Here is a 57671-nt window from a genome sequence, read left to right on the forward strand (position 1 = left end):
ATGTTTCGCAGGCCGGACCGCCCGTAAACGCGGTCACGACACTCGCGTCGTTGCCGGGCCCGGGTGATGCTGAACGAGGGGGCCAGAGAACCGTCCAGCGATGCTCCCCCAGGGTTCCCGCCAGGCCACGAGTAGCCGTCAGCACTTCGGAGCCGGACTGCTCAAAACGCTTAAGCAGCGCCTCATCGCGCTGACCACCAGGGGGGCCCGCGAGGACAACCTTGACCCGGCCGAGCACCGCCTCGGCACCGCCCACATGATCGGCATCAAAGTGGGTCAACACGACAAGGTCGATCCGGTCGACGCCAAGCCGATTGAGGCACGCGGAGATCAACTCGGGCTCTTGGCCGGTATCAATGAGCGCGACTTCTCCTGCGCTTCTGATGACCAGTGCATCCCCCTGGCCAACGTCGCACGCCGCGAACTGCCAGTCCTGCGGGGTCGTGGCCGCGCTACGCAGCGCGCTGCCCACAGCTGACCCTGCTGCAACTATCGCAATGCAGGCGAGCGCCATCGCCGCAGACGATCGAACCGCTCTCCGGCGAACGAGAACCGCCATAAGAGCGCACGTGGAGACCGCCGCACAGGCAGCTAGCCCTGCCACGCCCTCCCACCACGGGATCTGCGAGTTCGGCAAACCCGCGAACCACGTCGCCACCGCGGCGATCCAGGCTGCCGGAACCCAGGCGACCAACGCAATGAGCTGCGCGAGAGGGGGCCAAAGCCCCGCCACAATGCAGGCCGCAAGGCCGACGACGGTGGCCACGGGCGCAGCCGGGGCCGCGAGGATGTTCGCCACCACTCCCCAGACGGGGATGCTCGGCGAAAGCAAGATAATGACGGGCTGGCACGCAAGCTGAGCAGCAAGGGGCAGGGCAATCACGGCTGCGATAGGGCGCGGCAAGAACCGCCCAAGAACCTCGGTGAGCGGCGCCGCCAACACGAGCAGCCCCGCTGTCGCGAGAACGGACAGGGTGAACCCCAGGTTCCTGGCGAGCCACGGGTCGATAAGGAGCAACACGAGCACGGCCAGGGCGAGTGCGGGGAGCCCGCCAGCCCCGCGGCCCATAAAGCGCCCGGAGAGCACAGCAAGGGCCATGACCGCGGCGCGCAGCACGCTCGGCTCGGGTGTAACCAGCACGACGAACCCGCAGAGCACCGCGACCGCTGTGACGATTCGCAGCCCTCGAGACCACCGCAGCCTCGCGCCCAGCGCCATGACGAGCGCAACGATGATCGCGCAGTTCGCGCCCGAGACCGCGGTGAGGTGGCTCAGTGCACTGAGCTTCATGGCCTCGTCGAGGTCATCGCTCACGAGCGTGGTATCCCCAATCGCCAATCCCGGCAGCAAGCTGCCGCCATCTCCGGGGAGCGAGCCGACGACATCGAGAAACCTCGCGCGCATGCCCGCCGCGGCAGAGACGATTCCCTCTCCTTGCTCAACAACCTCGGCATCATCCGCGGCGAAGATGCGATACGCGGTGCCATCGCCCGGCTCTCCGGCGATCAGCGACCCTGACACCCGCACCGTGTCTCCCACCGCAGCATTGCCGCCGTGCACTGACCCGAAAATCATCACCGGAACCGAGAAGGTGCGCTCATCGAGGGCCGACGCCGGGGCGTTGTACCCGACAGCAAGTCGCGAGACCGTGGCGCGGAAGGGCCCGGGGGCTGAGCCACGCCAGCTCCCCGCAGTCGGCGTGATGTGGTTCGCAACGTCCCCGTTCTGGTCGGCAGAAGCGGTGTCGGACTCTACGGGACGGTGCACCGTCTGAGTCACGGTGGCCACGACCGTCACCTGCCTCGACTGCGCCGCAGCATGCCGAAACTCGGCGGGGTTTCGCCCCTCGGCCGCGCCGCTCGCGCTGAGGAGAACCCCGCCGATACCCAAAAGGGCGAGCGAAGCGGCGGCCCAGACCGACCGCCGACGGCTGTCGACAAGAGCGACCGCAACGAGAGCAAGCGATACTCCCGTCGTGACCCACGCCGCCAGGGCGGGGAGCGCGTCGATTCCGATCGCGATGGCGGCTGCCGCCCACGCAGCGGCGGCGGGCACAACCAACCTGAGGTCCGTGCCGGGAGGCGCCTCGATCACACTGTCACGAGCGAGCGAAAGCCATCCAGGGTCTTCTCCCCGATGCCCGGCACCGCCAAGAGGTCGTCGACGGTGGCAAATCGACCGTTGGTTTCGCGCCAGTCGATGATGCGCTGGGCTACGGCAGGTCCTATGCGCGGCAGTGTCTCGAGGGCGGCCGAATCAGCGGTGTTCACATTGACGAGGCCAGACCCCCCAGGTGAGCCACCCGCCGCAGATGCGCCCGGGGGCACGGGGGCTTCGCCGACAATCGGAACGTAGATCTGCTCCCCGTCACTCACCGGGCGGGCCAGATTAAGTTGGCCACGGTCGGCGTCGGCGGAGAAACCGCCCGCTGCAGCAACGGCATCGACCCCGCGCGCACCATCGTTCAGACGGTAGAGCCCGGGAGCAGCCACCGCCCCGACGACGTGCACGTAGACGGCAATGACGCGGGGAGTCGAGGATGCCGACGGCGGTTGATCGACGATGGTCTCGGTTTCTCCTGCGGCCCCGAACGCGCTCGCGAGCACCATGGCCGAAACGCCCAGTAAGGCGAGAACGAAAACAACCCCCAGCCGCACCTTCACTCGCGGTGGTGCCGACGTCAAGGCCCCGATGCCGCCGGGCGCTGCCCCGTTCGACACGCGGCTGTGCTGGCCGTCCGCCGCGCGCTCTGGCAATCCCATGGGGCGAACTTAGGAGCGGAGACTCGCTGTGCCAGCAACCTTCCGGTCAAACGGGGAAGGCTCCCCCACCGGATACCGGTGGAGGAGCCTTCGCGCTAGGGTGAGCTACTTCTTGGTCGAGATGCTCACGATCTTCGGAGCACGCACGATCACATTGACGATCTCGCGGTCTCCGACAGCGCGGATAGCACCAGCCGTTGCCAGGGCGAGAGCTTCAAGCTCCGCCGGGTCAATCGTGGGGCTCACCTCAAGCTTGTCGCGCACCTTGCCGTCTACCTGCACGACGGCAGTGACGGACTGCTCCACGAGCAGCACCGGGTCGGCCTTGCGCCAGCCGTACGTGGCCACGGAGGCCTCGTAGCCGAGCTTCTGCCACATGTCCTCAGCGGTGTACGGGGCGAACAGGCTCAGGCCGAGAGCGACCGTCTCCGTAGCCTCGCGCACGGCAGCATCCGCCCCTCCGACACCGCCATCAATCGCCTTGCGGGTGGCGTTGACGAGGTCCATGATGCGCGCAACGACAACGTTGAACTTGAACGCCTCGATGAGCCCCGGCGCGTCGGCCAAGAAGCGGTGGGTAACGCGACGAAGTGCTTCGTTGCCCGTTTTCCACTCGACCTCGGGTGCGCTCGTGACATCGCCAGCCAGGCGCCAGGCGCGAGCCAGGAACTTGGCGGACGAGTGAGGCGAAACATCCGCCCAGTCAATGTCGTCCTCCGGCGGACCAGCAAACGCCATCGTGAGACGAACAGCATCCACACCGTGCTTATCGAGCTGCTCGCTCAGCTGAACGATGTTGCCCTTTGACTTGCTCATTGCCGAGCCATCCATGAGCACCATGCCCTGGTTGAGCAGGGCACTGAACGGCTCCGTGAATGACAGGTACCCGAGGTCGTAGAGAACCTTGGTGATGAAGCGCGCGTAGAGCAGGTGCAGGATGGCGTGCGTCACGCCGCCGACGTACTGATCGACGGGGGCCCACTTCTCGGCCTCCTTGGGGTCGAACGCCTGGGTGTCGTCGTGCGGGTTGAGGAACCGCAAGAAGTACCACGAGCTGTCGACGAACGTATCCATCGTGTCGGGGTCGCGACGGGCGGGAGTGCCATCGATCGGGTTGGGAACGTTGACCCAGTCCTCGGCGGCACCCAGCGGCGACGAGCCCTTCGGCTTGAGGTCGAGGCCCTCCGACGGCGGCAGAACAACGGGAAGCTGATCCTCGGGAACGGGGATCAGCGAACCGTCTTCGCCGTGAATGATGGGGATGGGTGTGCCCCAGTAACGCTGACGGGAGATGAGCCAGTCGCGCAACCGGTAGTTGCGGGCAGAGCGGCCCTTTCCATCAGCCTCAAGCTGCTCGACGATGCGCTTGATCGCATTCGCCTTGCTGAGCCCGTCGAGCGGACCGGAATTGATCATCCGTCCCTCGCCTCCGAGCGCCTCGCCCGTGACGGCGGGGTCGCTCTCGGGGAGATCGGGCAGCACCGGGTCGCCATTCTCGTCGGTCTCGATGACGGGGATCGCCCCGGTGACGGGAGCGTTGGTGTCGACGACCACGCGGATCGGCAATCCGAAGGCACGGGCAAAATCAAGGTCGCGCTGGTCGTGCGCGGGAACGGCCATGATGGCGCCGGTGCCGTAGTCCGACAGCACGTAGTCGGCGGCCCAGATGGGAAGGCGTTCTCCGTTGACGGGGTTGATGGCGTAGCGGTGGAGAAAGACGCCCGTCTTCTCCTTGGTCGCGTCCTGACGGTCGATCTCAGACTTTTTCTGCACCTGCGTGAGGTAGGCGGCGAATTCGGCCTTGACCGCATCCTCAGCTCCGTCGATCAACTCTGCGGCGAGGTCGGAGTCGGGGGCGACGACCATGAAGGTCGCGCCGAACAGGGTGTCGGGCCGGGTGGTGAAGACGGTGACGGGCTCAGTGCGACCCTCGATCTCAAAGTCGACATCGGCACCGATTGAGCGACCGATCCAGTTGCGCTGCATCGCGAGCACCTTGGACGGCCAGCTGCCCTCAAGCTGGTTGAGGTCGTCGAGCAAGCGGTCGGCGTAGTCGGTAATGCGCAGGTACCACTGCGTGAGCTTTTTCTTCTCCGCCGTCGCGCCACAGCGCTCACACGTGCCGTCGACGACCTGCTCGTTGGCGAGAACGGTCTGGTCGTTGGGGCACCAGTTGACCCAGGATGCCTTGCGGTAGGCGAGGCCCTTCTCGTACATCTTGAGGAACAGCCACTGGTTCCATTTGTAGTACTCGGGGTCGCTTGTGTGGATCGTGCGGTCCCAGTCGAACGACGCCGCGTACAGCTTCATGCTGCGCTTCTGCTGGTCGATATTGGCGTAGGTCCACTCGCGCGGGTCGATGCCACGGACGATTGCGGCGTTCTCTGCCGGCAGACCGAACGAGTCCCAGCCGATCGGGTGAAGCACGTTGAAGCCCTGCTGGCGCCAGTAGCGGGCGATGACATCTCCCAGCGCATACGCCTCGGCGTGACCCATGTGCAGGTCGCCCGACGGGTAGGGGAACATATCGAGCACATACTTGCGCGGGCGCGTATCGCTGGCGTTTTCTGTGCTGAACGGCTTCAGCTCATCCCACACGGCCTGCCACTTCTGCTGCATCTGCGAGAAGTCGTAGTCGTTGGAGTCTTCGTGCTGCTGGGCCACAGGTCATCTCAATTCGTTGCGGGAGTCGGTGCCGGCGCCGCGACGATCATGGTCGTCGCCCTCAATTCAGCCAGGGGGAAGGCCGAACGGGGCTCGTGGGCGTTGGCCGCGAAGCCAGCGCGCACGGCGCGTCTTCCAGACTATCGAACCAACGGGCTGCATGCGCTCCTCGGCGCCGGCTCCAGCGCTACTGCCCAGGTGAATCCACGTGCCGCAGGTGGGGCCAACGCGGGCTAAGCCCGTCCCCTGACGAGGTGCCTGTGACTCTCCGCTTGACCCACGGTCCAAGGTAGTTCCAGGCCCACGCAGCGTCGTCGCGGAGCGCGTCGATCCTCCGCCGGGTCGGCAGCGGGTCGAACTCCGATGCTTCGACCACATGGTCAGCTCGAAGCTGCGCCATGACACGGTTCGCCATCGTCGCATGCCCAATGCTCGACATATGGAGTCGATCGATGTCCCACATTCGCGGATCGTTGTATTCATCGAAGCGCCAGTAGTCCACGATGAGCGCTCCGCGAACGTCGGCAATCTCGCGAAGAAGCTCGTTGTAGATTGCCGTCCGCCCGCGGGTGCGTCGAAAGATGGGCGATTGTGCGGTGTCGAAGCCCGTAAAGAGCACGACCGTGGCCCCGGATGAGGTCAGCCGCTCGACTGCGGCATCGTATTCGGCCATGAGGTCGTCGATGTCGATAGACGGGCGCAGGATGTCGTTGCCTCCCGCGTACATCGTCACGAGGGTGGGGTCGAGATCGATCGCAGGTTGCACCTGCTCGTCGATCACCTGTCGCAGCTTGCGCCCTCTGATGGCGAGGTTCGCATACTGCGTGTCTGGGTCAGTAGCAGCCAAAAACTCGGCCACCCTGTCTGCCCAGCCCCTGAGGCCATGGGGCAACCCGGGGTCGGGGTCACCGACGCCTTCTGTGAACGAATCGCCCAGGGCGACGTATCTGATGGTCACCCCGCCACACTACTTTCCTCCGCCTGGGACGTCGTCTCCCGGCTCGACGTGACGGCGCGGAGCAGAGCACGCGCCTTGAGCTTCACTTCTGCGAGCTCCTCGTGTGGATCCGATAGTGCGGTGATGCCTCCGCCCGCTCCGATGGTGGCGCCATTGGCATCAATCACAATGCTTCGGATGACCATGGCCAGATCGAGCGAACCGTCGAGGCAGAGCAGGCCAAAGACCCCGGAGTAAATGCCCCGCGGTCGCGCTTCGAGTGAGTCGAGAATGAGCGTCGCCTCGCGCTTGGGCGCGCCCGTCATCGAACCAGCAGGAAAACACGCACGCACCGCTTCGATCGAATCGAGCCCTCGGCATAACCTGCCCTCAATCGTGCTCACGAGCTGATGCACGTGCGGGTAACTCTCCACCGCGAGAAGCGACGTGACTCTCACCGTGGCGGGATCGCATACGCGCGCGAGGTCGTTGCGCATCAGGTCCACGCTCATCAGGTTCTCGGCGCGTTCCTTCTCGCTCGCGAGCAGCTCTGCGGCGAGCGCCGAATCCTCTTCGTGGCCGGATGCGCGCGGCCGGGTTCCCTTGATGGGTCGGGTAGTGACCTCGCCGTCGGCGCTCACGGCGAGAAACTGCTCGGGGGACGCGCTCAGCAGCGCGACGCCGTCGACTCGCAGATACCCGCCGTGGTGAGCCGGGCTGGTTTCTCTGAGGGTGAGGTAACTGGCGAGGGGGTCGTATTCGCCGGGTACCCATGCTTCGTTGGTGAGACACAGCTGGTAGGCGTTGCCCGCGGCAATGTGCGCCTGGCACTGCCCGATCAGGTCGAGATAGCGGGCATCGTCGCTGTGCCAGCGCGCGAGTTCCTCCCCCGGTTGCAGAGCTGGATCGGCGGGTATGACAACCCGGCCACGCTCGACACCGGCGAGCGCCTCACAGACCTCATCACGCCATCCGGCAAGTTCACCCCACCAGTCCCCATCGGAGTTCGCTTCGACAAGGGCTACGAGCGCTACCGTGCGGGCGGCGTGGTCGAATACGACGGCGCGGTCCACGAACATCCAGGCGGCATCCGGATGCTCGGATCGGTGGGGCGCCTCTACCCCCAGGGTCTGGCCGCGCAGTTCATAGCCGAGCCAGCCGACCCAGCCGAGGCCGAAGCCGTCCGCTCCCGGCTCGGTTGCTGCGCGCGTTTCGTGGAGCTCCTCGCTCAGGGCTTCGAGGATGGGGCGATCCTGACAATCAGAGATAACGCGTGACGAGGCTCCCATGGCGCTGCGACCGCTCGATGCGTCGATTCCGCTATCGAGCCAGAACGCGCAGTGGGCATCGGCAAACAAAGCGAGAAACACCTGGGAAGGGTCGATCCACTCCCCTAACGGATGTTTCATAACTCTGCGACGCATACGCTAACCCTATGAGTGCGCAACCGAGTCTGCTGTGGTCGGGAGATCGTCTCGTAGCGGAGGATCACCCTGGCGAGCTGGCTCCCCTCGTCGTTGCCGACTCATGGCTCGTGGTGGACGGCCGCGCTCGAGCCCTCTCCCTTCACCGGGAGCGCTTTGTGTCGTCGGTGAGCACTGTCGCAGGCAATGGTGCTGCGGATGCCGCCGCGGCGGTGTGGGAATCAACGCTCGCCGAGTTGCCACGCCGTGGTGCCTGGTTCCCCCGCGTTGAACTCAGGGGCACCGGCGCCGATAGGACTTTTCGGGTTCTCGTGCGGCCGGCTCCCGCACTCACCCGCAGCGTGACACTGACAACGTTCGAGGGCGACGACCCGCGAACCACTCCGTCAATCAAGGGTGCCTCCCTGGAGACGCTCGAGACCCTGCGGGCGCAGGCTCGCGCCGACAGCGGAGCGGACGACCTTGTGCTGCTCTCTCCCCTTGGGCACATCGCGGAGGGTGCCGCCACCGCACTGATGTGGTGGCGGGGGGACATCCTGTGCCTACCAGCAGAAGAAATCGAACGTGTTGACAGCGTGACCGCGAGATCGATAACCGCCCTTGCCACGGCGCTGGGCGTTTCCCTCTCGTGGGAGACGACAACTCCGGACGAACTCGACGGTTTAGAAGTGTGGGCGGTCAACGCTCTCCATGGGCCGAGGATCGTGAAACGATGGGTAGACGGGCCTCCGCTCGCGGAATTGCCCGGCAGGCTTGCGCTCTGGAGCAAACGACTCGACACCCTTCGCGCACCACTCGCGCCTGCACCAGAGCTAACCACTCCGTGATCGGCCGAAAGACACCGCTATGAACGAAATACTCGACTGGATTCTCGAAGTGGTTCAGTCGGTCGACCCTGTGCTTCGCACGATCATTGCCGGCATCGCGATCCTGCTCGAAACCTCCGTGCTCGTAGGCCTGGTAGTTCCGGGCGACACTGTGGTGATCGTTTCGGCAACGGCGGTGAGCAGCGTCGCTGAGTATGTGTGGTTGCTCGTCGCCGTCGTGGTCGGAGCCCTTATCGGTGAGTCGATCGGGTTCGCCCTCGGCCGCTTCTTTGGCCCCAGCATCCGAACGAGCAGAGTGGGCCGGTGGATCGGCGAGAAACACTGGGTCTCTGCGCAGAACTACACGGACCGACGCGCTGGTATTGCCGTCTTCGTCTCGCGCTTTCTGCCCGTTCTTCACTCGCTTGTTCCCCTAACCGTGGGGATGAGCACCATGCGGTATCGCACCTTCATCGCCTGGACCGCTCCCGCGTGTGTGCTCTGGGCGACGGGTTACATCACGGTGGGCTGGCTCGCGGCTGGCTCCTACCGCGAACTCTCCGAGCAACTGCACACCGCCGGCTACATCTTCGTGGGCATCATCGCCGCGTTTCTCCTGCTGGTGGTGGTCGGCAAGCGGCTGCTACACCGGCTCGAGCGGCGCTACATGCAGCATCCGGGAGACGGCGACGCGACGACGGTCGACGAAGACCCAGCAGACGCCGATGATGCAGCCGCTGACGATGCAGATGCTAACGATTCGGCGCGCTAGCGGGGCGGATGCAGGCGGTCACGGTCTTTGCGGGGCAGCTGGTCAACGGCCAGGTAGTACGAATCTCGCACCGCGGTTTGGATGAGTTCACGGGATATTCCGACACCGGGTCCGAGTGACACCCAGTTGTCCTTGTCGAGGTACCGCCCTGGAGTGGCAGTCGGATGCTCGCGCACCAGAGCGTCCACCTGCGGTGGTTCGGCCTTGACGGTGATGATCTGCTCGTCAGGGTCCTCTGTGACGATGAGAAAAACGCGGCCGGCGACCTTGAAAACTAGCAGGTGCGGCGTGAATGGATATCCCTCGGTCACGTCGGCCATCGACTGCGCCGTCTCCCGCGCCGTCTGCTGAAGCTCGCTGCCGCTCGGGTTCGTGCGCTGAGTGGTGTTCACTGCGGATGAACCTCCCATCGGCTCGATTCTCCTACCGTACGCGGGGCGAATGCCGCCAGCCGCCAGCCGATAATCCTCTCGCGTTAACGACTGAACGCCGCCCATCCTCTCGGATGCGACGGCGTTCAGGGATCGCGTAGCTTATGCGGCGAACTGGGGGGCCAGGTAGCCGTGAACCGCGGTGCGAATTTCGTCGATCACTGCCTGGTCTCCGTTGGCATCGAATGCAAATGCCCTCGCGAGGAGTGCATCGATGATCTGGAGGGCAACCTCGATACGAAGCTGGAGCTCCGACTCGGGGGAATCGACCTGCTCGGCGATCGCTGAGACGATGACGGCGGCAACGACAGCGCCGTTGGTACGGTCGCCCTCGCGGGGGCGGACGTCGATGACGTCACCGAAGCGAAGCGAACGGAAGCCCGGCTTCGTGGCGAACGACTTGACGGCGGTCTCGATGACCGCGTCCATTGCTTCGCTCCAGCCGGTGACGGTGTCGGCGCGAAGAGCGTCGCCGACCTCCTGCACGAAGTCGGTCAGAAAGCGAACGCTGAGGCTCTGGAGAACCGCAATGCGGTCGGGAAAGTAACGGTAGACGGTGCCGATTGAGGCTCCGGCGCGCTCGGCAACCATGGCGGTTGTAAGGCGCTCGTAACCGATTTCATCGATTACTTCTGCGGCCGAGTCGAGCAGACGGGTGAGGCGGGCGGCGCTTCGCGCCTGGACCGGTTCGTTGCGCAGAGATGCGGTCGCATTCTGCAGGGTCGAGTCCAGATCGGGGTGGGGCAAGGTGGGGGCTCCTCTAAAGATTGTTCAGCTTCAGATTCTATCGCGCCCCCGAGGTGGGGGCGTGCGGGAGCCAACTTCCAGCGAATGTCTGGGCAAATTATCAGGGTGCCAACGACCCGAGCACCATGCCCCCAGCATCCCTCGCGCCTGGGCGTGACAGACTGGGGTTATGCCACGGCTCCACACAGCGACACCGAGCGCACTAGGGACCGGCACAGTTCCGCACCTCGCCTCTCGCATCGAAGACACCATTCATGAGTTTCGCGAGCGCAGCGCCCGTCGCAGAGGACACACCCCCACGGTGATTCCGTACTCCGGGTACGGCGCTCCCGGCTGGGTTCGCGTGCTGGGCAGGGTCCTGCTCTCCAAGCCGGGCTCCGCGTCTCGGTATCGCAAGATCAGGGGATGGCGGAGCTTCACGAGCGTGCCTCTCAATGACGTCGAGGTTACGGTCACGATCGGCGGCGTTAGCCACACGGTCACCGCAGACCGCGGCGGAGTCATCGATTCGGTGGTCGAGGCAGATCTCGCACCGGGCTGGCAGACGATAACCATCGGCATCGACGGTGGCGAACCATCGGAGGCCCCGGTCTTCATCGTGGACCCGGATGTTCGATTCGGCCTTGTCTCAGACGTGGACGACACTGTCATGGTCACCGCATTGCCTCGCCCCTTCCTCGCGGCGTGGAACACCTTCGTGCTCGACGAGCATGCGCGCCGCCCCGTGCCAGGCATGGCCGTTCTCTATGAACGAGTGCTGCACGACCATCCCGGCGCCCCCTGCTTCTACCTCTCCACGGGCGCGTGGAACGTGGCCCCCACTCTCACGAGGTTCCTGGCCCGGCACCTGTACCCGAGCGGTCCCCTGCTTCTCACCGACTGGGGTCCGACCCACGATCGTTGGTTCAGAAGCGGCCGAGACCACAAGGTGCACAATCTCGAACGCTTGGCCTCTGAATTCCCTCAGATCCGTTGGCTCCTCGTGGGCGACGACGGCCAGCACGACGAAGAAATCTATTCGGAGTTCGCGGCAGCGCACGCGGGGCAGGTTCAGACCATTGCCATTCGTCAACTCTCTACGGGTGAGGCGGTGCTCGCGGGTGGACGAAAGAGCGACGATGACGCGAGAAGCCCCGCCGAAACGCGGCGCATTTATGCGCCAGACGGTGCGGGCCTCGCCGAGCAGCTTTTGGGGCCAGACCCGCGCTGACAAGACGGGTCACGGCGGGTGCGCCGGCTAAACCGCTGAGTGAGACTCATGGGCTAGCGTGGATAGTTGCGATCCCGTCGCAGATGTGAACGAAAGAGGCACCGATGATCGAGCACGGCCCCGTTGAACGAAACGAATTTGCCATCCGCACCCTTGCGGTTTCGCGGGTTACCCGCATCGGGGCATCGTTTGTTCGCATCACCCTCACCGGCGACTCGCTGGCCACTTTCTCGAGCACAGGCCCTGCGGATCACGTCAAGGTCTTCTTCGCCGACCCCGCCACCGGCGTGTTGAGCGTCCCCGTAATGACCCCGGAGGGCCCCCGTCGCCCCGAGGGCGGCGTCGTGGTCAGCCGCGATTACACCCCGCGCGCGTTCCGGCCCGCGACGGAGGATTCCCCAGCGGAACTCGATCTCGACTTTGTTGTGCACGGCAGCGATGCCCCCGCGAGTTCATGGGCCGAGTCAGCAGCCCCCGGCGACAGCCTCACCATCGCAGGCCCCCGCGGCTCACGCCCCGCTCCCACTGGCATGAAGCGCGTCGTGCTCGGGGCAGACGAGACCGCGCTCCCCGCGGTCGCCCGCTGGATTTCACACTTGCCCGAGTCCGTCGAGATCTTTGCGTTCGTCGAGCTCTCTCACGACTCCGATGCCGTCTACCTCTCCCCTGCAGATGTCAATCGCGCCCACGTGATCTGGCTACCCAAGGGCGAATCTGCCCTGGAGCGGGCCATCCGCAACCTTGGCCCGATCGAGGATGACACCTACGTTTGGGTCGCGGGCGAGGCGGGGGCGCTCGTGCCCATCCGCCGCTACCTGCGCCGAGAGCTTGCTCTGCCCGCAAGCCAGGTCAAGGTCGACGGATACTGGAAGAGCGGCGAAGCCGGGCGTGATCACCACGCCCCCATCGACGAGAGCGATCCCGAAGACTAAGGTCAAGCCATGCCGATGAGGATCGAAGATTACGCCCTCATCGGAGACCGCCACACGGCGGCCCTCATCGGGCGCGACGGCAGCATCGACTGGCTGTGCTTTCCTCGCCTCGACTCGCCGTCAATGTTCGGAGCGCTTCTCGGGTCTGAACAGCACGGCCGATGGCTCCTTGCTCCAGCGGACCCTGTGCTCGAAACGCACCGTCGATACGACGGCGAGACGTTTATTCTCGTGACCCGCTGGGTGACTTCGACCGGCGAGGTCGAGACGACCGAGTTCATGGCGTCGGGCGATCGACGTGCCGACATCATTCGACGCGTGCGAGGCATTCGCGGCACGGTGCGGATGCAGCACGAGCTGCGAGTGCGCTTCGGCTACGCAAGCGCGATGCCGTGGATGCGCCAACAACCCGAAAAACGCAATCACGCGCTCGTCGCCGTGGCCGGCCCCGACGCCGTGGTGGTGCGCGGCCCCAAACTTACCGCTGTCGATCACGCGCACGCCGGTGAATTCGCGGTAGCCGAGGGCGAGACCGTTGACCTGAGCCTGATCTGGTACCCCTCACACCGGCCTGTCCCTGGCCCGGTTGACGTGGACGGCTCGCTGCGCGAGACGCGAGAATCATGGACCTCGTGGGCTGGGTCGACCGAGGTCCCTGGCAGCTATTCCGCCGCAGTGCGGCGTTCGCTTCTGGTGCTGCGGGCGCTGACCCACGAGGACACGGGCGGAATCGCCGCGGCAGCGACCACGAGCCTGCCGGAAACCTGGGGAGGCGTTCGCAACTGGGACTACCGCTTCGTCTGGCTGAGGGATGCCTCCCAGACAGTGGAGGTGCTGCTCAGTCGCGGGTTCAGCACCGAGGTCGAACCGTGGCGCGGGTGGTTGCTGAGGGCAATCGCTGGGGCCCCCTCAGACGTCCAGATCATGTATGGCCTTGGGGGCGAACGTGAGCTCGTTGAGTCTGAAGTTCACACCCTGCCCGGCTACCGCGGCGCGGCGCCCGTGCGCCGCGGCAACGACGCTCACACACAGTTTCAGGGTGACGTCTTTGGCGAGGTGATGCTCGCACTGCACAGGGCCCGAGACAAGGGCATCACCGAGGGGCGTTTCTCCTGGCCCCTGCAACGCTCCCTCATGGCCTTCGTCGAGGAGGTATGCCACCGCCCTGACAGCGGAATCTGGGAAATCAGGGGCCCAAGCCGCCACTTCACTCACTCCCGAGTCATGATGTGGGTGGCGTTCGACTGCGCTATTCGCGGGGTGCGGGAGCACGGCCTCGACGGGCCCGTCGATCGCTGGGAGATCGCGCGCCGCGACCTCGCCGACGAGATCGAGACGCAAGGATTCAACACGGAACTCGGCAGCTACGTGCAGTTCTACGGCAGCACCGAAGTGGATTCCTCGCTGCTGCAGCTCGCCCAGGTGGGCTACCTCGCCCACGATGACCCCCGGATGCTCGGCACGGTCGCAGCAATCGAACGCACCCTCATGAGAGACGGGTTGCTGCTGAGGTACCGCACGGAAGCCGGCATCGACGGGCTTCCACCGGGCGAGCATCCCTTTCTCGCCTGCTCGTTCTGGCTGGTCGAGCACTACGCGCTCAGCGGTCGACTCGACGAGGCAATCGTCCTGATGGATCGCCTGGTCGGGTTCAGCAACGACGTGGGGCTGCTGTCGGAGGAATACGACGTTGAACATCGCTGTCAGGTCGGCAATACCCCGCAGGCGCTCTCGCATCTCGCCCTCGTGCGTGCTGCCGGGGCCATTGACACCGCAACCGCGATGACCAGCGCCTGATGTCCACGACAACGACACTGTCCCGCCGGGACGCCATGCGCCTCTCCCGGCTACGCCTAACCGCGCAGAAGGTCGCCCCTGCGGCCGGCCCGGCTCTCACTCCCTCCGCTCTCGTCCGCCATCTGTTCGCGCTCCAGGCTCAAGATCTTGCTGCCTCCACATGGGCGGTGGCGCTGCGCAGCCCCGGCACCACCGAAACTGACGTCGCTGAGGCCCTTCGCGAGGGCAGCATCGTGCGGTCGTGGCCCATGCGCGGCACGCTCCATCTGGTCGCCCCGGAGGACCTCGATTGGATGCTCCGACTGACCGCGCCACGAACAATCGCCTCGGCGGCGCCCCGGTTTGCCGAGACGGGGCTGACCGCCAGGATGCTCGATCTGGCGGCGCACGTGGCCCACGACCGGCTGGCAGGCGGGCGCGCTCTGACCCGGGCAGCGCTTGTCGCTGCCCTCGCGGAGGCAGGGGTGCCCACGGCTGGCCAGGGCGGCTATCACTGTCTCTGGTTTCTCGCCCACAGCCGCGTCATCTGCGCCGGACCCCCGAGCGGGAAGCAGCAGACGTTCGTTCTGCTCGACGAATGGGCACAGAACCCTCGGCGGATCGAGGGCGACGAAGCCCTCGGCGAGATGGCCTCCCGGTACTTCGTAGGGCACGGCCCTGCTACCGTGCGAGATTTCGCCTGGTGGGCTTCTCTCACTCTCGCTCAAGCTCGCCGGGGTCTCGCGGTCGCCGAGGCAGGACTGGCCTCCATCGCGGTGGGCGATACCGTCTACTATCTCTCCCCCGAACTGTTGGATTCGGGGCCGGCGCCGTCGGCATCCGGGGTCTTTCTCTTGCCCAGCTTCGACGAAATGTTGCTCGGCTACCAGGACCGCAGCGCGACTGTGCCGCCAGAGCACCTCACCTCCGTCGTACCGGGCAAGAACGGCCTTTTCCTGCCCGTCATCGTGGCAGGGGGCACCACGGTCGCCACGTGGCGGCGCACCATCGCGCGATCTCACGTCGATATCACCGCGACACCGTTCACGACCATGTCGGCGACGGTGAAACGAGGCTACGAGCGGGGCGCCCGCGCGTATGCGCGATACCTGGGCGCCTCCCTTATGCCCTCGGCCGACTACGGTGTCGCCACGCCGTAGCGACCCGGGTGCTTGACCCTGTGTTGGGCGGCTGATAACTTGCGAGCTGTCGGAATGTCGGGGCCACCCACCCCGCCGACACGACGGATGTTTGCTCCACCCTGAGCCGCATCCCGTCGCCGACTCCCTACCCGAGTTTGTTACCCGAGAGCGTTACCCGAAATGTCTCTTCCGCACGCAGAGTTCGCTGCTGCCTACTCCGCGGCGCCCGTCAGCACCATCGCGACGGTCATCGTCGCTGGTGTCGTCCTGCTCGCGGGAATCGGCATGTACCTCCGTCACATCCACACATCTGCCGGACTCTCGAGAACTCACACGATCGGCGCGATCGTCAGCGCGTGCGCCGTCACGGTCGCAACCCTCACCCTCACGGTGTCCCTCGCCACGGTGCCACCGGCATCTGCCGAACCGCCGACGCTCACAACAGACGACACCGAGGCCGTGCAGCCCAGTGACGCGCCAGGGCTCCAGCTGCCCACACTGTCGGTCGAATAGCGCCCCACCGCCGCCAAACAAAGCGGCTACGGTGAATACATGAGACCGTTCGCCACTGTGAGGGCCACGGCTCGAGCCCCCGTAATCCAGGTCGTCAAGACCTCGGTCGCCATCATCGTTTCGTGGTTGATCTGCGCCCCGCTTCTCGGCCAGCCCCTGCCCGTTTTCGCCGCGATTGCGGCACTGCTGGTGATGCAGCCGAGCGTCACCCAGTCGCTCTCCAAGGGCATTGAGCGCAGCCTTGGAGTTGTCCTCGGGGTCGTGCTCGCCTATGGCGCTGGTCTCCTCTTTGGGCACTCAAGCGTCGTCGTGCTCATCCTCATCGTCGTGGCACTCGTGCTCTCGTGGGCCCTGCGGCTCTCGCCGGGGTCGGCCAATCAAATCCCCATCAGCGCGATGATCGTCCTCGCCGTGGGCGGAGGCGATAACCCTGCCTACGCTGCCGAGCGCATCATCGAGACCATCATCGGCGCTGTCGTGGCCCTCGTCGTGAATATGGCCATCGTGCCTCCCGTGCAGGTCGCGCCCGCCGTCACGAGCGTTAAGCGCCTTGCAGCACAGGTTGCCGAATCACTCGATGCGCTGGCAGACGCGCTCATGACGGTGACTCCCCGGGACCAGCTCTCGGCGATGCTGACCCACGCGAGATCCCTGCGCCCACTTCAAAAGAGCGCGGCAGAAGCCATCAGCAACGCCGAGGAGAGTCTTCTGCTTAACCCCCGGAGCGCGAAGCATCGCGCCCAACTGGCGCGTCTGCGTGATCTGCTAGCGCGACTCGACGTGCTTGTGACGCGGGCCATCGGCATGACGAGAGCGGTGCACGATCACTACGACGCTGGTCTGCCCCAGGAACCCATCGCAGCATCCATCGCCCGTGAACTCACCAGGGCTGCCCATGATCTGAGGCTGCTCGCAGAGATCGCCACGGCTTCGGAGAAAGCGTCAAGCGCCACGATGGCCGAGCCCCCGGCGCTCACCTCGCCGCTCTCGGTCGCGGCCCCGCATCCTGAGCACTGGATCTTGATCGGTTCTCTGCTTGAGGACCTGCGCAGGGTTCGCGAGGCGATCATCGACGAGGCCGACTCGTAGCGCCTACAGGTTCCAGTTGAGGGTTGCGAACTCCTCGAGAGAAATGCCCAGCTGACTCGCATGGTGGGCGACAGCGGACCGAGCCTCAAGGGTCTCCACATCGTCCCGGACCAGCACGTTGAGGCCCGCCGCCATCACGACGGTCTTGGCAAATCGAACCACCAGCAACCCGCGCTCCGGGCTCGTGCCTGCGACGCTCCAGCGCGTGGCGACCGGTTTGCGAAGGCCCTCTCCGCGCCAGACGAACTCTCCGCGCACGAAGCGTGACTTGCCCTTGATCACTCGGTGCCGTCCGTCCGCAGCGTCGAACTCGATCGTCTCGCTGATGACGAGGGGGTTGGCCGACGCGATGCCGTAGTGATAGCGGGGCCCAGTGGCCCGCCCGCGCGTCCAAAACGGCACATTGCTCGCCTCAAGCCGCCACGAACCGGGTAGCGACTCGGCTAGTTGGTGAACTGACGGATTGGTTGGCATGGCAACACCCTAGCGATGCTGGATGGATGCCGCATGCCCTGGCCAAGGTCAGCTCACAACCGCGAGACCTCGGTGATGCGAACGACCGCCACGCCCTGCTCGTCGCTCTCGGCGAGGTCGACCGTCGCGCTGATTCCCCAGTCGTGATCGCCGTCCGGGTCGTCGAAGATCTGGCGCAGACGCCACATTCCGGGCTCCTTCTCCACGATGAGCAGGGCGGAACCGCGGGCATCCGCACCCGTCAGCAGGTCGTCGTGGTCGGCCCAGTAGCCGTCCATGGCCTCGCGCCACGCATCGCTCGTGAACCCACTTGCCGCATCCAGCTCGCCGAGCTGCTCGTAATCCTCGCGCTCGGCCAGAAGCACACGGCGGAACATCTCGTTGCGCACCAAGACCATAAAGGCTCGCTCGTTCGAGGTGACGCCCCTCGGGGTCGGGGGCAACGCCGGCGCGGAACTGTGATGCTCGGGGTCGGGGTGGGTCATCTCCTCCCATTCATCCAGCAGGCTCGAATCGACCTGCCGCACCATCTCGCCCAGCCACTCGATAATGTCGCGAAGCTCGTCGTTCTTGAGCTCATCCGGGATCGTCTGCCGCGCGGCCTTATAGGCGTCGGACAGGTAGCGCAGCACAAGCCCCTCGCTGCGAGCGAGCTTGTAATAGCCGATGTAGTCGTTGAACGTCATGGCTCTCTCGTAGAGATCCCGCACGACCGACTTTGGCTTGAGTTCGAAGTCGCCAACCCACGGCTGCGACGCACGATAGGTGGCGAATGCAGCCTCGAGCAGCTCCTCAAGGGGCTTCGGATACGTCACCGATTCCAGCAGCTCCATGCGCTGGTCATACTCGATTCCTTCGGCCTTCATCGCAGCCACCGCTTCGCCGCGTGCCATCGACTGCTGGGCGGACAGCACCGGCCGCGGGTCTTCGAGAGTGGACTCCAAAATCGAGATGATGTCGAGCGCAAAACCTGGCGGGAACTCCCCCACTGAGCCGTCGGCGTTCTCAGCCGGGCTGATGAGGTCAAACACGGCAAGCGCAAACGGCGATAGCGGCTGGTTCAGCGCGAAGTTGGGCTGCAGGTCGACCGTGAGCCGGATGCTTCCCCCGCCGTCTTCGACCACCCCGGCGGTGCGCAGGGTGCGATAGATGGCGAGAGCCTGGCGCAGCAACGCCAGCTGCTTGAGCCGAGGCTCGTGGTTGTCTTCGAGCAGCGCGCGCGTCTCGGCGAACGCATCTCCGCCCCTCGCAATCACGTTGAGAAGCATCGAGTGGCTCACATTCATCGTTGACGTGAGCTTCTCGGGCTCGGCACCAATGAGCCGTTCGAAGCTCGGCTGCCCCCATGAGACAAACCCCTCCGGCGCCTTCTTGCGCACGAGCTTCTTCAGCTTCTTGGGGTCATCCCCTGCCTTGGCCACGGCCTTCGCATTCTCTGACTCGTGCTCGGGCGCCTGAACGACGACCGTGCCGGCCGTGTCGAACCCCGCACGCCCCGCTCGCCCCGCGATCTGATGGAACTCCCGCGCAGTGAGCTGGCGCATCCGCGTTCCATCGAACTTGGTAAGACCCGTCAGCAGCACGGTGCGGATGGGCACATTGATGCCGACACCGAGAGTGTCGGTGCCGCAGATCACACGAAGGAGGCCTCGCTGGGCAAGCTGCTCAACGAGCCGCCGATACTTGGGGAGCATGCCGGCGTGATGCACACCAATGCCCGATCTCACGAGGCGAGAGAGCGTGCGGCCAAAGTTGGTGGTGAACCGAAAATCGCCGATCGCCTCGGCGATCTCGTCGCGTTGCTCCCTGCTGGCAACCTTGATGCTCGTGAGCGCTTGAGCACGCTCGAGGGCCGCTAGTTGCGAAAAGTGGACGATGTAGACGGGTGCCTGGTGGGTCTGCAGAAGCTCCTCGACCGTCTCATGCACCGGTGTCGTCACATATTCGAAGTGGAGAGGAACCGGGCGATCGACCCCTGTGACGGTTGCGGTCGGTCGGCCCGTTCTCCGGCTCAGGTCGAGAGCGAGCCAATCCACATCACCGAGGGTCGCCGACATGAGGATGAACTGCGCGCGGGGCAGTGTGAGCAGAGGCACCTGCCAAGCCCACCCACGCTCGGGCTCTGCATAGAAATGAAACTCGTCCATCACGACCTGGCCCACCTGGGCATCCGCACCCTCGCGGAGGGCGAGATTTGCAAGGATCTCGGCCGTACAGCAAATGATGGGGGCGTCGGCGTTCACGCTCGAATCGCCCGTGACCATGCCCACGTTCGCTGCGCCGAAGATCTCGACGAGGGAGAAGAACTTCTCTGACACGAGCGCCTTGATGGGTGCCGTGTAATAGCTGCGTTGCCCCTGCGCCATCGCCGCAAAGTGCGCTCCGATTGCCACGAGCGACTTGCCAGACCCCGTCGGTGTGCTCAGGATGAGGTTCGACCCGGAGACGATCTCGATGATCGATTCCTCCTGCGCGGGATAGAGCGAAAGCCCTCTCCCCTCTGCCCACTCAGAAAACGCATCGAATGCGGCGTCAGGGTCCCAGGGGCTAGGGGCGAGCTCCGGCAACAGGCGGGTGGTGGGAGTGCTCGCATCGGAATTCATCGTGGTTCGATCCTGCCCTACTCGGCAGGGAGTTTCTCGCGTCCCGCGGCGACACCCCGCGGCTTTATCCGGGCTAACGCGGGCTATGACACATAGGGCGGGCGAGCGGGGGCAACGCGGGGGATGCGGCCAAGCCACGGTGCAAAAAACAAGATTGCGGCCGCGACGCCGCACACGATGAGCCAGCCCGGCTGCAGCCCCGCGGCCGTCAGCGCGGAGATGGCGCTCCCGAGAAAGACTCCCCTCAGCACGGTTCCCGCCCACCACACCGACTCCGCCTTGAGCGGAGGCTCGCCGTCGTTTCGCTCGGCGGCGAGCGCCGACGATCTGCGCCAGGCCACCATTGCGCCGTATCGCCGCCATAGCAATTCGTTGAGCCACAGCCCGATCGCGGCGAAGGCCACCGCAACCACATATTTGTTCACCCCGTCGGCACCGAGAAGCCAGCCAAGCCAGCCTGCCTCGCCCACCTGCCCCATAAGGCCCCTCAACGAATCCAGAACCGACTGCGCGAAACCGGCCGTGATGCCCGGGCCCAACGCAACCAGGGCTGCGCTGAACAGCACGAGCACACGATTGAGCCCGAGGGCGCGCACACCCTCGACATGAAGCTGCGTGCGCAGAAGCTCACCCGTAGCCTTCGCCGCATCGCGCGTTATCGCGCCCGTCTGCGCTGGCGATGGTGGCCCCGTCACGGTGGACGAGTCGAGCACGAGGCGCGCCAACGGGTCGATCACCTGCACGATGTTCTGGGCGTAGCTCTGGTGGTCGGTAAGAGGGAGCGCGGTGTTGTGTAGCGGGTGCTCCTCCGGCCCCCTCGCGGTGGGGGTGCCCCGCGGTTCCAGCCCAAAGCTCTCGTACCAGCGCTCCCGCCGAGCCGCCGCATCCGTGGAGATCGGCCCCGCCGCGAACGGGTCCCAGATGCCCCAAAAGTTGAGCCATCGAATCTGCTGAGCGGCAAGCGACCATCCCCGCACAGGATTAATGAGCACGGGTGTCTTGCCGATTCCGGCCGCCGCCACCGCGCCAGGGCGAGTAGCGCCCTTCACCCACTGGGCCTCGCCGAGCAGGGTGATCGCCGCACCCACCGTGAGGAGAGCATCGACGCGGGGCGGTTGGATGCCGTCGGGTTGGTTAAAGAGCAGATCGGCCGTGATTGCCGCCCCCTCCGAGTGAGCCACCACAATGAGCCGCGTCTCAGCAGTTGCCGGGTCTGGGAGACCCTCTCGTGCAGCCGTGAGCGAGTCTTCCACCGCCTGCCGCATTGCCGCAGCCCTCACGGGTCTGCGAGTCCACACCGCGACGTCACCGACAAAGTCGACGACGGCATCCACCATCCCCTGCAGAAGTCGCCCCAGCCCCGGCAAAAACAGCAGCGGGCCGATCACGAGCAAAGCCACGCTCAGCACGAGAGACGCGACGAACAAAAACCACCAGAGCGCGGCCACAAGAACCGCGACGAGCGCCCCCACAATGAGCGTCCAGATCCACCGCACTAACCAGAGGATGCGCCACCCCACTCCGACGACGCGACCGCGCGGCCTGGCCTCGCTGACGAGCAAGCCCATGTTGCGCGTAAAGTGCCCGCCGAGACGACCAACGGTCCGCCAGAGAAACCCGAGGCCCCAGCTAAAAATCTCACCGCGCTTCATCGCGAGAAAAGAATCAGACCAGCGCGCCTCCGTGACCGTGAGATCGAGGATTCTGCTTCGGCCGCTTTCGTCGAGATATTGGGCGGAAATGCTCACGCGTCCTGGCTGATCGTCACCGAGCACAACATCCGAGAACCGCACACCCTGGCCGACACCCAGCCTCCATTCGATGCGGCGCACAAGCGGCTCCGCCCATTCCAGGAGCGTCTCCGACGACTTCTGATGGCCCATGCCGTGAACGACGACGAGCGCGACGCTGTTGACCGCGTGATCATCGCTCGTCATTGCGTTCCTCCGCACCGTCATCGGGGGTGAACAAAGCTGGCCTGGCGTTTTCACCCTACGCCCGTCGTGAGCATTCCACAGCCCGCGCGGCCCCGCCCTCGCGGGCCCTGCTCCGCAGCGGAATTGCAGCCGTAGCCAGGTAGAATCAGCCCAATGACTGCAGCACCCGAATCGTCGACCGACCTGCCCGAGGTCGCTATCGATCCCGACGACCTCGCCACAACACTTCGCGTTCTCGCCTCGATGGATGACATCGACGAGGAGCACCCCGACTTCATCACCGTGCGCCAGGCGACCGCACGCATGTTCAAGGCCGTCAAGCGCAACCGACGGCTTGAAAAGCGCGCCGTCATCGCGGAATCCGATCGCGCGGTTGTCGCGGCCACCGCGACGGGCGCTCCTGACCGCATCGACGATGAAACGCGAGGTGTTCCCCTCGAATCCGGCACCGAAGCTCCCGTCGCCGGGCATCTCATCAAGTCCCGGGCGTGCTACATCTGCAAGCAGCACTACACGCAGGTCGACGCGTTCTACCACCAGCTCTGCCCCGAGTGCGCAGCGTTTAGCCACTCCAAGCGCAACGCTCATGCCGATCTCACCGGCAAACGGGCGCTCCTCACGGGCGGGCGGGCCAAGATCGGCATGCACATCGCCCTTCGCCTGCTGCGCGACGGCGCCCACACCACCATTACGACCCGATTCCCTCGTGATGCCGTCCGCCGGTTCTCTTCACTTGAGGATTCCGGCGACTGGCTTCACCGCCTGCGAATCGTCGGAATCGACCTGCGCGACCCCGCCCAGGTCATCGGCCTCGCTGACTCGGTTGCGGCGCAGGGCCCGCTGGACATCCTCATCAATAACGCGGCCCAGACCGTGCGTCGCTCGCCCGGTGCCTACAGCGCCCTCGTCGACGCGGAGCTTGCCCCGCTGCCCGACGGCCCGCTGCCCGAGCTCGTGACCTTTGGGCACACCAATGACGCGCATCCGCTCTCGATCGCTGCGTCGGTGAGTGCGCATCCGCTGCTCGCCCGCACTGCCGTGGACGCCGATAAGAAGACTTCGGCCGAACACCTGGCAGCAGAGGCCATGATGGCGGGTTCGTCGTCCCTCGAGCGGCTGGCCGCTGGCACGGCAATCGATGCGGGAGGCCTCATCCCCGACGAGGATCACATCAACAGCTGGACCCAGCATGTTCAGCAGGTGGAGCCGCTCGAAATGCTTGAGGTGCAGCTCGCCAATGCGACGGCACCGTTCTTGCTGATCAGCCGCTTGCGCGCCGCTATGGCCGCATCGCCTTCCCGGCGCAAGTACGTGGTCAATGTCTCTGCCATGGAGGGCCAGTTCGCTCGCCGCTACAAGGGGCCGGGGCATCCGCACACCAACATGGCGAAGGCCGCTCTCAACATGCTCACCCGCACGAGCGCGGGAGAAATGCTCGAGACCGACGGCATCCTGATGACCGCCGTCGACACAGGGTGGATCACCGACGAGCGCCCCCACCACACCAAGATCCGCCTCGCCGAGGAGGGTTTTCATGCCCCCCTCGACCTCGTGGACGGAGCCGCCCGCGTCTATGACCCGATCGTGATGGGCGAGGCGGGCACCGATCTTTTCGGCGTTTTTCTCAAGGACTACAAGCCAGCAGCGTGGTGACCGACCTTTCCAGCCTTGCGCTCGGCACGCGTGTGGTCGTTCGCTCGCGTATCGATGGCGGGTTCACCGACGCTGTCGGCTTTCTTCGGCAAACGGATGCAACGCACTGCGTTATCGAGACCAAACGCGGGCTCGTTTCTATTGCGTTAGACGACATAGTCGCCGCCAAAACGGTTCCGCCTGCCCCGCAGCCACGGTCGCCTCGGCGCTGAGGAATAACGCCGGAGCACGGCAGTGCCTTATCGTCCGTGCTGGTAACCGTGCTTCCCAATGAGGGGAACGAATACCACCCCGAGAAGGCTCTCCTCAGCAAAGTCGTCGCCGCTTCTCGTTGCCCGCATGAGTTGTTGGTGCCCGCGGCGGCGCTCCACGGGCATGACGATACGACCACCATCCGCAAGCTGCTCAAGGAGCGGCGATGGTATCTCCGGGCCGGTTGCCGTGACCACGATCGCATCGAACGGTGCAGCATCGGCGAGGCCCACCGTTCCATCTCCCACATGGACCTGCACCGTGTCGAATCCGACACGCTTCAGGGTTTCGGCCGCCCGCGCCGCCAGGGTTGCATGCCTTTCTATCGTGTGGACCTCGGCCGCGAGGCTCGCAAGCACCGCCGCGCCGTAGCCAGATCCGGTGCCGATCTCGAGCACCGTGTCGCCAGGGGCGATGCGCGCCGCCTCCGCCATGAACGCCACGATGTAGGGCTGGGAGATGGTCTGGCCATCTCCGATCGGAAGGGGGTTATCGTCATAGGCCGAGGCGCGCGAATACTGCGGCACAAACTCCTCGCGTGGCACCCGCGCCATCGCAGCGAGCACCCTCTCGTCTCGGATGCCCCTGTCTCGCAGGTCGTGGTCGACCATGCGCACTCGTCTGCTTTCGGTCGTCATTGTCGTGCTCCCGTTGCTCTAGCGCCCTCCCAGTTTCTGCGCACCCTCTGAAAGACCGCAGGGAACTCCAGAGCGTGAGTTGCCCAGCGAGTGGGCGCGCGAAGGGGACGACCAGTGCACCGTTCGTTCACACGACGTAGCCCATTTCCCAATTGTCGGCTCGCCTCAAGGGGTCGATTAGGTCCGTTTTGAGTGCAAGTACAGCAGCTACAGCAATAATTGATAGACACAATGATTACCGAGAGCTACTGTTTGTGAACAGTAGTAAGAGGCCCCTGCGCACAGCGCCCGGCCATGGCACCGCGAATCGATGGAGATCCTCATGCCCAGCACACTGACGCGCAGCAACACGCCAGCGCCCTCCCCCTCGGCGGAGACACCGCCAGCCGTGCGAGTCGACAAGCTGCGCAAGCGCTTCCGCCGAGAAGACGGAACAGAAGTGTTGGCCATCAACGATGTGTCGTTCGACGTGGACCCTGGCGAGTTCATTGTGCTTCTCGGGCCGAGCGGATGCGGCAAAACCACGCTGCTGCGCACAATCGCCGGTCTAGAGACCCCCGACGACGGCACGATCGACATCGGGGGACGCACCCAGTTCTCATCGGAACTCGGCATTTCGGCACCGCCGGAGCGTCGCGGCATCAGCATGATTTTTCAGTCCTATGCACTGTGGCCGCACATGACCGTATTCAAGAACGTCGCCTACCCGCTCACCAGTCGAAAAGGTGTCAGGCTCACCAAGGCAGAGGTTGCCGCGCGCGTTCGGGAGGCGCTCACCCAGGTGGGCATCCCCGAGCTCGAGGAACAGTATCCGAGCCAAATGAGCGGCGGGCAGCAGCAGCGCGTCGCGCTCGCTCGTGCCCTCGTCTCCAACGATGAGCTCATTCTGTTTGACGAGCCACTCTCGAACGTCGACGCCAAGGTGCGAGAGCAACTGCGACTCGAACTGGTGTCGATGCAGAAACGACTCGGCTTTTCGGCTCTCTTCGTGACCCACGACCAAACGGAGGCCATGGAGCTCGCCACGCGCATCGCTGTGGTTGATGCCGGTCGCATCGCACAGTTCGCGACCCCTCGAGAGATCTACTCGGCACCGGCCACCCGCTATGTCGCCCGCTTCATCGGCGCCATCAACGAGAGCGAGGGCCGTGTAATCGAGGTCACCGCGGCGCACATCGTGCTCGACACTGAGCACGGGCGCATCGTCTCGACCGACACCTCCGCACGCCTTGACGTTGGCGATTCCGCTGTTGCACTGTGGCGCCCGGAGCGGGGAATGCTCGGAGCCGAGGAACCCAGTGTGGCGAACCGTTGGCTGGTCTCCGTCGACGCGTCCATGTTTGTCGGCTCGCACACCGAATATCTCGTGAGGAGCAACGCGATGACCGCTCGGGTGTGGAGCCCACGCTCAGAAGAGTTTGACCCGCACGCCGCCACCTGGCTCGGCGTGGCTGCCACCGACGTTCGCGTGTTGCCGATCACCGACGGCGGAGAAGCCGTAACCGCCTCGATCACGACGGGATATTAGGCATGTCGCGCACGAGAAGACTGCGCAAAGTCGGGGCATTCGACGCCATAACCGTCGCCATCGCCCTGGCGCTCATCGCCATCGTGGTTGTGCCCCTCACGCGAGTGCTGATCGGCATGTTCTGGGTCGACGGGCACTTCACGCTTGGGCCGATCGCTCGCACTCTGGCCGTGCCCGACCTCGGCGCCCTCATCCTCAACACGGTTATAGTCGTCGGCGGCAGCACGATTGTCGCCGTCATCATCGGTGTCGCACTCGCCTGGCTCAACGAGCGAACCACGGCGAGGATGGGCATCGTCGGTGATGCGCTCCCTCTCCTGCCATTCCTGCTGCCCCCCGTCGCCGGTGCCGTCGGCTGGACCATGCTGCTCTCGCCTCGTGCCGGTCTGCTCAACGCGTGGTTCCGCGACTTCATGGCCATGTTCGGCATCCAGATCGAAACCGGTCCGTTCGACATCAACAGCTGGTACGGACTCATCATGGTGTTCGCCTTCTACGCGGTCCCCTTCGTCTATATGAATGTCTCTGCGAGCCTTCGCACCTTCGACAGCAGCCTCGAAGAGGCATCCAGGCTGAGTGGCGCACGCCCGTTTCGCACCCTCACGCGGGTGACCCTGCCGGCGATTGCCCCCGGCATCGGTGCAGGCATGCTCCTCTGCGTATGGTTCGGCTTCGGCATGTTCTCGATTCCCTCGATCATCGGCACTCCAGCGGGAATCGACGTGCTTTCGGTTCGCATCGTCAAGCTCCTCACCTTTACGTACCCGCCAGAGACGGATGTCGCGGTCGGGCTGAGCGCCTTCGTCGTCATCTTCGTCGGCTTGGCTTATGCGCTTCAGGTTCGAATCCTGCGCAAGGGGCGCTACGCCACCATGAACGGCAAAGGCGCGAGGTCGAACGTTACGCAGCTCGGCGCGTGGAAGTGGCCGCTGCGCACACTCATGCTCATCTACATGTTCGGGTCGACCATCCTGCCGATGGCAGCCCTCGTAATCGTGTCACTCAACGGCTACTGGACCCCCAAGATCGGGTGGGACAGCCTCAGCCTCGACGCCCTCCGCATCGCGGTAATCGACGACTACCTCACACGGCAAGCGCTTCTCAACAGCCTCGGGCTAGGCATCATAGGCGGGCTCATCGGAATCGTCGCCGCTGCGCTCGTCTCGCTCTATGTTGCTCGCAACCGCACACCATTCGCCCGGGGACTCGACCTCGGCATCAAGATGCCGGCGGCCGTCTCGAACATGGTTATCGCGGTCGGAATTCTGCTGTTACTTGCCTCCCCGCCGTTCTCCCTCTCGGGCACCCTCATCATTCTGCTCATTGGATACCTCGCGCTGTACTTGCCGCAGGCCTCTATCGCTGCGGATGCTGCGGTCAGCGGCGTAGGCAGGGAGCTGCCAGAAGCATCTGCCATCTCGGGCGCTTCACCCTTCCGCACCTTCGTGCGCATTTATTTGCCGCTCATGGTTCCCGGCCTTATCGCCGGGTGGGCGCTCTTGTTCATCCGCATGGTCGGCGATCTCACGGCGTCGGCGATCCTCGCCGGCACGGGCAACCCCGTTGTGGGCTTTCGCATCCTCGAGGTTTTTAACGGCGGCTCGTATGCCTTGCTCGCCTCGCTCTCGACCGTGCTCGTGGTGATCACGGCAACTGTGCTCGCCATCGTCATGGCCTATGCCCGCCGTAAATCGCGGTTTGGCATCACCACGAAGGTCGGCTGAGAACCCTCCGCTTCCATCGTCAGCACCATCAACCCGCACCACTCACTCAACCCATAAGGAGGCAATCAATGAAGATTCGCACAGCGGCCATTGCCGCAGGAATCGCAGCATCATTGCTGCTCGCAGGATGCAGCACGGCCGGAGATACGGAGACTCCCAGCGACGATGTTGCTGTCTCAGACCCGGCCCTACAGGAACTCATCGACGCGGCTAAAGACGAGGGCAGCCTCACGCTCTACGGCATCATCGACGAGGCAGCACTCCGCGCGGTTGGTGCGGCCTTCACTGAAAAATATGGCATCCAGGTGAACACCCTCCGGCTAGTTTCCGCCGATCTCTCACAGAAGTACTCCACCGAGGCCGAGGCCGGAGCAACCGTGGCGGACGCCATCATGCTCACGCACTCGCCCTTCTTCGCCGACGCCCTCGACAAGGGGTGGCTTGCCTCTCTCGCCGACTCAGAAATCCCCGGGTTCGAGGACTACCCAGCGGACTATGTGCGCAACGATGGTGGGGCCGCCATCGTGAGCCTCGTTCCAACCCAGCTCGTCTACAACACCGACAATGTCGCAAAGGCGCCAACAAGCTGGGAGGAATACGCCAAACCCGAATACAAGGGCAAGCTACTCTTCGCCGAGCCCTCATCGTCACCAGCCAATCTCACCTTCTGGTCACTCATGATCGAGGAGTTCGGCGAGGACTTCCTTGCCAAGGTTGGCGCGAATGAGCCGACCTGGATGAACAGCGCTGTCAACACCACTCAGGGGGTAGCGGCCGGCGAGGGCGACCTCGCTCACCCTGGCGTGCTTGCCATTGTCAACACGCTCAAGGCCTCGGGAGCGCCCGTCGAGGCTGCGCTTCTCGGCCCGACCACTGGCCCGGAGATCGCCGTCGGAATCTCGGCGAAGAGCCCGAGCCCTAACGCCGCCCGCCTGTTTGCTCACTTCTTGCTCACAGAAGAAGGCAGCAACGTGGTCGCGGAGGAGTCGGGGGCTGGTTCGCCATTCGGCCTCAACATGGTCGATGGCTGGGTGAGCCCTGGCCCCGTCGACGATGCGACCGTAGCCAAGATCAACTCGCTGCTCGGCGTCGGATAGCCAGCAACAAGGGTCGTGCGGTGCGCTGTCCGCAGGGCACCGCACGACCCTTGATCGGCCGACACCACCACCCGCACTGCCCCCACCAGCAAGGAGCTCCCATGATCGACACCGCACTCTCCGGCTCGCGCCGCGACGACCACGACTTTGACCCCGTTCGACCGGGCGAAACCTTTACGAGCGCCCACGAAGAGTTTCGCGAGCTGCGGTCGCGCTGCCCCGTCATGCGCAGCCAGGAGTACGACGGGTTCTGGGCTGCGATCGGATACGACGCCGTCGTTGATGTGATCACCGACATCGAGCGCTTCACAACCTCGAAGCAGAATGCGATTCCTAAGTTCGCCTTCACTGGGGTCAGGCCTCCGCTCCACCTCGACCCGCCAGAGCACACGGAGTACCGCCGGGTGATCAACAAGGCGTTCACCCCGCCCCGCATGCGGGCACTTGAGCCGCGTGTGCGCGAATCGGCGGCATCCCTGCTCGACCCCTTGATCGACGCAGGCTGGGCCGACGTGTGCTCGCAGTACGCTCACCGGTTTCCCGCCTATGTCTTTGCCGATTTCTTTAACCTCGATGTTGAAACATCCGAGCTCATCAAATCGGTTACGGGCACCTATGTCGACGCCATCCAGGTGCTCAATCACGACGTGGTCAAAGGGCTCAGCGCCAAGCTCTATGAGATTGCCCAGACGATCATCGACGACCGCATCGCCGGCGACTACGACCCCGACATCGATCTAACAGCGGCCCTGCTTGCCGCCCGCCCCGACGGCGAGCCGCTGCCCCCTGCCATGATTCTCGGATGCGTGCGACAGCTCATAGTCACCGGCATGGTGGCTCCCAGTGTGTTCATCGGCAACATGTTTGTGCACCTGAGCCGCGACCCAGAGCTTCAGGACCGGTTAAGAGCAGACCCCTCGCTTATCCCCGCCGCAGTCGAGGAGTTTCTGAGGTTGTATTCTCCCTACCGCGGGATGGCCAGAACGGCACGTGAAGACGTCGTGCTGCAGGGGCAGCTCATCCGAAAGGACGACCCGATCGCGCTCGTCTATACCTCGGCAAACCGCGACGAAACGGTTTTCCCCGATGGGGAGAGCTTCGTGCTCAACCGACCCAACATCTCCAAACACATCTCATTCGGCCGAGGCACGCACAGTTGCCCCGGTGCGCCCCTCGCCCGCATGATGATGGTCGTCACGCTCGAGGAAGCCCTCAAACGGAGCGCCAGCTTTACCTCCGCGGGCGAACCAGAAATGGCGATCTGGGCCGAGTGGGGCACCCGATCGGTTCCTTTGGACTTCGTTCGCGCCTAACGCGCCACAATGACGTCGTTGCCCTCGACCTCGAAAACGGTCACCAGACCCGCGTCAGCAGTGATGCGCTGCACGTAGTCGACAACCTCGGCAAATCTCGGATCGTCTGAATCCACCATCTCGGGCACGGCCATTCTGTCGATGATGACCGGCCGAAATCGGACGCGGGAGACCCCGGCACGATCGATGTCACAGCTCACGATCATCGATTTGCGGGAGTCCGGCGGAAAGTTAAACATGCCACCGATGTCGGGCTCCCACCCCGGGTGCAGGCTGAGCAGGTGGCGGAATGACGGCCGGTTTGCGTGTTCCTCGTCCATGGGGAGCTCGATAGCAAAATTGCCCAGGCTATGAAAAATGGCGCGGCCTTTGTACACCTCGACGCCCTTGAGGATGTGGGCGTGGTGACCAATGACCAGGTCTGCCCCAGCGTCTATTGCGGCGTGCCCCAGGGCGCGCTGATAATCCGCGAGCTCGGCGTGGGTGAAGTGGATGCCCCAGTGCGCAGAGACTATTACGGCATCGGCGATTTCTCTGGCGCGTGCGATGTCCTCGACCAGGCCGCGCTGATCATCCGGATGCGCAAAGGTAAACATTCGCTGCGGTGTGCCCGGCTGGTCTGGCTCAGCAGGCTCATGCACAGTAAAAGCCCGAAGCGGGGCCACCCCTGGCCTGTTGTGTGTCGCCCAATAGTCCGCAGGCAGGATGCTGCAGTATGCGAGAACGGCAACCCGCACGCCGTCTACCTCTGCGACGCGGATTCTTCGAGCCTGGGCGAGGGTACGACCCACCCCAAGGGGCACGATATCGGCCGCTTCCAGCGCATCTATCGTGTCGAGAAAACCCTCCGTACCCCAGTCGAGCGCGTGGTTGCTCGCCCACGACGCCATCGTGAAGCCAGCCCGCCGAAAGGCTTTGGCTGCATCAGGATGCGTGCGAGACGTGTGCTTGGTCTGCGGCACCCGCTGCCCGCGCTCGGTGAGGGTCATCTCAAGCTGCATGAATGCGATGTCGGCCTCTCGGATGTGATCGGCCACCTTCTCGAATAGCGTGTCGACATTGGGGCGTTCGGGGCCAATATCCCCGACTGCGGTGAAGCGGATCATGGTGCTGATGATGCCTTTCGGATGGGATCAAGAATGGCGGCGGCACGGCCACCATTGGGGAGATCGTCGACGGCCGCAACGACACGGCGCGCTGCTACCTCGCCGATGATGGGCTCGCAGAGCGTTTGAAACTTAGAGACGGTGGCTGCGTGGTCCAAGGGCCGCGCTGGGCTCCCGGGCGCCTCCGCGCGGGCAACGAAGCGATCGTCCCTCGTTGTGACCGCAACCTCAGCGATGAGTCGGGCAGGAAACTCTCGATCTGACTCACCATCGACAACGAGCCGAACCCGCTCTGCGATTGCTCTCACGTCGAGTCCGTTCTGGAACCTCAGGTAGTGCTCGGGGTCGTTGCCCCCGGCGACCACACGCAGAGCGACCGCATGGTGCACGCTCATCTGCGCTTCGGTCATGTCTCGGGGTGCACCGCCGATGTGCCCGACGTGAGCGAGCGTCGCGCGATCGAACCCCACTGTGATGTCCACGATGTCTGATGCTGCGATGGCGTGCTCGGTGAGCACTTGGTCGAGCGCGTCGAGCGGCGCCTGGAGCCCCGCGCACACACACCAGCGTTTAAGCGCGAGCCCTCCGAGCGCCCACCGTTCGCCGAGCAGGTCCGTGAGAGCATCCGCGCGCGGTGAAGCGACAAACGCCCTAAGAAAACCGCGCTCCCCCTCTATTGCCGCGGTCGGGCCGGTGAGCCCTGCAGCTGCGAGAGAGGCCGAGCGGATGCCCGCGGCCGCGGCCATTCCCGCATGGACGCGTTTGATGTCGCCACCCGTCCTGGTGAACTCGGTTGTGCCGCTCGCATGGGAGGCGGCGATGCCGAAAGCGGCAAGTGCCTGCTCGCTGTCGAGCCCGACGAGCCTCGCTGCGACGGCGACCGAGCCGAACACCCCCAGCGCGCTGGTCACATGGAATCCCCTGTCGCTCGTGAGAGAGGGAGTGCAGGCCTCCCCAAACCGCACGGTGGTCTCGAACCCTGCTGCGAGGCCGGCGATGACATCGGCGCCGTCGCGGCCGTAGTGTTCCGCCAGCGCAAGTGCCGTTGGCACGACCACGCTTCCGGGGTGCGATAGGCCGGGCAGCGCGTAATCATCAATTTCGAACCCGTGCGCGGCGGTCGCCCCGGCAAGGGCCGCCCATTCCGGCCTGATCTTTCTCGTCAAAAACGGCACCGTGCAGAGGCCGTCTGGCGATTCCGCATCGACATATGCCCGCATCCGCTGCGTCCACGGCTGCGTTCCGCCGACGATCATCGACCCGACCGCGTCGAGGGTGTGTCGCACAACGGTGTCGACCACGTCGTCACCGAGATCGTTAAAGGTGAGGGTCGATGCCCAGTCCGCTAAACGAACAGTCTCGCGGGTCATGCTGCGTCGGTGAGCGCGAAATGGCATGCCGAGAGATGGCCATTAGCTGCCGCAACGAGCGGGGGAACCGTTGTGGCACACACCTCCTGAGCCAGCGGACACCTCGTGCGGAAGCGACATCCGCTCGGCGGATTCATGGGTGAGGGCAGGTCGCCGACAAGAGCCTGGCCCCGCGAGGGATTGTGAGGGTCCGCCACGGGAACGGAGTCGAGAAGCGCACGGGTATAGGGGTGCCTAGGCCGGGAATACACCTCGTCGACCGTGCCCATCTCGACTATTCGGCCGAGGTACATCACCGCGACCCTGTCGCTGATGTTGCGCACGACAGAAAGGTCGTGCGAAATGAACAACATCGAGAGGCCGTGCTGCTCTTTCATTTCTTGCAGCAAATTGATTACCTGCGCCTGCACGGAGACATCAAGAGAGGCCACCGGCTCGTCGCACACGAGAATCTCGGGTCGGAGCACCATCGCTCGGGCAATCGCGATGCGCTGGCACTGACCGCCAGAGAACTCCGAGGCCCTCCGATCGCCGACGCGGTCGGGATCGAGGCCAACACTGCGGAGCATCTCATCAACCCGTATGGCAGCGTCATGCCTGTTTACTCCCGCGATGAGCAAGCCCTCGGCTACTAGATCGCGAACTCGGCGTCGAGGATTCAGCGACGACCTCGCATCCTGAAAGATCATCTGCATAGCGCGCCGCTGCTGCCGAGTCTCGCGCGGCGCTCGTCCGACCAGCTCCTCTCCCCGCAGGCGAATTGAGCCGGAGTCGGGGCCGGGTACCTGGAGAATTGCGCGGCCGGTTGTGGACTTGCCGCACCCAGACTCGCCAACGAGCGCCAGCGTCTCCCCACGTTCCAGCGTGAAGCTCACGCCCGATGAGGCTTCGATCGTGCCTCCGGCAACTTTGAATCGCTTGACCAGATCGGTCACTTCAAGCAGAGCCATCTCAGCCCGCCTTTCGCACTGGGTTGTAGCAACGGAGGGTGCGCGCCGCTGCGTCGTGCGCAACCGGCGGAGCAGAGGTGGCGCACGCGCTTACCGCGTTGGCGCAGCGAGGCGCGAATGGGCACCCTGCGCCCAGGCGCGAGAGGTCGGGCGGGTTGCCAGCGATCGCTATGAGCCTGCTGTGGGGTGGAGCGTCGATGCGTGGAATCGCATCGAGCAGAGCTGCCGTGTACGGGTGTTGCGGGTCTTCAAAAACCTGCACGGTCGGGCCGGACTCCACGATCAGGCCGCCATACATGACCGCCGTCGTGTGGGTGCGACCGGCGATCACGGAGAGGTCGTGACTCACCATGATCATGGCGAGCGACCGGTCGCGCGCAAGCGTGCTGAGAAGATCGAGAATCTGCCGTTGCACTGTGACGTCGAGCGCCGTGGTCGCCTCGTCTGCGATGAGGATGTCGGGGTCGCAGGCGAGCGCCATCGCGATCGTGATGCGCTGCCGTAGCCCACCAGAGAACTGATGGGGATACTGCCGCAGCCGCTGCGCGGCATCCGAAATGCCCACCTGCCCGAGTAGCTCGATGGCCTCGGCAACCGCCTGTTGGCGGCTGATACCGCGATTGTAAATCGCAGCTTCCGTAATCTGGCGCCCGATCGGCACCACGGGGTTGAGAGCCATCATGGGGTCTTGAAAAACGATGCCGATGCGGCGACCCCGCACTCGTCTGGCTTCCTCCGCGCGAAGCGCTTCTAGATCGACACCATCGAGCACGACGCTGCCCGATGTTCTGGCCCCGGGCGCCTTTGCACCGATGATCAACTTGGCCAGGGTCGACTTTCCCGAGCCGGACTCGCCGACAAGGCCGAGGATCTCACCGGCTCTAAGGGTGAGATCCACCCCACCCAGTGCGACGACATCGCCGCGTGGTGTGGGGATCTCGCACCGTGCCTGGGTTACCTGAAGGAGTGGCACGCTCATGAATCGCCTCCCGCCGACATCCGGCGACGTAGGTGATCGCCGACAGAGTTGAATGCAAAAACGGTGAAGAAGATCATGAGCGAGGGCGCTACCACCAAGTGCGGAGCTCGACTGAGGTTGTCCTTGCCCGAGGCGATCATTGATCCCCAGCTCGGTGCCGGCGCTGGCACGCCAACCCCCAAGAAGCTCAGGGAGCCTTCGATCACAATGATGATCGCGACGACAACGACCGAGTACGAGATGATCGGCTGAATGCTGTTCGGCAACAGCTCCCGAAAGACGATTCGCAGGTGCCCTGCGCCCAGCGAACGAGAGGCCGTGATGTAGTCCTTGCCGAGTTGGGTCAGCGCTGCGGCTCTGGTCAACCGCACAAACGGCGGAACGAAGAGCAGTCCGAGGGCAATGACGAGGGTTGTCACCCCGGGGGTTACGACGGTCGCCAGCGCGAGCAGCAAAAGCAGCGGGGGGAATGCGAGCACCGTGTCGGTGACCACATTGATCGTCGATTCGATCACGCCACGCGAGTACGCAGCCACGAGCCCGAGAAGGACTCCGACCACGATCGCGATAGCGGTCGCACCAACGCCGACTGCGATGGAGATTCGGATGCCGTGAATGAGCCGAGCGGCCATATCCCGCCCGATGGCATCGGTGCCGAGCAGCGGGCCATCGCCCGAGAAAGGCGGAATGCTGGGACCTCCGACGGGCTCGTCAATCGCTGGCATCGGTAGCATGTCGGCGACCACAGCGAGCACTCCGAGAAGAGAGATCCACCCGATAGCTAGGCCAAGCCCGATGCGACGTCCGAGTGAACCTCCGCGCCACCGAGAGGCCAGACGGGCTGCTGGGGTGCGTGCCGATACCGGCCGCTGTGAGGGTGGCCCACTGGTCGCGTGGCCCGTTATGGTCTCGGTCGTCATCGTCGCATCCTGGGGTCGAGAAGGGCATAGGTGGCATCGACTGCCGCGTTGATCAGCACGTAGGTGACAGCGACGAGCACAACGATTCCCTGGATCATCGGGATGTCCTTTGCGGGGATCGACTGCAGAGCGAGACTGCCCAGGCCGGGCAGAGCAAACATGCTTTCGACCACAACAGATCCGGCGAGCAGGCGCCCAAAGGCGACGGCGGCGACGGTGATGAGTGAGAAGGACGAGGGTCGCAGCACGTGTCGCCGCAGAATGTAGCTTCGCGGAAGACCGCGTACGGTAGCCGTCTGAACAAAGTCTTCGCGAAGGGTAGAGATCACGTCGCTTCGAAGCAAACGATAGAAGGCGGGGAACTCCCCCAGCGCTAACGCGAGAACGGGCACAAAGGCGTAGTGGAGATTGGCGCTGAGTCCGGCAGATAGTGGAGCCCAGCCCGCGACGGGAAACCAACCCGTCGCCACAGCGAGAACATAAACCAGCATCACGCCGACCACGAATACCGGCACCGACATGAACCCCGATGCGATCCCCGACATGACGCGATCGAACGCAGCGTTCTCTCGCGACGCGGCATACGCTGCCGCGGGAATCGCGATGGCCAGCGAAAGAAGCAGGGCCAAAATCGTGAGCTCGAGGGTTACCGGCAACCGCTGCAGCAGGACTTCGCTGACGGGTTGGTTGGACTGGATCGAAACGCCGAGGTCACCCGTTATGGCGTTACCCAGCCACTGCAGATATCGCACCATCAGCGGCTGATCGAATCCATACTGCGCGTTGAGTAGCGCGATGGCCTCGTCGGTGGCCGTAGGTCCGAGGATGATCGAGGCGGGGCTTCCCGGCATCAGATCCGACAGCGCTGTGCCAGCGAGAGTCACCAGCAGCAGCACCGCTATGAGGTGCGCCGAGCGAGCGAGGAACGAACGGGAGCGGATGCGAAGGCGCTGCATCCGCTCCCCCTGAAGAGCTGTCACGCTAGTTGGCCGCCAACCACAGTCGGTCGAACAGGAGCGAGCCGTCGCCGTGGAGGGTCAGGCCCTTTAGCGCCTTGGTGTGCACCGTGTATGCCTCCTGGTTGCGAACGATGAGCACAGGCACCTCCTCCGTGATGATCTTCTCGACCTGGGCATAGGCGCTCTTGCGATCAGACTCGTCAGTCGAGTCGCGCCCGGCATCGAGTGCCGCATCGACCTTCGAGTTCGAATACCCCATGTAATTGGTCTGCCCGTCCGTCTTGAGCAGCTTGGCGAGGTTCGGCTCGGGGTCGGTTACCGGCACGATCTGTGCCGAGAGCTGAAAGTCACGGTTTCGAAAGACGCGCTCGTCAATCGTGGCGTTGTCGAGCGTTTCGATTGTGACGCTCACATTGTCAAACTGCGCGAGTCGGCTCTGCAGGTATTCGGCCGTCCTGGTGAAGAACCCGCTGCCCGGCATCGTGATCGCGAACGATACGGCCTTGCCTTCGTCGGCGAGTTCATCGAAGAGCTTCTGCGCGGATTGTGCATCCTGTGTCTCAAAGATGCTTGAGCCGGGGTGGAACGGTGAGTCCGGCCCATAAAAGCTGTCGGGCGCTGTGGAGCCGGGGTCTACGACCGCGGTGAGGTCGGTGATGTCGAGGGCACGCTGTACTGCCTGGCGAGCCCGGATGTCATCGAACGGTGCGCGCTGGACGTTGAAGATGAGCATGGGGCCACCGCCGGTGGGAGCCGACGATGCCTCAAGGCCAGTGTCGATCGCCGACTGCTTGAACGAGAGCTCAGAGCCCGGGATGGCGGCGTGAGCTTGACCGGTCGAGACCGAATTGATGCGCTGGGTCGGGTCTTTGATCGGCTTGAACGTGATCGAGTCGAGGTATGGCTCACCCTCTTTGAAATAGTCGTCGTTGCGCACGAGCGTCATGTGGTCGTCGCGCACCCATTCTTCAAGAATGAAGGGGCCGGCTCCGACGGGGTTGTTAGCAAAGTCGGCGTCGGTCGAGATCGACTGAGGCGACGCTATGTGAGTCAGGCTCGTGGCGAGCACCTTGTCGAACTGAAGGTTAGATTCAGCGAGCGAAATCGTCAGCGTCGTTTCGTCGACCGCCTTAAAGCTGGCCCCGTCGATTAGGCCAGCCAACGGCGAAGCCGTGGCCGGGTCCTGGATGCGCTCGTAATTGAAGATCACGGCCTCCGAGTCGAGGGGCGTTCCATCGGTGAAGGTCACACCCTCCGTGAGCTTCAGGGTCCATTCGCTGCCGTCGTCGTTCGGGGTGAGTGACTCTCCAATTTGCGGATGCACTTCTCCCGTTTTCGCGTCTGACCAAAACAGCACGTCGAAGATGGCCGACATCCGGTTTGCGTCACCCGACGGGGTGAGGTTGAAGAGAAAAGCGGGATCAAGGCCCCTGACGGCTTCAACGCCGAGGATGATCGTGGCGTCTCCGCCCGCCACGGCGTCGCTCGAAGCGTTCGTATCTGACTGCGGTGTCGCTGGGGCACAGGCGCTGAGCCCTGCGACCATGGCGGCCGCAATGGCCGCGGCGGCGAACTTGTTCCTGGGGTGCACAGGTCGTCCAATCTCCATTGATGGGCTGCCTCACCGAGCTGCGCGAGCGAGGCAGGCTATTCGCAACAGTATCCATGCAGCGTTACCGCACGTCAATAGAAATGTCGCGCATTAATACCGCCAGCCTGCGCGGAATGAGAGATTCCGGGGCCGTCACTCCCCCAGTACACTCGTAAATCATTGATCTAGCCGTGCAGCCACGTAAAACACATGACAATAAGGTGACCGTTAGGGACCGGTATGGGTATGGTGATAGAGACCGCAATGACGTAGGCAAAAGAGGCGCGCATTCATGAACACCACTCCAGACTCAGCCGTGACAGAGATTCCCGATGACTTCGATGCGCGGGCGCCAGAGACGTTCGATAGCCCTCACGAGGTGTATCGCGATCTGAGGGCACAATGCCCGGTTGCGCACTCCAACGAATACGGCGGGTTTTGGGCACTTACCCGGTTTGCCGACGTCGAAGCGGCGGCCAAGAACTCCGATCTGTTCATCTCTTCGGTCAGAGCGGTGGTGCCCAGCGACCCGAGGGGCATCAGGCGCCCTCCTCTCAACCTTGACGCACCTGCCCATTCCCCCTTTCGACGCGCACTCGATCGCACGCTGCACCATTCACGCCTCGTCCGCATCGAACCTCAACTTCGCGCGCATGCTGCCCGCGAGATCACACCGTTCATCGAGGCGGGAACCAGCGACATCTGCAAGACATTTGGCACGATTTACCCTGCGTTCACTGCCGCGGAGTGGTTGAACCTCGACCACGACGACGTCTATCGACTGGCCGACACCGCCAGCGAATGGGTGGACGCATGGCGTCGCCAGGATGCCGAAGAGGTGACGGCCAGGAGCAACGAGATGTACGACATGGCTCGCGCCCTCGTCGCCGACCGAAAGCAGAACCCTCGGCCGGTAGAGCTCGACCCCGCCAGTTCACTTCTCGCTGAAGAGTTCGAGGGAGAACCCCTCAGCGAGGAGCTGGTCGTCGGCGCGCTCAGGCAGTCGCTCGTTGTGGGGATGGTTGCCCCTCCCATCCTTTTGGGAGGCATCTGCATTCACCTGGCGCGGGACCCCGAGCTTCAGCAACAACTCCGGGAGAACCCCGACCTCATCCCCGCAGCGATCGAGGAGTTTGTGCGCCTCTACACGCCGTATCGAGGGTTTGCCCGCACGGTCTCTGAACCGGTCACCTTGCACGGGCGCACAATCGAGCCCGGCGAACCTGTCACGCTCGTCTATGCCTCCGCGAATCGCGACGAGACGGTCTTCCCCGACCCTGACCAGTTCATTCTGGACAGATCCAACATCATGCAGCACCTCGGATTCGGGCGGGGACGCCACCGCTGCGTCGGGATGGCGCTAGCCCGGCTAAGCCTGCGGATCGCTCTTGAAGAGTTGCTCTCTCGCACGTCGTCGATCGAACTTGCCGGCGAAATCGAGACCACGCGCATGCCAGAGGTCGGGGCGCAGTCCGTGCCCCTGCGAGTGACCGCCGCCTAGCGGTCTGGGCGTCTAGCGGTCTGGGCGTCTGGGCGCTTAGGCGTCTCGCGACGTGTGGTGCGAAGCGAGGGCTGCGAGGTCACGGTCAACGGCGGCGATGATCTGCCGGAAGCGACCTTCTGCCGTCGTGCCGAGCTCATCGTAAATCCGGTAGGCAACCTCACGTGCGCGCGTGCGCGGCCAGTCAGCTGGCAGCAGTGGTGCCGGAAGGCTTGGGTCAACCTGGCGAAACTGCAGCCATTCGCTCATGACTTCTGTGCGAAGAACTAGGGCATCGCTCGGCGCGATCTGGCCGGCCGCAACCTTATCAATCATGGGCTCATAGCGATCGATGAAGGCGTGGTAGTCCAGTTCGAGCTGCCGCAGGTCAAAAACGTCGACGTACGACTGCTCGCGCCCGGGCCGATCAAGAATCTTCGCCCGCATCACGCTCGCGTCGGCAACGTTGAGCTGATCGAGCAGCGCCGTCGCCTGCTCTGACCGATGATGAGGAGAGACCCAGATGGCGTCATTGAGAAGCCCGAACTTGAGGTCGCGCAGGCCGTTTCGCAGCAGACGGCGCACGTCTCGATCCTTTTCCGGGATAGAGAACGAGACCACCGTCCAGTAGCCGTCCCAGTCGGTGAACTCTGTGCCAAAGCGCAGCACCCTGCGCCTCCGCGCGACAGTCGACTCCGACATCCGCTCCGGGATTCCGTAGTAGGTGGTGCGCCCCACTTTGTCTTGGACGAGAAACCCGCGGTTGGTGAGACGCCGCATGGCCTGGCGGGCGCTGCTTTCCGTCACATCGAACTCGGCGAGCAGGCTCACCAGGGCAGAGGACGGGATTTTCTCCTGGCGGCCAAACCAGTAGTCGCCGAGCAGCGTGACGATCAGGTATTGAGGCTCTCGACCGGTGGTAGACCTCGGCAGGCGTGGCCCCGGTGGCAGGAACTCCATGTCCACTGCTCCCCCCGGTCTGTTGTTCATAGCGCCTCTACGTTAGCGGAGCTCAGCACACTTTCCGAGAGCCACGTCGCAACGCGTCCGCGGAATTCGTCAACGTCGTAGGCGCTGTCGTCGGCGTTATCTGCGTGGACTTCGATCACGGGGATTCCCGCAGCCTCGAGCGCTCTGGTTGTGGCCCAATTGCCCCGAGGGTCCTGCGAGACCAGGTGAACCACGCCATCAACCCTGTGCTGCTTCGCCTGGTCCACGTACCACTCCGCCGACATGGGCGCCACATAGAGGTGCTCGTGAAAGCCCACAAATCGAGCGGCGAGGGCGCGCAATGGGTCATCACCGTACCGGGCATACCCGTCGGCCGCGATAGCAAGATACATAGACCACACGAACACAGCTCCATACTCGTGCTCGAAGTGCCGGTAGAAACCGAGATCGAACCAAAGCCCCCGCCCCACCCACATCAGGCGTGCACGCTCGGGATTCGCGAGCGCATCACCCGCTGCGATCCGCGCCTCCACCTCGTGATAAAGCGCCTTGGCGGCATCACGGCCCCATTCGGTGCCTCGGTGCCACTGCGGCACCATCACGGCGGAGATGCTGTCGTTCACGCTGACAGGGCACGGCGTCGCGTCGGCCAGCAGATCCCGCGTGCGGCGGTTCCACTCGGCCTGCTCATTGCCAATCTCCATGATCGCCGCAAGCTTTGCCGGATCGAAGGTGGTGCCCGTCTCTCGCTCCAAGAAGTCGATCAGTTCGCGCAGCTCATCCACCAGCAGATCAATGCGAGCCTCGCCCGTTAGCCGCTCCCAGTCGTGCGGCAAAGTTGTCCACCACTCGGGCTCCGCGGTGGCCTCTGCTGCGTTCTCAAAGGGAAAGAACGTGACCCCATCCTGCTCACCCCACATGTCGAAAACCTTGCGGGTCACATCCCCCGTGATGTCGCCGAGCACGAGGAATGGCCGGGGCAGGCCGCCCCACGGCGCCGTTGAGGGGTCTGGATCGAACACCGAACCCAGCCCGATCGCGTTGTACTGATCGGAATCGCGCGGAAGCCCTCGCTCCGCCAAGAAATCGAGATAGCGCTGGGCGCCCGAGCGAGAGGACGCTATCGAAGACCACCACTGATTCACCACATAAGGAATGTCGAACGCCCTGAGGATCTCATGCGGGGTATCCGCGTTGACCAGGGCAAATTTTCCTCCCGCAGCGACATGTTCGTGTAGCCCCGCGAACCATTCTTTCTGATGCGCGAGGGCGGCTCCCGCAGCGGCGAGACGGTCTTTTCTTCGCGGGTTCATACATTCACTCCGGTGTCGTGAGGCGCCCGAAGCGCCCGGTCGAGGTCGACGGGGTTAATCCGCCCATACTGTTGCCGGGCTACGACACTGGCAGCGACGGGTGATGCTTGTCGCTGAGCAGCAAAGTCCCACAACGGGGATTCGTCCATGACGCGAATGTACGAGAGCAAGAGTTCCGCCTTCGTGCGTCTGATTCCGTCTGCTGTGCGCTCCGCCCGTTCCGAGATCGATGTTCTCTGCGAGGTGGGAACGCCCAGTTGATACCGACGGGCGAGAGCATCAAGGAGACCGACTGCAGCAGGAGGCGCAGGGAACACATCGAGCTGTGCCACAAGTTCGCCGCCCGCGTGATCTTCACCCACGATGACAGCGCCGGCACTTTCTATTACTCGATAAACGATGTCTCTGTCGTGGGCACTCCCCGAAAGAAACACTCGCGTGCCCGAAAGCTGCGGCAGGGAATCACCATCGGCGCAGATCGCAGACAAGCATTCCTCATACCGCGGAGCGGGCATCCGGTCGGCTGCGGCAAAAACGGCCACAGCATCGACTCCACTGAGCCGTGGAGGGTCCGTCGCTCGCAGGGCCATCACGGTCCGCTGCAGAGAGCGCCTGTGATCATGACCCTCAATAGCCTGCCGAATGTCAGAGTCGCTCAACGCCGAGCCTGTCCAAGTGCGCAATAGCTCTGCAAACTCCGTGATGCGCACCAGGTTGTAGCGGGCGGTCGACTCCCGAGGCAGATGCAGGATGTCCACCAGATGAACAGGAGGCAGGCCGGTTTGCCCGTCGACACGGTGGATCTCCCTGAGCACGTAGAACAGGCGTTGTGAGGCATCGGAATCGCTCGATACGACAATTGCGTTCAGCGCCCCGAATGCCCCGGCCAGAATGCCCGCCATGATCGAGCGGGTCGCGGGGTCGAGCCCTGTGCCGAGATAGTAGTCCGCGTCGGTTGTGTCCCACTCCGGGTTGCCCCTCAGCCGGAGCGGAACGGCCCCGGCAGCCTCGATGAGCTCGACGGGAACATCGTGACCAACGACACCGATAACGAAGGGTGCGCTATGGCCCGGCGCTATTGAATCGCGTGCGGCAGCGGCTCGGATCTCGGCGAGAGCAGCCTGTGCGCTGAGGTGAGGTGACATGGTGGCTTTCTGATGGGTCGATGGCGGCCTTGGCGGTGGCGTTTTATTCAACGGCGAGTTGCCCCTGCCTACGCGGTCCCCGTACAAGAGCGAGATAGACGGCGATGGCACACGCCGCCGCTACAGCAGCTCCCACGGCGAGCGCCGTCTGGCCCGTGGTGAGGTCGACAAGGAAGCCAATGATGATGGCGCCGAGGGGAGCCATCCCCTGCTGGCCGAGGGTGACGAGAGACATTGTGCGACCGATGGCGTGAGGTTCAGACGCTTCCTGGGCGGCGCTGTTGATGACCCCCTGGTAGATGCCAATTCCGATTCCGAGAATCGGCGCGGCAACGAGAAACAGCAGGAGGCTCGGCACTGCGGCGTTGATCGCCAGCGTCACAGCGAAAAGCAGGCATGCGGGGATGAGTGTCGTCGGCCCAAGCCGCGCATACTGCGTGAGCAAAAGCCCGCCGATCACCGCCCCCACCGCATTGAGGGCGTGCGCCGCCCCCAGCGCCGCTGCATCACCGCCGAAGGTGAGGGAGACGACCGACGTGAGAATCACGTTCATGTTCATCGCGGCCACGGCAATCGCCATATTCACGCAGAGGATGACCACGAGGGTTCGATTGCTCCGTACTGCCCTCAGGTTCTCGGTGATTGTCGCTCGCGGTCCGTCGGCGCGGATGCGGGCATGCAGCTTGCCCCGCCGAATCATGAGCACGGCGATGAGTACCGCCACGTAGCTTGCTGCATTGATCGCGAGGCATGCGCTTGGTCCCACTGCGATGAACGCAAAGCCCGCGAGCCCTGGGCCGATTGAGCGCGCCGCCGAAATATAGACCGTGCTGAGCACGACGGCGTTCTTGAGTAGCCCTGGCCCTACCAGCTCATAGATAAAAGCCTGTGCCGCAACCCGCTCGAAGGCCGCGAAACTGCCCGAGACAGCAATGAGGATATAGAGCAGTGGCAGCGAGGGATTCTCGCCGCCTACGGCAAACGCGAGACCACCGGTCGTGAGAATCGATGCTGCGGATGTCACTACCAGAATCGTGCGCGGTGAGACACTGTCGGCCAGCCTGCCCGCGATGCCCGCGAATAACAGGATGGGCCCGAACTGCGCCACCGTTACGAGAGCTAGGGCGCTCGCGCTCCCCGTTATCTGAACGACTATGAGCGAGATCGACAGGTTCTGAAACCAGGTACCGGTGTTCGACACGAGCTGACCCACAAAATAGCGCGCGAAATTGGGCACGCGAAGCGCCGCGAGCGCTGGGTTTGCGCCCCGGTCACGGCCGCTCTCGCTGCTGCCAGACCCCAAGGGGGCTCGTGTCGTCATCACAATGCGACCTACAAGGCTCCTGAGCTGCGCAACGTAGCGATGCGGTCGTCGCTGTAGCCCAGAAGCTCGCCGAGAACGCTTTCGGTGTGTTGCCCGAGCGTCGGCGCTGGCACGGTCAGAGAAGTCTCGCTGGCCGATAGCCGGATGGGCATGCCCGTTCCATAGAGAGGCTCCTCGGTGGCGAACAGCGGGTGGTGCAGCTCGACCACCTCGCCGCGGGCCTGCACAAGCGGATCCCGCACGGCATCAGCGGTGCTTCTCACCGGCGCCACCGGCACACCGCACGCTTCGAGTGTGCTCGTGGCATCGGAGGTAGTTCGGTGCTGTGCCCACTGGGCGATCATGGCGTGGAGGGCATCTGCATTGGCGACGCGCCCGTCCCTCTGGGCGAATCGCGCGTCGTCGACAAGCTCCGGGGTGCCCAGCGCCATCATCACGCCGCGGGCAAATTCGTCGGTCGGCGCGCATATCGCGAACCATCCGTCGCTCGTGGCGAACGTGCCGAACGGCGCAAGTCGGGGAACATAGTCTCCCGTGCGCATGGGAAGGCCGATCTTTTCGAATGCGTCAAACGGTTCGCACGCGACGAGAGAGGTCAGAGCACCGAGCATCGACACGTCGACGTGTTGGCCTTCGCCGGTGTCGTTGGCCTGAACGACGGCGGCAAGTGTGCCGATGACGGCAAAGAGCGGAGCCACGAGGTCCCCCACCGGCAGACCGAACCGCACTGGGCCGTCACCCGGCTTTCCCGCCGTCATCATCACACCGCTGAGCGCTTGAATGATCGTGTCCATTGCCTTGCCAGAACCGCCCTGCGCGCCAAATCCGCTGATCGAGGTGTAAACCAGCCCAGGGTTCAGATGGCGAACACTCTCGTAATCGATTCCCAGTCGCTTCGTAACGCCAGCGCTGTAGTTCTCCACGACGATGTCGGCGTTGCGCACCAGATCAAAGAAGACGTCGCGGCTCTCCGCATGCTTCATGTTGAGCGTGATGCTCTCTTTGTTTCTCCCGCGCAGCATCATCGATACCGACATGTCATCTGGGCCTTTTCGGGTCACGCTCAGACCCTCGGCAGTTACATAGGGAGAGTTGTTGCGTGAGCTGTCTCCCCCGCGGCTCGGGTTCTCCACCTTGATCACTCTCGCTCCGAGACCGGCAAGCATGAGGGTTGCGTAGGGGCCGGATAGTGCCGTCGTGAGATCGATTACGGTCTTGCCCTCGAGGGGGCGATGGGTGGTCATCTGGATGGTTCCTTTCGGTCAGACCGCCGGTGCGCTCACACGCACCCGACCGTCGTCCCACGTGAATACGGTGTCGAGCTCTGCCTCGCGGGTGATGTCTTCGATATAGGCGGCAACGCGGCGCCCTGTCTCGTCATCACCGTGCGGGATCGGGCGAGCATCATCATCGATCCAGCACGGGATGAGGGAGCCACTGACGGTTCCGTCTGGCTCGACGCTGATCACGCCGATCGCGGTGTTACGGCTTTCGGGATGAAACGCATAGGTCGGCATGGCCGGATCCGGTGAGAATCCGAAGAGCTTCTTGCGCCGCTTCGCCCAGGCTTGACGCTCGGGTGAGTTGTCGTCTCCCGTCGACAGCGCCGACGTCACCGTGACAAAGTTGCCGAGCCCATGAAAGATGGGGGCCCCCCGATAGATTTCGATCCCTCGCATGATGTGGGCGTGGTGGGCAATCACGGCGTGCGCTCCCGCGTCGACTGCGGCACGGGCGATTTCGAACTCGTATGCCGCAATATCTGCCGGCATGTGTCCAATGCCCTTGTGCAGGGCCACGATCACAACATCAACTTCTGAAGCCAGCTGCGTTACCGCGGCCACGAAGGTTCGCAGAGACGCCGGGTCGCAAAAGCTGTAGATGGAGGGTGGGCCACCCGGGTTGGCGCTGTCGAGCTCATAGTGGGTGATCACCTTGACGTAGGCCGCACCGGGCTTTTTGGACGTCGCCCATGATTCGCGAGGCCCGACGCAGTTCACGTTGAGCACGCCGATCCGGCGTCCGCCTCGCTCTACGATCGCGGGCAGCCAGGCTTCTCCAAGCGTCATTCCCGCCCCCGTTGGCACCATGCCAGCCTCCCGGCAGAGCCGGACGGTGTCGGAGATCCCCTGCGGTCCGCAATCGTAGATGTGGTTGCCCGCGAGGGTTGCAATGGCGAAGCCCGCCCGGCCTGCGGCGGCGAGGTTAGCCGGGTCAGCGGGAGGAGCAGGCACGTCGACGCTGGCGCACTCCGTCGATGTAGTGTGAGGCACCTCGATTTGCCCTATCGCGAGGTCTGCCCCCCTCAACACGTGCGTGCTCGGAGCGAAAAAGAAATCAGGGTTCGGCTCGTCGAGAACGAGGTCGCCGACCGCCATGATCGTGAGCGTCTGATTCATACGGAAACCCCTCTCTCTGCGGCGTCAGCTTCGACCGCACGGCGCCCCTGCTCCGAATAGCGAGAGAGAAAGCTCTGCAACCGCGGCGTCGTGGGTGAGGTGAAAAAGTCGTTCGACGCGCCCTCCTCGATTACCCGTCCGTCGGCCATGAACACGCAGCGGTCTGCGACATCCCGGGCGAACGACATTTCGTGGGTCACGACGACCATCGTGATGCCGGTCTGGGCGAGCGTCTTCATAACAGCAAGCACCTCGTCGACCAGCTCAGGATCGAGCGCGCTTGTCGGCTCATCGAAGAGGATCACCCGGGGGTTAGGCGCAACCGCACGGGCGATCGCGACTCGCTGCTGCTGGCCGCCAGAAAGCTGGCGCGGATGCGCATCCGCCTTGTCAGAAAGGCCAACCCGCTCGAGCAGCTCAAGCGCCCTGGCTCTCGCCGCCGCAGGCTTAACCCCGTGCACCCTGATCGGCGCTTCCATGATGTTGCGGAGAACCGTCCAGTGGGGGAACAGATTGAACTGCTGAAACACCATGCCGATCTGTTGACGCTGCTGCTGCACCTGCCGGTCGCTGCGAGGTCTGACGCCTCCACGGTGCTCCTCGAACCCCAGAAGCTCGCCGTCAAGGTACATCGCCCCACCGTCGATCGTCTCCAGCTGGTGAAGACAGCGCACGAGCGTGGATTTGCCCGAGCCGGATGGCCCAAGAATGGCGACGACGTCGCCCTCCTGCACCGACAGGTCGACGTCGTCGAGGGCCGTTGTCGTGCCGAAGCGCTTGGTGAGACCCGTGGCCTCGAGCACGGTTGTGCGTTCGGTCATGGCATTCATCGTCTGGCCTCCTTTGAGCCGGAGCGCCGACTGCTGGCCGGAGCCGGCAGCGCGATCGCCCCTGTGAGCATCGTGCGAACCGCGCCCGTTCGGGGCTCGACCGCTCGGTCATAGCCGCGCCCGAAGTAGCGCTCAATTCGGCGCTGCCCGAGCGTAAGAATCGTGACGACCACGAGGTACCAGATCACGGCGACGAGGAGCAACGGCACGATCTGATAGGTGCGGTTGTAAATGGTCTGCACCGAGTGCAGCAGGTCACCCATCGCAATGACGGACACGAGGGAGGTCCCCTTGAGAAGCCCGATGAACTGGCTCCCCGTCGGCGGGATGATCACTCGCATCGACTGCGGCAAGACCACCGTCAAGAACGTGTGCATCCGGCTGAATCCCATGGCCTTCGCCGCATCGCGCTGGCCAGGATCCACCGCAAGAATGCCGGAGCGCACGATCTCTGACATGTAGGCGGCCTCGTGCAAGCTGAGCCCGATTATGGCTGCCGTCATAGGGGTGATGAGGTCGTTTGCCGACCACGAGACGAGCTCGGGTCCGAAAGGCACGCCGATCGAAATACGGGGAATGAGGTATGCGAGGTTGAACCAAAAGATCAACTGAACGAGAGGAGGGATGCCCCTAAAGATTCCTACGTAGGCCTGGCACACCCAGCGAACGGGCCAAAAGTCGCTCAGCTGTCCTGCGGCAATCAGTGTGCCCAGAATGGAGCCGATCACCATTCCGATCACGGTCAGCAGGAGAGTCATACCGAGCCCCGTGAGCACACTGGGGGCGAACAGGTACTGCGCTACGACATTCCACTCGAGACGCGGGTTAGTGACGAGGAACACCGCGATTTGAGCGACGGCGATAGCGATGATGATGGCGCCGACGAGCCGCCATGGTTTGAATCGTCGGTGTGCGGTCGCTACGTCGACGCGCGGCGCTGCTGGCGTTGTCATGCGGTGCTCCTGGCTCGTGGTTGGTGCGGTGGTGCTGCTGAGCGTCGCTTATGAGGCGGGCGCGCGACCGAAGGGCCTGCGCCCGCCTCGTCTGCGTTATTTGCCGCTCGTAATGGGGTTGAACATCGGCTTCTCGACCGCAACGTTCGAGAGACCCCACTTCTTCATGAATGTCTCGTACTCGCCGTTCTCAAAGATGTTCTCTACGGCCTTGTTGAGCACCTCGCCGAGCCCCGTTGTCTTGGGAGCAAACATGGCGAGGAGGTCGACTCCGGCACCCTGCTCATCCGTCTGGGTGTGGTACCCGAAGGTGTCGGGAGTCTTATCGAGGATGTCGATCGCTGCGGTCTCAGTGACGGCCAGAGCATCCGCTCGCTCGGACTTCACGGCGAGAATCGTTGAGTTGGTGTCGGCCAGACCCACGAACTCGGCCGGGGTCTCCCCCTCCGCTGCACACCACGCATTGAGTCGCTCAATCTGAGACTCGGTCACCGATCCGGCGACTCCGGCGATCTTCAACCCGCAGAGATCGTCGGACGAGCTGATGTCTTTCTCGCGTGTCTCCAGAAAGACATACGAGGTGCGGGTGGTGAGCCACACGACGGCGTCAAACTCCGCTTCACGCTCCTCGGTCGTGCGCACAGGACCGTTGAAGGCGTCGTAGCGCCCCGAGAGCATTCCCGAGAGAATTGCGGGGAGCCCCGACGCGATCTCGATTTCGATATCCACCCCGAGTTGCGCTTCGAGAAGTTCCTGGAACTCCGGGTCAATGCCCGTCACCGTTCCATCGGCCTCGACGGTGCGATAGGGCGGATGAGTGTCTCCTGCAAATACGAGCTTGCCCTTGTCTTTCACGGATTGAGGGAGCTGGTCGTAGAGAGGGGCGGCACTCGGCTCAGGCGCAGCACTGTCGCTTTCAGTCGGAGTCGTGCTGCCTGTCGAGCAGCCGACGAGAAGTAGGCCAGCTAGGCCCAAGGCGGCAAGGCCGCCGGTTCGGATCGCGCGCATGTGAACACTCCATTGGATTCGATTGGCATAGGCCAGAGCACTGCGGCCGACACCGGTGGCGGTAGATGATTGCGAGCCAATGCTAGTCACCAAATGAGCCGACCGTCAATACTAATGAGTTGCATCTTGCGGCTAACAAATGTGCGAGCATCCGTCGCCTACACTGGCCACGATGCCTACATTCCTTCGCCCGGCCTGGTTCTCGCCGGCTGCCTATGACTCCGCAACCACGCACGAGCTTATGAGTTCTGGTGCGCGCATCAGCTATCGCACTGGCGGCAGCGGGCCCGGGCCCCGATTCCTGTTCGTCCACGGCGGGCGAGCGCACTCAACCTGGTGGGCCGCAGAGCTCGCTCTGTTTGGTGTCGCAACACCCAAGTGGGCCGCTATGGACCTGTCTGGGCACGGTGACAGCGAGTGGCGCGACGACTATCCCTCCAGCGTCTGGCTCGGCGAGCTTGAGGCAGTGGCCTCCGACCTCGCCCGTGACGACGGTCTCATTCTCGTGGGCCACTCTCTCGGCGGCATGCTGTCGCTTCTCCTCGGCGCTCGCGGCACGGTTCCGCGCATCGAGCACATCGTCTCCGTCGACGCCGTGCCGCTTGACCCCGCCTACGCGAGTGCTCAGGCCGAACCCTCGACCAGCAAGCCGTTTTACCCCACCATTGCCGAAGGAGCCGAGGCGTTCAGTTCGCGTACAGCACGGGCAGGTTGGCCATCATGGCTCGCCGAATTCGTGGGCGAGCGCAGCCTCAGGCCACAGGATGGCGGCTGGGTGTGGAGGCACGACAATTCGTCCCGTACCATCGAGAGGCCCGTCCTCACCGAGCTCGGGGCGCTCGATCTCTCTCGCGTCACCCTTATTTCTGGCTCTCGCTCGCCCTACGCCGCGTCGCTCAATGCCTCCGGTTTCGTGCAGATGGCGGGCAGTGCGCTCACCCATGTCCGTCTCGAAACAGGGCACGACGTCATGATGGAGAAGCCAGTTGAGTTCCATCGCACCCTTATGGATGCCGTCGGCCGATAGATCGGGACGGGACGGGTGTCCAGGGCGCGGCACCGAACCTATCCTTTTGCCGAACGCCACACGGCGGCCGCCGCGGCCATCCTCGTGACAGCGGCTCAAGGGAAGGAATCGAAGCATGGCTAACGAAGATTCGATCCAAGCGGCACCACACACCACGGCAAAACTCGCTGCAGAGTTTTTCGGCACATTTCTCCTCGTCCTCGGCGGCGTCGGAACCGCCGTATTCTCGGCGAGTTTCCCCGACTCAGCCAATCCGCTCGGCGTCGGCTTTCTCGGCGTCGCGATAGCGTTCGGGCTCACGGTGCTCGTTGGCGTGTATGCGGTCGGCCACATCTCCGGTGGGCATTTCAATCCGGCCGTCACATTGGGCGTTGTGCTCGCTGGCCGAATGCCCTGGAAGGACGTGCCGGGCTACTGGATATCCCAGCTCGTGGGCGGAGCGCTCGCCTCGACCGTCATATATGCGATCGCTGCTGGCGGCGCCGACGGCTTTCTCGATAAAGCCGTCGAAAGCGGCTTCGCCTCCAACGGCTACGACGAGCTCTCCCCCGGAGGCTTCAACCTGATTTCGGTCATCGTCGCGGAGGTCGTACTCACTGCGGTATTCCTCTATGTGATCCTCGGAGCAACATCGGGGCGCGGGCCAGAAGGTTTCGCGGGAATCGCGATCGGCTTGACGCTCACGCTCATTCACCTCATCTCGATCCCGATCAGCAACACGTCCGTCAACCCCGCCCGGTCACTGGCCGCGGCCATCTATGGCGGCCCGGAGGCGCTGGGGCAAGTGTGGGTGTTCTTCGTCGCACCGCTTCTCGGGGCGCTCATCGCGGGTCTCACCTACAAGGTGTTCTTCGAGAAGGTCATTCAAGAGAACCGCTAGGTTCTGGCTGCGGCCGGATGCTCCGGCACCAGCCGCAGCCGGAACAGCCGAACCTCACGCCCCGACTCGCGCTCATATGCCCGGTATCCCGGCCACTGAGCTTCGATCAGCTGCCAACCTAATTCCCGATCTGGGCCCAGAAGGCGCTCCGCTCTCACCGGCATTCGCCTGCCCCGCACCGTGATCTCCGCATCAGGATGCGCCAGAAGGTTATAGGTCCATGCCGGGTGCTTGTCTCGGGCGAAACTCGTGCCCGCAATGATCGCGTTTCCCCGCCCGTCGGGCGTGTACATGAGCTCCGTGTCTCGGGGCAGCCCAGATTTCGCGCCCACCGTGTGCAGAACAAGCGAGGGCACAAGCAAGCCGCTCAGTTGCGCCCGGCCGCCAGAAATCATGCGCACAACGCGCTCCGCTGGCGGCATGACTCTGGGCGCAAGGCTGCGAAAGACCCGGGTTCTGGTGAGCGGAGCGATGCAGCGGCGAACCGCGCGTACGACAAAAGAGGCCATGACGACAATTGTGTCGCCATGGCCTCCTTTATCTCGCGTTAGCGCGACAATTAGCCGATCGGGTCGAGGACGGTGTGATCGTCAATCCGGGCGGCAAGCCGGTCGAGGTGAAAAGATTCGTCCCCGATCATCTGGCCAATCGCAAGGATGCGGCTTGCATAGTGGCCCACAGAGTACTCCGCGGTCATCCCGATGCCGCCGTGCAGCTGGATCGCGTCGAGCGCGATGTGGCGACCGGCTCGGGCCACCTGCAGCGCCGCGTGGGATGCTGCTGCCGCAACATCCTCTGGCGTCGATCCCTCATCGGCGGCAACAATCGTTGCCCAGGTGATAGCGCTGCGGGCGAGCTCGAGCTCCACATACATGTCCGCAGCGCGGAACGTGAGTGCCTGGAACTTGTTGAGAGTTACGCCAAACTGCTTACGCGTCTTCAGGTAGCCGACGGTGATGTCGAGCGCGACTGCCATCGCACCGAGCGCCTCGTGGGCATATGCGATCCGTGCCAGGTTGAGGGCATGCTCAAGCGCAGCGAGCGCGTCGCCGCCCTCCCCGAGCGCCACGGCGGGAGTGTCGGAGAACGTCACGGTCGCGGCGCGGGAGCCATCGTGAGTGCGTTCCGTTTCGGTCGCGTAGCCCTCGGTGACCAGGAACAACCCCGTGCCACCGTCGACCGCCGCAGAGACCACGAGAACGTCGGCGCGGTCTGCCTGCACGACTGTCGACTTAACGCCGTTGAGCTTGCCATTTGAGTAGGTGACGGAGACGGCCTGAGCAGACCACCCGCGGTTAGGCTCGAGCCAGGCGAGCACCGGAAGGGTCTGTCCCTCGGCGATCGCGTCGACGAGTTCGCTTTTCTGCTCGTCAGTGCCGACGGAGTTGATCAGCCCACCCGCGAGAACAATGCTCTCCACGAAGGGGTCTGGTGCGATCACTCTGCCGAGTTCTTCGGCGGCAAGGGAGACCTCAGCGGCCGTTGCCTCGAATGGCAGGCTGAGAACGCCCATTTCAGCGAGCTGATCCCATGCCGCAAAGCCAGGCTCAGCCTTGGTCACGGCGCGGCGAGCCTCCGACGAGTCGTAGGTCTTGCCAACGAGCCCGCGCACAGCCTGCACGAGCGACTGCTGTTCTGTATCGATTGTGAATTCCACTGTTATAGCCCCAGAATCGTGCCGGCGATGATCGTGCGCTGGACCTCATTGGATCCACCGAAGATCGACACCTTGCGGTTGTTGAGAAAGACGCGCGAGTTCCAGCTTGTTGTGGCCGCCGGTCCATCGATGTCCATGAGAAGCTCCGAGACGGCCTGGATGAGCACCGAACCCTTGATCTTGAGCACGCTGGACGCGGGATGCGGCTTGCCGCCGTCAGAGTGCGCCGCGACCCGCAGTGCGGTCGTTTCTAGCGCGAGAAGCTCGCTTTCGAGCGAAACGATGCGAGAAGCGAAACGATCGAGAACGCCCCGCTCCTTGGCGATCTCTTTCGCCGTCGCAAGGTTTCTCTGCGACGCACCAACCTGCGCGATACCCACACGCTCGTTGCCGAGCAAGAACTTCGCATAGGTCCAGCCAGCATTCTCTTCGCCGACCAGGTTCCCTGCGGGCACCCGCACGTTGTCGAAGAAAACCTCGTTCACCTCGAAGCCGCCATCGATCAACTCGATGGGGCGGACCGTGACACCAGGGGTCGTCATGTCGATCAGCAGAAAGCTGATGCCCTGCTGCTTCTTGGGCGCGGCCGGGTCGGTACGCACGAGCATGAAGATCCAGTCGCCGTACTGGCCGAGCGTGGTCCACGTCTTCTGCCCGTTGACTACATACTCGTCGCCCTCGCGAACCGCAGTGGTCCGCAGCGACGCAAGGTCAGATCCCGCGTCGGGCTCACTAAAGCCCTGCGCCCACCAGATGTCGAGATTCGCCGTCTTGGCCAAGAAACGTTCCTTGAGCTCTTGCGAGGCGAAGTTTGCAATAACAGGCCCAACCATCGACGCATTGAAGGCGAGCGGCTGGGGCACGCCCGCAAGCTGCATCTCTTCGTGCCAGATATGGCGCTGCAACTGCGACCAGTCTTTTCCACCCCATTCGAGCGGCCACCCAGGTACCGCGAGGCCGGCAGCGTTCAGAATCTGCTGGCTCTCCACCATCTCTTCTTTCGAGAGTTCCTGGCGGGCGATCACTTTCGATCGAATTCGTTCGGGGATCTGCGTCGTGAAAAACTCGCGCATCTCCTCCCTGAACTTTTGGTCTTCAGGGGACAACTGCAGTCTCATAAGGCTCCCTTGCACTCGGCTGTCATCACACACTAGGGGTGATGCACCCCGCGTTCGAGAGGATGCGCGAATCCGCCAGGCGACGCCGCATGATGACCGCACGCCATTGGTCGGGACTACAACCGGGGCCGCATCGCGGGAGAAACACAAAAGCCCCGCAACTAGCTTGCGGGGCTTATCTGTGGATCCAAGGGGATTTGAACCCCTGACCCCCTGCATGCCATGCAGGTGCGCTACCGGGCTGCGCCATGGACCCTCGGTGTGTGGCTTCTCGCGAAGCAACTTGTCAAGAGTACAACAAAGCGCCGTCCGCCAGAAATCGAGTTCTGTTCGTGTCTTGAATTACGCGTTTCCGCGCGCATCCGCACTCGCATCGACGCTGGCCACCAGCGCACGATATCCGCGAATGGCCGAGCGAATCTCTTGAAGATGATGCTGCGGCTCGAAGCGCTGGCTGAGCTCCCCCAGGTCCGCCGCAGTCTCGCTCACCCCTACGGTCTCCACGGCGAGGTTGTGACCAAGACCGAGAATCTGCACGGCGCATGCCGCCTGGTACGGCACGTAGATGGGCGTCGTGATCACGAGGACCGATATCTCCCGGGGTTGACGAATTCGTTCCGCCCAGAATTCAAACGTGTCGACGGTGTTGGCGCGTCGCGCCAGCGGCTCAGAGGACGGCGCCGCGACTACGCCCAGCCTGGGGCCACCACCGGCGCCCTGCCAGGTGGAGTGCTGCCAGCGGCCAAAAGGATGTGCAGACGAGCCCTCGCGCACGATCGCCTCGTCGGCGCGACCGAATTGGCGCACGAGCCCCTGCTCCATCGCGTCGACCTCGTCCGTGCCCGAGATGCCGAGCGCCAGCGCAGTGGCGGATTCGTCACCCGCAAACGGCCGGAACGCTCCCAAAAACACCACGGAATCGATGTCAACGCCCCGGGCGCGTAGCTCTGCCGCATAGCGGGGCTTCACCACACCCGCCCGCACCATGCCGCCCGTGAGCAACGCTACGTCGTAGTGGTCGCTCCGAGGGAGCGAAGGCCGCAACCCGAGCTCGAGCGCCGATTGGAGCGCGCGGTCGCACTGCTGAGGAGTGAGCACAGCGTCAGAGGCAAGATTGCGCTCTCGCCCCTTGCGAAAATCCCAGTGACGCTCGGAGAAGTCGTCAAGCCAGGCCAACAATCCCCGCAGCGGAATCGAGGGCAGCTCTCCCCCAAAACTTTGCACGAGACGCGCAAGCGCCGGACTTGTCGCCCACGCCTCGATGCCCCCGAGCGTTTGTGCTGCGGCGGATAGGCGGCTCTCAGCATCCGAACCCCCGACCCACCGGGGCGCGTCGAGGGCCACGCCTTACTCTGTTGCTTCGGCCACACCATCCTGTGGTTCGGCATGCTCCGCGACCTCGATGGGCAGCGCGGGGCAGTCCTTCCACAAACGCTCGAGCGAGTAGTAGACCCGCTCCTCCTCGTGAAAAACGTGAACGATGATGTCGCCGAAGTCGAGCAGAATCCATCGACCCTCAGCGCGACCTTCACGGCGAAGCGGCTTGCTTCCCGCCTCGATGAGCTTGTCTTCGATCTCGTTAGCGATCGCGATTACGTTGCGCTCGTTGCGGCCCGTGGCGAGAAAAAACACATCCGCGAAGGGAAGCGGCTGAGAAACGTCAAGGGCGACAAGGTCGGTCGCCTGCTTGGAGTCGGCCGCTGCTGCGGCGATGGCGAGAAGGTCGATGGCGTGCTGTGATGCGGTCACGGATTCCTAAAGTGTGAAGATGTGTCGTCGAGACACGGGTCTAGAAGGTGCCGAAGATGAAACCGACGACCACCAGTACGGTGACGCTGACCATCATTGTGCCCGCAGTAATCGCGAGGACGATGGGAAGACGGTTTCCCTCCGACTTGCGCGACATCGAGATGACGTCGCGCGGAGAGGTGTGTGTGCTGACGGCGCGGATGGCGCGCACAGGGGCGGAGTCACCCTCGATGTCATCACGGTCGGCCGCATCGATGATGGCATCGAGGTCGGAGTGGTCATAGCGAGCGGGATGGGATCCCGTTGTGCCAAGGGTGGATGGCAGGCTGATGGAGCCCGTAATGAGAACCTCACCCGTCGCCGTAGCGAAGGGCACGCTCAGATCGGCGCCGGTCGGGATAGACGGCATGACCAGAGCATTGCTGGTGATCGGGCCGGTTGCCGTGCTGAGGTCGCGCGAGGTGGTGGCGGTTCCACCCTGGGTCACGTCATCGATCGCCTGCTGCATGGTCCAATGCCCGACGGGGGCTGAATGGGGAGCCTGCACGACGTCGACGCCGCGATCGGATGCAATGGCATCGTTGAGGGGCGTCGGTGCCGGGTAATCCGCGAGCGAGAACTGAGGAACAAACGCCGCAGGCGCCTCGGGAGCGGGGGCCTGAAGAAACGCCTGAGGATCCGCCGGAGCGAGAAGCTCAGCCAGGGTTGGCAGCTCGGTCGGAGACGTGCCGAGGGGGATGCCCGTGGGCGGGGCAAGGTCACCAAGAACGACCGGCGCCTCAGGGGGCGCACTGAGGTCAAAGCTGTGCTCGAGCACAGGGAGGGCGCTCGGCTCTTCGGCGGGGAGCAGTCCGCTGTCGACGAAGGATTCCTGTTCCACCGGCTCCGGGGCAGGGGCGAAAAGGATCGGGGGCGCAAAATTGGGCTCAGACTCGGGCTGAGTCGGTGCCGACTCTGCCGCCTCTCTAGCTGCCTCGAGGGCGCGAAGTTCCCGCCTGGTTAGCGGGCGACCCGTGGGCAGTTCCGCAACCGATGTTGCCTCGTCTGGGATGTCTCCCGCGACCGCCGTGTCGGATGACTCGACAGCGCCAGAGGACAGGTCGCTATGCGCCACAAGGCTATGGTCGCCTTCAGCAACAGCGGTCTCGGCACGACCGTCATCGGCGGGGGTGGCCGAAGGCAGAAATGCAAGCGCCGACGGCAAGCCTTCTGGCATCAAGGGCCTGAGGGGTGTGGCAAAGCGTGGGAGCGAGTCGGAGTCCGCATCGTCGGCGACGGCGGGCACTACGCGGACACGAAATTCCCGAACACGAAACGAGCTTTCGGCCTGTGCGGATTCGGCAGCGAGGCGCTGGGCCCTTCGACCGCCGGGCACGATCGGATTGCTTACCGTGGGAGTCTCGGACGAGTCGAAACGATCGGGTTCGTTCATAGCTGAGTTCTCGGGATGTGCGCTTCCGAAGCTTGCCAACGGAGCCTCCTCCGTCTGTATTCGGGCTGCAGAAAAGACCGCGTCGGCCTCGGCCTCGCGTTGGCT

50 protein-coding genes and 1 tRNA gene are annotated in these 57671 nt (G+C 64.0%); 17 read left to right on the forward strand and 34 right to left on the reverse strand.

From position 1 onward, the window contains the following. From AC062T_RS09925 to AC062T_RS09945, 5 genes are all read right to left on the reverse strand, one after another. Positions 1 to 2095: ComEC/Rec2 family competence protein (locus AC062T_RS09925; RefSeq protein WP_476029607.1), on the reverse strand; the 2095-nt coding region annotated here is incomplete at its 3' end. Beyond that, positions 2092 to 2763 carry a helix-hairpin-helix domain-containing protein gene (locus AC062T_RS09930; RefSeq protein ID WP_476029609.1) on the reverse strand — a complete coding sequence of 224 codons (672 nt, stop codon included), beginning with the start codon at positions 2761 to 2763 and terminating at the stop codon, positions 2092 to 2094. The genes AC062T_RS09930 and AC062T_RS09925, both read right to left, overlap by 4 nt. 105 nt (positions 2764 to 2868) lie before the next feature. Then, positions 2869 to 5427: a leucine--tRNA ligase gene (gene leuS / locus AC062T_RS09935; protein ID WP_476029611.1), complete on the reverse strand. Its 2559-nt coding sequence runs from the start codon at positions 5425 to 5427 to the stop codon at positions 2869 to 2871. A gap of 187 nt (positions 5428 to 5614) precedes the next feature. Beyond that, positions 5615 to 6385, reverse strand: a complete 771-nt coding sequence (locus tag AC062T_RS09940) for an SGNH/GDSL hydrolase family protein (RefSeq protein WP_476029612.1) — start codon at positions 6383 to 6385, stop codon at positions 5615 to 5617. After that, positions 6382 to 7788 carry an anthranilate synthase component I family protein gene (locus AC062T_RS09945; RefSeq protein ID WP_476029614.1) on the reverse strand — a complete coding sequence of 469 codons (1407 nt, stop codon included), beginning with the start codon at positions 7786 to 7788 and terminating at the stop codon, positions 6382 to 6384. The genes AC062T_RS09940 and AC062T_RS09945 overlap by 4 nt, the downstream gene beginning before the upstream one ends. Positions 7789 to 7799: 11 nt before the next feature. On the opposite strand from AC062T_RS09945, the gene AC062T_RS09950 reads away from it, so the two are divergent. Next, a complete protein-coding gene (locus AC062T_RS09950) occupies positions 7800 to 8615 on the forward strand; it encodes an aminotransferase class IV (RefSeq protein ID WP_476029616.1) in 816 nt (271 codons plus the stop codon). 19 nt (positions 8616 to 8634) lie between these two features. Then, on the forward strand, positions 8635 to 9366 hold the full coding sequence (locus AC062T_RS09955; protein ID WP_476029618.1) for a DedA family protein: 732 nt from the start codon (positions 8635 to 8637) through the stop codon (positions 9364 to 9366). On the opposite strand, the gene AC062T_RS09960 is transcribed toward AC062T_RS09955, so the two are convergent. Together AC062T_RS09960 and AC062T_RS09965 are read right to left on the reverse strand one after the other, a co-directional pair. Further along, a complete protein-coding gene (locus AC062T_RS09960) occupies positions 9363 to 9776 on the reverse strand; it encodes an MmcQ/YjbR family DNA-binding protein (RefSeq protein WP_476029620.1) in 414 nt (137 codons plus the stop codon). The genes AC062T_RS09955 and AC062T_RS09960 overlap by 4 nt on opposite strands. A gap of 123 nt (positions 9777 to 9899) precedes the next feature. Next, positions 9900 to 10544, reverse strand: coding sequence for a TetR/AcrR family transcriptional regulator (locus AC062T_RS09965; protein ID WP_476029622.1), 645 nt, complete (start codon positions 10542 to 10544; stop codon positions 9900 to 9902). A 169-nt stretch (positions 10545 to 10713) separates the two neighbouring features. Here AC062T_RS09965 and AC062T_RS09970 point away from each other — a divergent pair, with 169 nt between their 5' ends. The 6 genes from AC062T_RS09970 (at position 10714) to AC062T_RS09995 (ending at position 17206) form a co-directional block, all read left to right on the forward strand. Beyond that, a complete protein-coding gene (locus AC062T_RS09970) occupies positions 10714 to 11754 on the forward strand; it encodes an App1 family protein (protein ID WP_476029624.1) in 1041 nt (346 codons plus the stop codon). A 104-nt stretch (positions 11755 to 11858) separates the two neighbouring features. Further along, the gene (locus tag AC062T_RS09975; protein WP_476029626.1) at positions 11859 to 12686 is read left to right on the forward strand and encodes a siderophore-interacting protein; all 828 of its coding nucleotides are present in this window, start codon (positions 11859 to 11861) and stop codon (positions 12684 to 12686) included. Positions 12687 to 12695: 9 nt separating this feature from the next. Continuing rightward, positions 12696 to 14483 (forward strand): glycoside hydrolase family 15 protein, encoded by a 1788-nt coding sequence (locus AC062T_RS09980; RefSeq protein WP_476029628.1) that lies wholly within the window; start codon positions 12696 to 12698, stop codon positions 14481 to 14483. Further along, entirely contained in the window at positions 14483 to 15622 is a 1140-nt protein-coding gene (locus AC062T_RS09985) for a winged helix DNA-binding domain-containing protein (protein WP_476029630.1), read from the forward strand. Before AC062T_RS09980 ends, AC062T_RS09985 begins: the two co-directional genes overlap by 1 nt. Positions 15623 to 15784: 162 nt before the next feature. Next, positions 15785 to 16117, forward strand: coding sequence for a hypothetical protein (locus AC062T_RS09990; protein ID WP_476029632.1), 333 nt, complete (start codon positions 15785 to 15787; stop codon positions 16115 to 16117). 39 nt (positions 16118 to 16156) lie between these two features. Continuing rightward, positions 16157 to 17206, forward strand: coding sequence for an FUSC family protein (locus tag AC062T_RS09995; RefSeq protein WP_476029634.1), 1050 nt, complete (start codon positions 16157 to 16159; stop codon positions 17204 to 17206). A gap of 3 nt (positions 17207 to 17209) precedes the next feature. Here AC062T_RS09995 and AC062T_RS10000 read toward each other — a convergent pair whose 3' ends face one another. From AC062T_RS10000 to AC062T_RS10010, 3 genes are all read right to left on the reverse strand, one after another. Further along, positions 17210 to 17680 carry a hypothetical protein gene (locus tag AC062T_RS10000; protein WP_476029636.1) on the reverse strand — a complete coding sequence of 157 codons (471 nt, stop codon included), beginning with the start codon at positions 17678 to 17680 and terminating at the stop codon, positions 17210 to 17212. Between the two features lie 53 nt (positions 17681 to 17733). After that, the gene (locus tag AC062T_RS10005) at positions 17734 to 20283 is read right to left on the reverse strand and encodes a DEAD/DEAH box helicase (protein ID WP_476029638.1); all 2550 of its coding nucleotides are present in this window, start codon (positions 20281 to 20283) and stop codon (positions 17734 to 17736) included. A gap of 83 nt (positions 20284 to 20366) precedes the next feature. Further along, positions 20367 to 22220, reverse strand: coding sequence for a hypothetical protein (locus AC062T_RS10010; RefSeq protein WP_476029640.1), 1854 nt, complete (start codon positions 22218 to 22220; stop codon positions 20367 to 20369). A gap of 153 nt (positions 22221 to 22373) precedes the next feature. Here AC062T_RS10010 and AC062T_RS10015 point away from each other — a divergent pair, with 153 nt between their 5' ends. Further along, entirely contained in the window at positions 22374 to 23873 is a 1500-nt protein-coding gene (locus tag AC062T_RS10015) for an SDR family NAD(P)-dependent oxidoreductase (protein WP_476029642.1), read from the forward strand. Then, positions 23870 to 24085, forward strand: a complete 216-nt coding sequence (locus AC062T_RS10020) for a putative acetyltransferase (protein ID WP_476029644.1) — start codon at positions 23870 to 23872, stop codon at positions 24083 to 24085. The genes AC062T_RS10015 and AC062T_RS10020 overlap by 4 nt, the downstream gene beginning before the upstream one ends. A gap of 27 nt (positions 24086 to 24112) precedes the next feature. Here AC062T_RS10020 and AC062T_RS10025 read toward each other — a convergent pair whose 3' ends face one another. Then, positions 24113 to 24763 carry a protein-L-isoaspartate(D-aspartate) O-methyltransferase gene (locus AC062T_RS10025; RefSeq protein WP_476029646.1) on the reverse strand — a complete coding sequence of 217 codons (651 nt, stop codon included), beginning with the start codon at positions 24761 to 24763 and terminating at the stop codon, positions 24113 to 24115. Between the two features lie 322 nt (positions 24764 to 25085). On the opposite strand from AC062T_RS10025, the gene AC062T_RS10030 reads away from it, so the two are divergent. From AC062T_RS10030 to AC062T_RS10045, 4 genes are all read left to right on the forward strand, one after another. Next, complete coding sequence (locus tag AC062T_RS10030) at positions 25086 to 26291, forward strand: ABC transporter ATP-binding protein (protein ID WP_476029648.1); 1206 nt, start codon at positions 25086 to 25088, stop codon at positions 26289 to 26291. Between the two features lie 2 nt (positions 26292 to 26293). Then, the gene (locus tag AC062T_RS10035) at positions 26294 to 28015 is read left to right on the forward strand and encodes an ABC transporter permease (protein WP_476029650.1); all 1722 of its coding nucleotides are present in this window, start codon (positions 26294 to 26296) and stop codon (positions 28013 to 28015) included. Positions 28016 to 28083: 68 nt separating this feature from the next. After that, a complete protein-coding gene (locus AC062T_RS10040; RefSeq protein ID WP_476029652.1) occupies positions 28084 to 29112 on the forward strand; it encodes an ABC transporter substrate-binding protein in 1029 nt (342 codons plus the stop codon). A gap of 101 nt (positions 29113 to 29213) precedes the next feature. After that, positions 29214 to 30425, forward strand: a complete 1212-nt coding sequence (locus AC062T_RS10045) for a cytochrome P450 (protein ID WP_476029654.1) — start codon at positions 29214 to 29216, stop codon at positions 30423 to 30425. Here AC062T_RS10045 and AC062T_RS10050 read toward each other — a convergent pair. Genes AC062T_RS10050 through AC062T_RS10080 form a run of 7 tightly spaced genes read right to left on the reverse strand, consistent with a single transcriptional unit; the run spans position 30422 to position 38318 of the window. Then, the gene (locus tag AC062T_RS10050; protein ID WP_476029656.1) at positions 30422 to 31531 is read right to left on the reverse strand and encodes a CapA family protein; all 1110 of its coding nucleotides are present in this window, start codon (positions 31529 to 31531) and stop codon (positions 30422 to 30424) included. The genes AC062T_RS10045 and AC062T_RS10050 overlap by 4 nt on opposite strands. Then, positions 31528 to 32901 carry an MmgE/PrpD family protein gene (locus tag AC062T_RS10055; protein WP_476029658.1) on the reverse strand — a complete coding sequence of 458 codons (1374 nt, stop codon included), beginning with the start codon at positions 32899 to 32901 and terminating at the stop codon, positions 31528 to 31530. Before AC062T_RS10055 ends, AC062T_RS10050 begins: the two co-directional genes overlap by 4 nt. Then, positions 32898 to 33851, reverse strand: a complete 954-nt coding sequence (locus tag AC062T_RS10060; RefSeq protein WP_476029660.1) for an ABC transporter ATP-binding protein — start codon at positions 33849 to 33851, stop codon at positions 32898 to 32900. The genes AC062T_RS10055 and AC062T_RS10060 overlap by 4 nt, the downstream gene beginning before the upstream one ends. Position 33852: 1 nt before the next feature. Next, positions 33853 to 34830, reverse strand: a complete 978-nt coding sequence (locus AC062T_RS10065; protein WP_476029662.1) for an ABC transporter ATP-binding protein — start codon at positions 34828 to 34830, stop codon at positions 33853 to 33855. Further along, on the reverse strand, positions 34827 to 35750 hold the full coding sequence (locus AC062T_RS10070; RefSeq protein WP_476029664.1) for an ABC transporter permease: 924 nt from the start codon (positions 35748 to 35750) through the stop codon (positions 34827 to 34829). Before AC062T_RS10070 ends, AC062T_RS10065 begins: the two co-directional genes overlap by 4 nt. Then, positions 35747 to 36730 carry an ABC transporter permease gene (locus AC062T_RS10075; RefSeq protein WP_476029666.1) on the reverse strand — a complete coding sequence of 328 codons (984 nt, stop codon included), beginning with the start codon at positions 36728 to 36730 and terminating at the stop codon, positions 35747 to 35749. The genes AC062T_RS10070 and AC062T_RS10075 overlap by 4 nt, the downstream gene beginning before the upstream one ends. A 1-nt stretch (position 36731) precedes the next feature. After that, positions 36732 to 38318, reverse strand: a complete 1587-nt coding sequence (locus AC062T_RS10080; RefSeq protein ID WP_476029668.1) for an ABC transporter substrate-binding protein — start codon at positions 38316 to 38318, stop codon at positions 36732 to 36734. Positions 38319 to 38592: 274 nt separating this feature from the next. Between AC062T_RS10080 and AC062T_RS10085 the strand changes: the two genes are divergently transcribed. Further along, positions 38593 to 39801: a cytochrome P450 gene (locus AC062T_RS10085; RefSeq protein WP_476029670.1), complete on the forward strand. Its 1209-nt coding sequence runs from the start codon at positions 38593 to 38595 to the stop codon at positions 39799 to 39801. Between the two features lie 36 nt (positions 39802 to 39837). On the opposite strand, the gene AC062T_RS10090 is transcribed toward AC062T_RS10085, so the two are convergent. The 9 genes from AC062T_RS10090 to AC062T_RS10130 all read right to left on the reverse strand — a co-directional run bounded on the left by AC062T_RS10090 (position 39838) and on the right by AC062T_RS10130 (position 49703). Further along, the gene (locus AC062T_RS10090; RefSeq protein ID WP_476029672.1) at positions 39838 to 40740 is read right to left on the reverse strand and encodes a PaaX family transcriptional regulator; all 903 of its coding nucleotides are present in this window, start codon (positions 40738 to 40740) and stop codon (positions 39838 to 39840) included. Positions 40741 to 40766: 26 nt separating this feature from the next. Next, complete coding sequence (locus tag AC062T_RS10095; protein ID WP_476029674.1) at positions 40767 to 42044, reverse strand: 2-hydroxyacyl-CoA dehydratase subunit D; 1278 nt, start codon at positions 42042 to 42044, stop codon at positions 40767 to 40769. Beyond that, positions 42041 to 43189, reverse strand: coding sequence for a 2-hydroxyacyl-CoA dehydratase (locus AC062T_RS10100; protein WP_476029676.1), 1149 nt, complete (start codon positions 43187 to 43189; stop codon positions 42041 to 42043). The genes AC062T_RS10095 and AC062T_RS10100 overlap by 4 nt, the downstream gene beginning before the upstream one ends. Positions 43190 to 43232: 43 nt before the next feature. Further along, the gene (locus AC062T_RS10105) at positions 43233 to 44510 is read right to left on the reverse strand and encodes an MFS transporter (protein WP_476029678.1); all 1278 of its coding nucleotides are present in this window, start codon (positions 44508 to 44510) and stop codon (positions 43233 to 43235) included. A gap of 11 nt (positions 44511 to 44521) precedes the next feature. Then, positions 44522 to 45757, reverse strand: coding sequence for a CaiB/BaiF CoA transferase family protein (locus AC062T_RS10110; RefSeq protein ID WP_476029680.1), 1236 nt, complete (start codon positions 45755 to 45757; stop codon positions 44522 to 44524). Positions 45758 to 45775: 18 nt separating this feature from the next. Beyond that, a complete protein-coding gene (locus AC062T_RS10115; RefSeq protein WP_476029682.1) occupies positions 45776 to 46912 on the reverse strand; it encodes a CapA family protein in 1137 nt (378 codons plus the stop codon). Beyond that, positions 46909 to 47742, reverse strand: coding sequence for an amino acid ABC transporter ATP-binding protein (locus AC062T_RS10120; RefSeq protein WP_476029684.1), 834 nt, complete (start codon positions 47740 to 47742; stop codon positions 46909 to 46911). The genes AC062T_RS10115 and AC062T_RS10120 overlap by 4 nt, the downstream gene beginning before the upstream one ends. Continuing rightward, positions 47739 to 48695, reverse strand: coding sequence for an amino acid ABC transporter permease (locus AC062T_RS10125; protein WP_476029686.1), 957 nt, complete (start codon positions 48693 to 48695; stop codon positions 47739 to 47741). Before AC062T_RS10125 ends, AC062T_RS10120 begins: the two co-directional genes overlap by 4 nt. A 96-nt stretch (positions 48696 to 48791) precedes the next feature. Further along, positions 48792 to 49703: a transporter substrate-binding domain-containing protein gene (locus AC062T_RS10130; RefSeq protein ID WP_476029688.1), complete on the reverse strand. Its 912-nt coding sequence runs from the start codon at positions 49701 to 49703 to the stop codon at positions 48792 to 48794. Positions 49704 to 49875: 172 nt separating this feature from the next. Between AC062T_RS10130 and AC062T_RS10135 the strand changes: the two genes are divergently transcribed. Then, positions 49876 to 50730 carry an alpha/beta fold hydrolase gene (locus AC062T_RS10135; protein ID WP_476029690.1) on the forward strand — a complete coding sequence of 285 codons (855 nt, stop codon included), beginning with the start codon at positions 49876 to 49878 and terminating at the stop codon, positions 50728 to 50730. A gap of 115 nt (positions 50731 to 50845) precedes the next feature. Then, on the forward strand, positions 50846 to 51610 hold the full coding sequence (gene aqpZ, locus AC062T_RS10140) for an aquaporin Z (RefSeq protein WP_476029692.1): 765 nt from the start codon (positions 50846 to 50848) through the stop codon (positions 51608 to 51610). Here aqpZ and AC062T_RS10145 read toward each other — a convergent pair. The 7 genes from AC062T_RS10145 to AC062T_RS10175 form a co-directional block, all read right to left on the reverse strand. Next, a complete protein-coding gene (locus AC062T_RS10145) occupies positions 51607 to 52119 on the reverse strand; it encodes a nitroreductase family deazaflavin-dependent oxidoreductase (protein ID WP_476029694.1) in 513 nt (170 codons plus the stop codon). The two genes, aqpZ and AC062T_RS10145, sit on opposite strands and share 4 nt — an antisense overlap. A gap of 50 nt (positions 52120 to 52169) precedes the next feature. Further along, complete coding sequence (locus AC062T_RS10150; protein ID WP_476029696.1) at positions 52170 to 53267, reverse strand: acyl-CoA dehydrogenase family protein; 1098 nt, start codon at positions 53265 to 53267, stop codon at positions 52170 to 52172. A 2-nt stretch (positions 53268 to 53269) separates the two neighbouring features. Next, positions 53270 to 54385 carry an acyl-CoA dehydrogenase family protein gene (locus AC062T_RS10155; protein ID WP_476029698.1) on the reverse strand — a complete coding sequence of 372 codons (1116 nt, stop codon included), beginning with the start codon at positions 54383 to 54385 and terminating at the stop codon, positions 53270 to 53272. Between the two features lie 182 nt (positions 54386 to 54567). After that, positions 54568 to 54641 (reverse strand) — tRNA-Ala (locus tag AC062T_RS10160). Positions 54642 to 54727: 86 nt separating this feature from the next. Next, positions 54728 to 55729, reverse strand: a complete 1002-nt coding sequence (locus AC062T_RS10165) for a hypothetical protein (RefSeq protein ID WP_476029700.1) — start codon at positions 55727 to 55729, stop codon at positions 54728 to 54730. Between the two features lie 3 nt (positions 55730 to 55732). Beyond that, positions 55733 to 56134, reverse strand: a complete 402-nt coding sequence (gene rsfS, locus AC062T_RS10170) for a ribosome silencing factor (protein ID WP_476029702.1) — start codon at positions 56132 to 56134, stop codon at positions 55733 to 55735. A gap of 40 nt (positions 56135 to 56174) precedes the next feature. Then, positions 56175 to 57566 carry a hypothetical protein gene (locus AC062T_RS10175; protein ID WP_476029704.1) on the reverse strand — a complete coding sequence of 464 codons (1392 nt, stop codon included), beginning with the start codon at positions 57564 to 57566 and terminating at the stop codon, positions 56175 to 56177. Positions 57567 to 57671: the final 105 nt, after the last annotated feature.

This window comes from Homoserinimonas sp. (assembly GCF_056262345.1).

What these genes read in the sequence shown, in the direction of transcription:
- AC062T_RS09930 (WP_476029609.1), bottom strand. Translation starts at nt 2,763, where the DNA reads ATGGGATTGCCAGAGCGCGCGGCGGACGGCCAGCACAGCCGCGTGTCG.
- AC062T_RS09945 (WP_476029614.1), bottom strand. Translation starts at nt 7,788, where the DNA reads ATGCGTCGCAGAGTTATGAAACATCCGTTAGGGGAGTGGATCGACCCT.
- AC062T_RS09950 (WP_476029616.1), top strand. Translation starts at nt 7,800, where the DNA reads ATGAGTGCGCAACCGAGTCTGCTGTGGTCGGGAGATCGTCTCGTAGCG.
- AC062T_RS09955 (WP_476029618.1), top strand. Translation starts at nt 8,635, where the DNA reads ATGAACGAAATACTCGACTGGATTCTCGAAGTGGTTCAGTCGGTCGAC.
- AC062T_RS09960 (WP_476029620.1), bottom strand. Translation starts at nt 9,776, where the DNA reads ATGGGAGGTTCATCCGCAGTGAACACCACTCAGCGCACGAACCCGAGC.
- AC062T_RS09970 (WP_476029624.1), top strand. Translation starts at nt 10,714, where the DNA reads ATGCCACGGCTCCACACAGCGACACCGAGCGCACTAGGGACCGGCACA.
- AC062T_RS09975 (WP_476029626.1), top strand. Translation starts at nt 11,859, where the DNA reads ATGATCGAGCACGGCCCCGTTGAACGAAACGAATTTGCCATCCGCACC.
- AC062T_RS09980 (WP_476029628.1), top strand. Translation starts at nt 12,696, where the DNA reads ATGCCGATGAGGATCGAAGATTACGCCCTCATCGGAGACCGCCACACG.
- AC062T_RS09985 (WP_476029630.1), top strand. Translation starts at nt 14,483, where the DNA reads ATGTCCACGACAACGACACTGTCCCGCCGGGACGCCATGCGCCTCTCC.
- AC062T_RS09990 (WP_476029632.1), top strand. Translation starts at nt 15,785, where the DNA reads ATGTCTCTTCCGCACGCAGAGTTCGCTGCTGCCTACTCCGCGGCGCCC.
- AC062T_RS09995 (WP_476029634.1), top strand. Translation starts at nt 16,157, where the DNA reads ATGAGACCGTTCGCCACTGTGAGGGCCACGGCTCGAGCCCCCGTAATC.
- AC062T_RS10000 (WP_476029636.1), bottom strand. Translation starts at nt 17,680, where the DNA reads ATGCCAACCAATCCGTCAGTTCACCAACTAGCCGAGTCGCTACCCGGT.
- AC062T_RS10005 (WP_476029638.1), bottom strand. Translation starts at nt 20,283, where the DNA reads ATGAATTCCGATGCGAGCACTCCCACCACCCGCCTGTTGCCGGAGCTC.
- AC062T_RS10010 (WP_476029640.1), bottom strand. Translation starts at nt 22,220, where the DNA reads ATGACGAGCGATGATCACGCGGTCAACAGCGTCGCGCTCGTCGTCGTT.
- AC062T_RS10015 (WP_476029642.1), top strand. Translation starts at nt 22,374, where the DNA reads ATGACTGCAGCACCCGAATCGTCGACCGACCTGCCCGAGGTCGCTATC.
- AC062T_RS10025 (WP_476029646.1), bottom strand. Translation starts at nt 24,763, where the DNA reads ATGACGACCGAAAGCAGACGAGTGCGCATGGTCGACCACGACCTGCGA.
- AC062T_RS10030 (WP_476029648.1), top strand. Translation starts at nt 25,086, where the DNA reads ATGCCCAGCACACTGACGCGCAGCAACACGCCAGCGCCCTCCCCCTCG.
- AC062T_RS10035 (WP_476029650.1), top strand. Translation starts at nt 26,294, where the DNA reads ATGTCGCGCACGAGAAGACTGCGCAAAGTCGGGGCATTCGACGCCATA.
- AC062T_RS10040 (WP_476029652.1), top strand. Translation starts at nt 28,084, where the DNA reads ATGAAGATTCGCACAGCGGCCATTGCCGCAGGAATCGCAGCATCATTG.
- AC062T_RS10045 (WP_476029654.1), top strand. Translation starts at nt 29,214, where the DNA reads ATGATCGACACCGCACTCTCCGGCTCGCGCCGCGACGACCACGACTTT.
- AC062T_RS10050 (WP_476029656.1), bottom strand. Translation starts at nt 31,531, where the DNA reads ATGATCCGCTTCACCGCAGTCGGGGATATTGGCCCCGAACGCCCCAAT.
- AC062T_RS10055 (WP_476029658.1), bottom strand. Translation starts at nt 32,901, where the DNA reads ATGACCCGCGAGACTGTTCGTTTAGCGGACTGGGCATCGACCCTCACC.
- AC062T_RS10060 (WP_476029660.1), bottom strand. Translation starts at nt 33,851, where the DNA reads ATGGCTCTGCTTGAAGTGACCGATCTGGTCAAGCGATTCAAAGTTGCC.
- AC062T_RS10065 (WP_476029662.1), bottom strand. Translation starts at nt 34,830, where the DNA reads ATGAGCGTGCCACTCCTTCAGGTAACCCAGGCACGGTGCGAGATCCCC.
- AC062T_RS10070 (WP_476029664.1), bottom strand. Translation starts at nt 35,750, where the DNA reads ATGACGACCGAGACCATAACGGGCCACGCGACCAGTGGGCCACCCTCA.
- AC062T_RS10080 (WP_476029668.1), bottom strand. Translation starts at nt 38,318, where the DNA reads ATGGAGATTGGACGACCTGTGCACCCCAGGAACAAGTTCGCCGCCGCG.
- AC062T_RS10085 (WP_476029670.1), top strand. Translation starts at nt 38,593, where the DNA reads ATGAACACCACTCCAGACTCAGCCGTGACAGAGATTCCCGATGACTTC.
- AC062T_RS10090 (WP_476029672.1), bottom strand. Translation starts at nt 40,740, where the DNA reads ATGGAGTTCCTGCCACCGGGGCCACGCCTGCCGAGGTCTACCACCGGT.
- AC062T_RS10095 (WP_476029674.1), bottom strand. Translation starts at nt 42,044, where the DNA reads ATGAACCCGCGAAGAAAAGACCGTCTCGCCGCTGCGGGAGCCGCCCTC.
- AC062T_RS10100 (WP_476029676.1), bottom strand. Translation starts at nt 43,189, where the DNA reads ATGTCACCTCACCTCAGCGCACAGGCTGCTCTCGCCGAGATCCGAGCC.
- AC062T_RS10105 (WP_476029678.1), bottom strand. Translation starts at nt 44,510, where the DNA reads ATGACGACACGAGCCCCCTTGGGGTCTGGCAGCAGCGAGAGCGGCCGT.
- AC062T_RS10110 (WP_476029680.1), bottom strand. Translation starts at nt 45,757, where the DNA reads ATGACCACCCATCGCCCCCTCGAGGGCAAGACCGTAATCGATCTCACG.
- AC062T_RS10115 (WP_476029682.1), bottom strand. Translation starts at nt 46,912, where the DNA reads ATGAATCAGACGCTCACGATCATGGCGGTCGGCGACCTCGTTCTCGAC.
- AC062T_RS10120 (WP_476029684.1), bottom strand. Translation starts at nt 47,742, where the DNA reads ATGAATGCCATGACCGAACGCACAACCGTGCTCGAGGCCACGGGTCTC.
- AC062T_RS10125 (WP_476029686.1), bottom strand. Translation starts at nt 48,695, where the DNA reads ATGACAACGCCAGCAGCGCCGCGCGTCGACGTAGCGACCGCACACCGA.
- AC062T_RS10130 (WP_476029688.1), bottom strand. Translation starts at nt 49,703, where the DNA reads ATGCGCGCGATCCGAACCGGCGGCCTTGCCGCCTTGGGCCTAGCTGGC.
- AC062T_RS10135 (WP_476029690.1), top strand. Translation starts at nt 49,876, where the DNA reads ATGCCTACATTCCTTCGCCCGGCCTGGTTCTCGCCGGCTGCCTATGAC.
- aqpZ (WP_476029692.1), top strand. Translation starts at nt 50,846, where the DNA reads ATGGCTAACGAAGATTCGATCCAAGCGGCACCACACACCACGGCAAAA.
- AC062T_RS10145 (WP_476029694.1), bottom strand. Translation starts at nt 52,119, where the DNA reads ATGGCCTCTTTTGTCGTACGCGCGGTTCGCCGCTGCATCGCTCCGCTC.
- AC062T_RS10155 (WP_476029698.1), bottom strand. Translation starts at nt 54,385, where the DNA reads ATGAGACTGCAGTTGTCCCCTGAAGACCAAAAGTTCAGGGAGGAGATG.
- AC062T_RS10175 (WP_476029704.1), bottom strand. Translation starts at nt 57,566, where the DNA reads ATGAACGAACCCGATCGTTTCGACTCGTCCGAGACTCCCACGGTAAGC.